The organism is Gemmatimonadaceae bacterium (assembly GCA_036003045.1).
In the GTDB taxonomy this organism is placed as follows: domain Bacteria; phylum Gemmatimonadota; class Gemmatimonadetes; order Gemmatimonadales; family Gemmatimonadaceae; genus JAQBQB01.
This window is the reverse complement of sequence record DASYSS010000032.1, coordinates 57,672-115,342: the sequence shown is the minus strand read 5'-3', so window position 1 is coordinate 115,342 and position 57,671 is coordinate 57,672. Positions and strand designations below refer to the sequence as shown.

General features: G+C 64.9%; 41 protein-coding genes (2 of these 41 cut by a window edge). 28 read left to right on the top strand and 13 right to left on the bottom strand.

Annotated elements, in window-relative coordinates; genetic code table 11:
- Positions 1-793, top strand: partial view of a hypothetical protein gene (locus tag VGQ44_07550; protein ID HEV8446658.1) — the 3' portion only. Its footprint begins 107 nt before the window's first position; only the last 793 of its 900 coding nucleotides appear in the window; its start codon lies beyond the left edge, outside the window; the stop codon is at positions 791-793.
- Positions 794-918: 125 nt separating this feature from the next.
- Here VGQ44_07550 and VGQ44_07545 read toward each other — a convergent pair whose 3' ends face one another.
- Complete coding sequence (locus VGQ44_07545; protein HEV8446657.1) at positions 919-1,575, bottom strand: hypothetical protein; 657 nt, start codon at positions 1,573-1,575, stop codon at positions 919-921.
- 57 nt (positions 1,576-1,632) lie between these two features.
- Between VGQ44_07545 and murQ the strand changes: the two genes are divergently transcribed.
- Together murQ and VGQ44_07535 are read left to right on the top strand one after the other, a co-directional pair.
- Positions 1,633-2,562, top strand: a complete 930-nt coding sequence (gene murQ, locus VGQ44_07540) for an N-acetylmuramic acid 6-phosphate etherase (protein HEV8446656.1) — start codon at positions 1,633-1,635, stop codon at positions 2,560-2,562.
- On the top strand, positions 2,559-3,689 hold the full coding sequence (locus VGQ44_07535; protein HEV8446655.1) for an anhydro-N-acetylmuramic acid kinase: 1,131 nt from the start codon (positions 2,559-2,561) through the stop codon (positions 3,687-3,689). The genes murQ and VGQ44_07535 overlap by 4 nt, the downstream gene beginning before the upstream one ends.
- A gap of 232 nt (positions 3,690-3,921) precedes the next feature.
- On the opposite strand, the gene VGQ44_07530 is transcribed toward VGQ44_07535, so the two are convergent.
- Positions 3,922-5,139, bottom strand: a complete 1,218-nt coding sequence (locus tag VGQ44_07530) for a Stp1/IreP family PP2C-type Ser/Thr phosphatase (protein ID HEV8446654.1) — start codon at positions 5,137-5,139, stop codon at positions 3,922-3,924.
- Between the two features lie 468 nt (positions 5,140-5,607).
- On the opposite strand from VGQ44_07530, the gene VGQ44_07525 reads away from it, so the two are divergent.
- The 8 genes from VGQ44_07525 (at position 5,608) to VGQ44_07490 (ending at position 20,006) form a co-directional block, all read left to right on the top strand.
- Complete coding sequence (locus tag VGQ44_07525) at positions 5,608-7,281, top strand: N-acetylmuramoyl-L-alanine amidase (protein HEV8446653.1); 1,674 nt, start codon at positions 5,608-5,610, stop codon at positions 7,279-7,281.
- Positions 7,278-10,340, top strand: coding sequence for a hypothetical protein (locus VGQ44_07520; GenBank protein HEV8446652.1), 3,063 nt, complete (start codon positions 7,278-7,280; stop codon positions 10,338-10,340). Before VGQ44_07525 ends, VGQ44_07520 begins: the two co-directional genes overlap by 4 nt.
- A 23-nt stretch (positions 10,341-10,363) precedes the next feature.
- Positions 10,364-11,674, top strand: coding sequence for a hypothetical protein (locus VGQ44_07515; protein ID HEV8446651.1), 1,311 nt, complete (start codon positions 10,364-10,366; stop codon positions 11,672-11,674).
- A 282-nt stretch (positions 11,675-11,956) separates the two neighbouring features.
- Positions 11,957-14,044, top strand: a complete 2,088-nt coding sequence (locus VGQ44_07510; GenBank protein ID HEV8446650.1) for a hypothetical protein — start codon at positions 11,957-11,959, stop codon at positions 14,042-14,044.
- Between the two features lie 296 nt (positions 14,045-14,340).
- The gene (locus VGQ44_07505) at positions 14,341-14,817 is read left to right on the top strand and encodes a gamma carbonic anhydrase family protein (protein ID HEV8446649.1); all 477 of its coding nucleotides are present in this window, start codon (positions 14,341-14,343) and stop codon (positions 14,815-14,817) included.
- A gap of 524 nt (positions 14,818-15,341) precedes the next feature.
- On the top strand, positions 15,342-17,891 hold the full coding sequence (locus tag VGQ44_07500) for a vitamin B12-dependent ribonucleotide reductase (protein HEV8446648.1): 2,550 nt from the start codon (positions 15,342-15,344) through the stop codon (positions 17,889-17,891).
- Positions 17,892-18,507: 616 nt separating this feature from the next.
- Positions 18,508-18,903: an Ig-like domain-containing protein gene (locus tag VGQ44_07495; GenBank protein ID HEV8446647.1), complete on the top strand. Its 396-nt coding sequence runs from the start codon at positions 18,508-18,510 to the stop codon at positions 18,901-18,903.
- Positions 18,904-19,328: 425 nt separating this feature from the next.
- Positions 19,329-20,006 carry a porin family protein gene (locus VGQ44_07490; protein ID HEV8446646.1) on the top strand — a complete coding sequence of 226 codons (678 nt, stop codon included), beginning with the start codon at positions 19,329-19,331 and terminating at the stop codon, positions 20,004-20,006.
- A gap of 489 nt (positions 20,007-20,495) precedes the next feature.
- Here VGQ44_07490 and VGQ44_07485 read toward each other — a convergent pair whose 3' ends face one another.
- A complete protein-coding gene (locus VGQ44_07485; GenBank protein HEV8446645.1) occupies positions 20,496-21,017 on the bottom strand; it encodes a hypothetical protein in 522 nt (173 codons plus the stop codon).
- A gap of 408 nt (positions 21,018-21,425) precedes the next feature.
- On the opposite strand from VGQ44_07485, the gene VGQ44_07480 reads away from it, so the two are divergent.
- Both VGQ44_07480 and VGQ44_07475 read left to right on the top strand, forming a co-directional pair.
- On the top strand, positions 21,426-22,088 hold the full coding sequence (locus VGQ44_07480) for a hypothetical protein (protein HEV8446644.1): 663 nt from the start codon (positions 21,426-21,428) through the stop codon (positions 22,086-22,088).
- Between the two features lie 859 nt (positions 22,089-22,947).
- Positions 22,948-23,103, top strand: coding sequence for a hypothetical protein (locus VGQ44_07475; protein HEV8446643.1), 156 nt, complete (start codon positions 22,948-22,950; stop codon positions 23,101-23,103).
- A gap of 90 nt (positions 23,104-23,193) precedes the next feature.
- Here the strand turns inward: VGQ44_07475 and VGQ44_07470 are convergent, their stop codons facing one another.
- Positions 23,194-23,460 (bottom strand): hypothetical protein, encoded by a 267-nt coding sequence (locus tag VGQ44_07470; GenBank protein ID HEV8446642.1) that lies wholly within the window; start codon positions 23,458-23,460, stop codon positions 23,194-23,196.
- Positions 23,461-24,177: 717 nt separating this feature from the next.
- The gene (locus VGQ44_07465; GenBank protein HEV8446641.1) at positions 24,178-25,056 is read right to left on the bottom strand and encodes an alpha/beta fold hydrolase; all 879 of its coding nucleotides are present in this window, start codon (positions 25,054-25,056) and stop codon (positions 24,178-24,180) included.
- Positions 25,057-25,363: 307 nt separating this feature from the next.
- Here VGQ44_07465 and VGQ44_07460 point away from each other — a divergent pair, with 307 nt between their 5' ends.
- The 3 genes from VGQ44_07460 (at position 25,364) to VGQ44_07450 (ending at position 30,121) form a co-directional block, all read left to right on the top strand.
- Entirely contained in the window at positions 25,364-27,052 is a 1,689-nt protein-coding gene (locus VGQ44_07460; GenBank protein ID HEV8446640.1) for a serine hydrolase domain-containing protein, read from the top strand.
- A 296-nt stretch (positions 27,053-27,348) separates the two neighbouring features.
- Positions 27,349-28,920 (top strand): alpha-L-arabinofuranosidase C-terminal domain-containing protein, encoded by a 1,572-nt coding sequence (locus tag VGQ44_07455; GenBank protein ID HEV8446639.1) that lies wholly within the window; start codon positions 27,349-27,351, stop codon positions 28,918-28,920.
- 4 nt (positions 28,921-28,924) lie between these two features.
- Positions 28,925-30,121: an aldose epimerase family protein gene (locus VGQ44_07450; GenBank protein HEV8446638.1), complete on the top strand. Its 1,197-nt coding sequence runs from the start codon at positions 28,925-28,927 to the stop codon at positions 30,119-30,121.
- Between the two features lie 367 nt (positions 30,122-30,488).
- Here VGQ44_07450 and VGQ44_07445 read toward each other — a convergent pair whose 3' ends face one another.
- Together VGQ44_07445 and VGQ44_07440 are read right to left on the bottom strand one after the other, a co-directional pair.
- Complete coding sequence (locus VGQ44_07445; protein HEV8446637.1) at positions 30,489-31,301, bottom strand: alpha/beta hydrolase; 813 nt, start codon at positions 31,299-31,301, stop codon at positions 30,489-30,491.
- Between the two features lie 173 nt (positions 31,302-31,474).
- Positions 31,475-31,609 (bottom strand): hypothetical protein, encoded by a 135-nt coding sequence (locus VGQ44_07440; protein ID HEV8446636.1) that lies wholly within the window; start codon positions 31,607-31,609, stop codon positions 31,475-31,477.
- A gap of 237 nt (positions 31,610-31,846) precedes the next feature.
- Here VGQ44_07440 and VGQ44_07435 point away from each other — a divergent pair, with 237 nt between their 5' ends.
- The 3 genes from VGQ44_07435 (at position 31,847) to VGQ44_07425 (ending at position 33,468) form a co-directional block, all read left to right on the top strand.
- Positions 31,847-32,230: a DoxX family protein gene (locus VGQ44_07435; protein ID HEV8446635.1), complete on the top strand. Its 384-nt coding sequence runs from the start codon at positions 31,847-31,849 to the stop codon at positions 32,228-32,230.
- A 282-nt stretch (positions 32,231-32,512) separates the two neighbouring features.
- Positions 32,513-32,998 carry an RNA polymerase sigma factor gene (locus VGQ44_07430; GenBank protein ID HEV8446634.1) on the top strand — a complete coding sequence of 162 codons (486 nt, stop codon included), beginning with the start codon at positions 32,513-32,515 and terminating at the stop codon, positions 32,996-32,998.
- The gene (locus tag VGQ44_07425) at positions 32,995-33,468 is read left to right on the top strand and encodes a hypothetical protein (GenBank protein HEV8446633.1); all 474 of its coding nucleotides are present in this window, start codon (positions 32,995-32,997) and stop codon (positions 33,466-33,468) included. The genes VGQ44_07430 and VGQ44_07425 overlap by 4 nt, the downstream gene beginning before the upstream one ends.
- On the opposite strand, the gene VGQ44_07420 is transcribed toward VGQ44_07425, so the two are convergent.
- The gene (locus VGQ44_07420; protein ID HEV8446632.1) at positions 33,458-34,180 is read right to left on the bottom strand and encodes a hypothetical protein; all 723 of its coding nucleotides are present in this window, start codon (positions 34,178-34,180) and stop codon (positions 33,458-33,460) included. The two genes, VGQ44_07425 and VGQ44_07420, sit on opposite strands and share 11 nt — an antisense overlap.
- Before the next feature lie 465 nt (positions 34,181-34,645).
- Here VGQ44_07420 and VGQ44_07415 point away from each other — a divergent pair, with 465 nt between their 5' ends.
- A complete protein-coding gene (locus VGQ44_07415) occupies positions 34,646-34,978 on the top strand; it encodes a PadR family transcriptional regulator (GenBank protein HEV8446631.1) in 333 nt (110 codons plus the stop codon).
- Positions 34,975-37,635 carry an ABC transporter permease gene (locus tag VGQ44_07410; GenBank protein HEV8446630.1) on the top strand — a complete coding sequence of 887 codons (2,661 nt, stop codon included), beginning with the start codon at positions 34,975-34,977 and terminating at the stop codon, positions 37,633-37,635. The genes VGQ44_07415 and VGQ44_07410 overlap by 4 nt, the downstream gene beginning before the upstream one ends.
- Before the next feature lie 21 nt (positions 37,636-37,656).
- Here VGQ44_07410 and VGQ44_07405 read toward each other — a convergent pair whose 3' ends face one another.
- Entirely contained in the window at positions 37,657-38,313 is a 657-nt protein-coding gene (locus VGQ44_07405) for a hypothetical protein (protein HEV8446629.1), read from the bottom strand.
- Between the two features lie 803 nt (positions 38,314-39,116).
- Here VGQ44_07405 and VGQ44_07400 point away from each other — a divergent pair.
- Entirely contained in the window at positions 39,117-39,674 is a 558-nt protein-coding gene (locus tag VGQ44_07400) for a hypothetical protein (GenBank protein HEV8446628.1), read from the top strand.
- A gap of 494 nt (positions 39,675-40,168) precedes the next feature.
- Here VGQ44_07400 and VGQ44_07395 read toward each other — a convergent pair whose 3' ends face one another.
- Entirely contained in the window at positions 40,169-42,307 is a 2,139-nt protein-coding gene (locus tag VGQ44_07395) for a prolyl oligopeptidase family serine peptidase (protein ID HEV8446627.1), read from the bottom strand.
- A gap of 169 nt (positions 42,308-42,476) precedes the next feature.
- Between VGQ44_07395 and VGQ44_07390 the strand changes: the two genes are divergently transcribed.
- Positions 42,477-43,892 (top strand): serine hydrolase domain-containing protein, encoded by a 1,416-nt coding sequence (locus VGQ44_07390; protein ID HEV8446626.1) that lies wholly within the window; start codon positions 42,477-42,479, stop codon positions 43,890-43,892.
- Positions 43,893-44,512: 620 nt separating this feature from the next.
- On the opposite strand, the gene VGQ44_07385 is transcribed toward VGQ44_07390, so the two are convergent.
- Complete coding sequence (locus VGQ44_07385) at positions 44,513-45,751, bottom strand: glycosyltransferase 87 family protein (protein HEV8446625.1); 1,239 nt, start codon at positions 45,749-45,751, stop codon at positions 44,513-44,515.
- Between the two features lie 119 nt (positions 45,752-45,870).
- On the opposite strand from VGQ44_07385, the gene VGQ44_07380 reads away from it, so the two are divergent.
- Positions 45,871-47,517, top strand: coding sequence for a hypothetical protein (locus VGQ44_07380; GenBank protein ID HEV8446624.1), 1,647 nt, complete (start codon positions 45,871-45,873; stop codon positions 47,515-47,517).
- Positions 47,518-47,654: 137 nt separating this feature from the next.
- Entirely contained in the window at positions 47,655-48,929 is a 1,275-nt protein-coding gene (locus tag VGQ44_07375; GenBank protein ID HEV8446623.1) for a caspase family protein, read from the top strand.
- A gap of 16 nt (positions 48,930-48,945) precedes the next feature.
- Here the strand turns inward: VGQ44_07375 and VGQ44_07370 are convergent, their stop codons facing one another.
- Positions 48,946-49,536 (bottom strand): outer membrane beta-barrel protein, encoded by a 591-nt coding sequence (locus tag VGQ44_07370; protein ID HEV8446622.1) that lies wholly within the window; start codon positions 49,534-49,536, stop codon positions 48,946-48,948.
- A gap of 56 nt (positions 49,537-49,592) precedes the next feature.
- Positions 49,593-51,362, bottom strand: a complete 1,770-nt coding sequence (locus tag VGQ44_07365) for a hypothetical protein (GenBank protein ID HEV8446621.1) — start codon at positions 51,360-51,362, stop codon at positions 49,593-49,595.
- Between the two features lie 192 nt (positions 51,363-51,554).
- On the opposite strand from VGQ44_07365, the gene VGQ44_07360 reads away from it, so the two are divergent.
- The 3 genes in view from VGQ44_07360 to VGQ44_07350 are tightly spaced (at most 42 nt apart) and all read left to right on the top strand, a layout consistent with a single transcriptional unit that may run on beyond the window.
- Positions 51,555-53,546, top strand: a complete 1,992-nt coding sequence (locus VGQ44_07360) for a caspase family protein (GenBank protein ID HEV8446620.1) — start codon at positions 51,555-51,557, stop codon at positions 53,544-53,546.
- Complete coding sequence (locus tag VGQ44_07355) at positions 53,543-55,051, top strand: hypothetical protein (GenBank protein ID HEV8446619.1); 1,509 nt, start codon at positions 53,543-53,545, stop codon at positions 55,049-55,051. The genes VGQ44_07360 and VGQ44_07355 overlap by 4 nt, the downstream gene beginning before the upstream one ends.
- A 42-nt stretch (positions 55,052-55,093) precedes the next feature.
- Positions 55,094-57,671, top strand: partial view of a CHAT domain-containing tetratricopeptide repeat protein gene (locus VGQ44_07350; protein ID HEV8446618.1) — the 5' portion only. It continues 473 nt past the right edge of the window; 2,578 of the gene's 3,051 nt are visible here — the first part of the coding sequence; the start codon lies at positions 55,094-55,096; the stop codon falls past the right edge of the window.

Below are 57,671 nucleotides of genomic sequence, written 5' to 3'. Positions count from 1 at the left end.
CAGCGCCGCGCTCGGCGCGGACAGCTCGCTGAGCCGCGATCTCGCGATGGCGAATCACGACAGCGCGGCGAAGCCTCAGTTGAAGGACACTGCTCCCGCTCCCGCTGCCGCGCCCGCGCCGGAACGCAAGCGTCCCGAGCCTCGCGCGCATGACGTGAAGCCGTCGACGCCGAAGCCCGGCGCCGCCGCGACGTCCGTGACGACGCCGAGCGGCAACAGCGAGACGAAGAATCCCGCGGGCAGCGAAGGCGCGAAGGCGGGCGGCGCGGTCGGCATGATCGCGGCCGGCACGACGCTCAACCTTCATGCAAGTGAGAAGGTCTGCACGAACACCAACGCGGTCGGCGACCACGTGAGCGCTACGCTCGACGGCGCGGTGTCCGGCACGAACGGCGCGTCGATTCCGTCCGGCGCGACGGTGAACATGACCGTCACTGAGCTCAAGCGCAGCGAGAACTCGAACGATCCGATCGTCATCAACTTCGCCGTCAATTCCGTGACGTTCGGCGGCAAGACGTATCCGCTCGATGCCAGCGTGACGTCCGCATCGATCGACCGCATCCGCGACGAGTCGAAGGGCAAGGACGTGCAGAAGGTCGCCGTCGGCGCCGTCGCCGGCGCCATTGCCGGAAAGCTCATCGGCAAGAGCACCAAGGGCGCCGTGATCGGTGGCGCCGCGGGAGCCGCCGCCGGAGCCGGCGTCGCCGCCGCCACGGCCAACTACCAGGGCTGCATCCCAGCCGGCGGTCCCATCGTCGTCAAGCTCAACTCGGCGGCGACTGTCAAGGCCTAGTTCGCGAGCTTTAGAGATGTCAAACGGGGCGCTCCTTCGCGGGCGCCCCGTTTTGCTTCTTGCCGTCGGCTACCTGCAGAGCGGCTTCGTTTTCGCCTTGCCGACGATGAACGTCGTCGCCGGAGCTAGAAGCCCTGCCTGAGTCCGATCTTGACCGTGTAGTTGGTCGGCGGCGCCGTCGTGACCGTGTTCCCGGAATCATGCAGCACGAACAGCAACCCCGTCTCGAAATACATGTCCGTTCTGGGCGTCAGTGACACGCCCAACTGATAGTCGGTCCCGAACGTCGGATCCCAACCGCCCCCCATTCCGCTCAACTTCGTATCCGTCGTCGCGTCGCGGAAATTGCCGAACTGCGTGGCGCCGGCTTTGAGAACGAACGACGAGCGAATCCCCAGAAATCCTCCGCCCAAACGCCCCGTGATCAGGAACTGCGTCACGTCTGCCTTGGCGATGCACCCGCCAAGCGTTGGGCAGGACCCGAACACGCCGACCGGGTTGTAGTTCAATCGCGGCGACGCAAAAGCGGCTTCGAGTCCGACCGCCGACCCGGCCGTGAGCGTCTTCTCGACTGTCGCCGCGACCGACGTGGTCCATCCAAAATCCCACGTCGTGTTGCTCCGGCCGTCGGTGTACGTGCCGAGCTCGAAGAGCCCATACGAAAGACCGACGTTGTACGGGCTCGTCGGTTCAGGGCCACGCGGCGCGCGGATCTGCGCATTGGCGCGAGTCGTCAACGCCACGCCGACGAGAACACACGACCACACGAATCGCTGTCGCACTCGGGCCTCCGGGCGTTGTTGCGGGTCGTGCACGACTCCGCCTAAGTTAGCCGCCACATGACGTTCATCGACCCTCGGCTCACCGAGCGCCGGAACGCGCGCACGGCCGCGATCGATCTCGCCACGCCGCTCGAAATCGTCGACCTTATAAACGCCGAAGATCGAACCGTTCCCGAGATCGTCGGCGCGCAGCGCGAGGCGATCGCCCGCGCCATCGAGACCGCCGAAGCCACCTTTCGCCGCGGCGGCCGGCTGTTCTACGTCGGCGCCGGCACGTCCGGGCGACTCGGTGTCCTCGACGCCTCCGAGTGTCCGCCGACCTACGGTACCGACCCCGAGATGGTGCAGGGGGTCATCGCCGGCGGAGCGCCGGCCCTCACGCGCTCGCAGGAGGGCGCCGAGGATCGCATCGAAAGCGCGGCCGAAGACCTCACTGCGCACGGCGTCCGCGAAGGCGATTTCGTCATCGGAATCGCAGCCTCGGGGACCACGCCCTACGTGCGCCGTGCGCTCGAGCATGCCCGTGTCGTGAGCGCGGCGACGGCCCTCGTCGCCTGCTCCCCGCCTCCTCAGGAGACACTCGACCTCGTCGATATCCTGATTCTCCCGCTGACCGGCCCCGAGGTCGTCACCGGCTCGACCCGAATGAAGGCGGGCACCGCCACCAAGCTCGTGCTCAACATGATCACGACGGGCGCCATGATCCGGCTCGGCAAGACCTACGGCAACCTCATGATCGACCTCCGCGCCACGAACAACAAGCTCAAGGATCGGAGCGAGAGAATTCTCATGGAGGTTTGCGAGGTCGGCCGAAAAGACGCGCGCGATCTGCTCGAGCAAGCGGGCGGCGTGGTGAAGACCGCGATCGTCATGCATTTCCTCGAGACCTCGCGCGCCGATGCCGACCGCGCGCTCGACGAGGCGGGCGGCGTCATTCGGCGAGTCGTCGACCGCCCACCGCCGCCCGTACCCGACATTCCATTGTGAGCGTCTACGTCGGCTTGATGTCGGGCACCTCACTCGACGGCATCGCGGCCGCCGTCGTCCGGTTCATCGCCGACGACCCGAGCGACAACCGCATCGAGTCCCAGCTGCTCGCGTTTCGCTCTAGCCCGTACACTCCGGCGCAGCGCACGCGCCTGGAGGCCGCGCTCGAGGGCGGATCGGCGCGCGACTACTGCAACCTCGCCTTCGACCTCGGCCACTGGCTCGCCGACTCGGCGATCGGTGCGCTCGCCGACGCCGGCGTTCCTCGCGGCGACGTGCGCGCGATCGGCTCGCACGGCCAAACGCTCTGGCACGACCCGCCCCACTCGACGTGGCAGCTCGGGGAATCCGCCGTGATCGCCGAGCGGACGGGCATTTCGGTCGTGAGCGACTTTCGCGTTCGCGACGTCGCCGCCGGAGGGCAGGGCGCGCCGCTCGTTCCCATCGCCGACGCGATTCTTTTTTCCGGCGACGATTGGCGCGCCCTCCAGAACATCGGCGGCATCGGCAACGTCACCGTCGTTCCCCCGGGCGGCGACGTGCGCGGCGTGCGCGCCTTCGATACCGGGCCGGGCGTCACCGTCGTCGATGCGGTGACGAGATTGTTGAATCCTTCACTGACGTTCGACGTCGACGGCGCGCTTGCCGCCGCCGGATCTCCCGTCGATTCCGTGGTCGATCGTCTCCTCACGCACCCATACTTCTCGACCGACCCGCCCAAGTCCACGGGCCGCGAGCTCTTCGATCGCGCCTACGCCGAGTCGCTCGTCGACGATTGCCGTGCGGCCAAGCAGGGCGCGACGACGCCGGACATCGTCGCCACCGCGGCCGCTCTCACGGCGCGCAGCATCGCCGACTCGTATCGCCGGTTCTTGCCTGAGCCGGTCACGGAGGTGCTGGTCTCTGGCGGCGGCGCCAGGAATCCGACGCTGATGCGGATGATCGAGCATGCGCTCGCTCCGCTCTCCATTCGCCCGTTCGCGGCCCGCTACTTCGATGGCGAAGCCAAAGAAGCCGTCGCCTTCGCGCTCCTCGCCCACCTCCACCTCGAGTCACGCGCCGCCAACGTCCCGCGCGCGACGGGAGCAAAAGGTCCGCGAATTCTGGGCAAGCTCACGCCGGCCTGAGGGAAGTTCGCCCGGAACTCCGGCTACGAGGTTCGCCGAGAAAATTCAACACAGATGACGCAGATTGGAACGACAATCCCGCAGATAAAAGCTTATAAACAATCTGCGGGATCGTTTTTCAAAATCTGCGGCATCTGCGTTGAGTTTTTCTGGCCTGGTAGAGCCGATCCGGCTCAGCGTGGCGCGGCGTTTCGACGTTCCCTAGGGACTCGGCGGTCCGCTCGTTACAGCGTCAACGCGTGGCCGCCGAGTACAGGAACCACAGCGCGCCCGCGATCGCCAACGCGAGCAGCCCAAACGAAATCGTCCGTCCCGCGTTTCGCCTCGCGTCCGAGACGACCGGTGGCGGAACCTCGGGGGCGGGAGGCTGCGCCTTCTGCGGCGTGTACTTCTTCAATAGCTCCTGGGGCGACAGTTGCTGCGGGCGGGCCGGCGGCGGCTCGTCGCCCAACTCGCCGGCCACGTTTGCCGGCAGCCCTTCGATCGCTTCCATCTCTTCAGTCGGAAAGACTCGCGGGTCGATGCCGAATGCATCGATCGGGTCCGTCGGCGTGAGCGTGCTCGGAAGCGGGAAGACCTGGTGTCCCACTTCATCCGTGTCGGCGGGCGGGAAAAGCCCATTCCCGTCGAACCGCGCCAAGATGACCGTGATGTTGTCCGGTCCACCCCTCGCGTTCGCCAGATCGATCAAGCTTTGACACGCGGCTTCTAGGTCGTCCTGCTCCGTCACGACTTCGGCGATCGCGTCTTTGTTGAGTTGACTCGAGAGTCCGTCGCTGCACAACACCAGCACGTCGCCGCGTCGCACCGGCTGGTGCGTGAGATCGACGCGGATGTTCTGCTCGGGACCGAGCGCCTGGAGGATGATGTTGCGACGCTCGCTGTGCTCGGCCTCTTCTTCCGTGAGCTCGCCCGCCTCGACGAGCTTCTGCATCAGCGACTGATCCTTCGTGATCTGTCGCGCGACACCGCGGCGCACGACGTAGGCCCGAGAGTCGCCCACCTGTGCCAAATACAGCGTGTCGCCCAGCAGGCCGGCGATCGTCGCCGTCGTCCCCATCCCGCGATACTCGGCGTGCTGCGACGCGTACGTGTGGATCTGCGTGTTGGCGTTCTTGGTCGCCGTCTTGAGCGCGAGAACGAACGCCTCGGCGTCGGTCGCGGGTTGCTGGACCCAGTTCGTGCGCATCTCGGTCTTGATCGACTCGACCGCCATCGCGCTCGCGATCTCGCCGGCGGCCGCGCCGCCCATGCCATCCGCGACCATGAACAGCGACCCCTTCGGACCCGCCCCTTGTTGTCGCGTCGCGGTCGGCAACGACGAATCGTCCGTCGACAGATCGGCGACGAGATACGCGTCCTCGTTGTGCTCGCGAGTCCGCCCCACGTCTGTTTTGCCGAACACATGCACGACGATTCCAGCACCAATCGCGTCCGGGTTCGGCGTCACAGGGAAGGGGGCGGAGGATGGACTCGGTGGGGAGGAGATATCCGCAGGGGGAAGGTCGCCGGCCCAGACTAGCCGACGAGGTGAACGGGCGGGAAGAGCATGGCCGGCGAATATAGACCGACCGGGAGGGCGTGGTCAATCAATTGCACCGCCGTGCGTTGCATGACGTCCTGGAGGTGGTGCGGAGCGTCCTATCGTCGCCTGGCCGGGTCCAAATAGCTTTCCGATCGCATGCGAACCGTGTGTCTCCGCGCCCATGATCCCCTCGTCTCGCTTGCGTCGGCCCTGAGCCTCGCCGCCGCATGCAGCTCGCCCGGCCGGTTGCCGACGCCGACTCCCACGCCGACCCCGACGTCGGCAAAGCCCGCGGCGCCCAGCCCGCCGGCTGCCAATCCATCGGTCGCGCCCGCTGCGGCGCTACCTCCTAGGGACGCCACTCGGCCGGCACCCTTGCCGCCGATACCGCTCGTGGAAGGTCCCGTCGCGGTGAAGGTGCAGTTCCCGTCCCCCAACGAAGCAATCAGCGTCCGCGACTCCAACTTCATTTTCGGCTCCGTCGGCAACGGCCACGCCGAGCTGACAATAAATGGGACGCCCGTTCCGGTGGCACCAAATGGTGCTTTCCTGGCGTTCCTCCCGGTGCCTCCGCCGACTGCCCCGCGTTACGAGCTTGTCGCGCGCACGCCGACGGACAGCTCGCGTGCCGTGGTGCGCGTGCGTGTTCCACCCCCTCGTCCGGACCTCTCGACCCCCACTGGTCGCCTCGCGATCGATTCGTCGAGCGTCTCACCGCGCGGCGGCTATCGCGCGTTGCGCGACGAGGAGCTCGTTCGCGTGAGCGTGCGCGCCTCGCCCGACGCTGACGCGTCGGTAGTCACGAATGGAATGAATCAGCCGCTCGTCTACCTCGGCGGAAATCTTTACGCGACCGACGTGCGTGCGGTCGATCTGCGGAACGGCGGTCAGCTGGTCGTTTCCCGCGGCAGCGAGATGATTCGCATGGAGCTCGCGAAGATCTACGAGCCGCGCCCGGCACATTACGTGATGCTCGGCGACACGATCGCCCAGCGCGACACCGACGCCTACGTCATCGGCCGGCCGACGCCCGGCGGCACATACAAATGGATGTTCGTGCCGGGCACGATCGTGCTCGAGACGGGTCGCGTCGGCGACAACGTCCGTGTGCGGCTCGATTCTCAGCTCGAGGTTTGGGTGGACTCGGAGAACGTGAAGTCGCTCATGCCCGGATATCCCGCCCCGCATCGCACCATCGGCCCCATGTCCGTCGTCCCCTCGGCCGAGTGGGTCGATCTCGTGCTGCCGATTTCATCGGCGCCCCCGTTTTTGGTGGAGCAGGACACGCGGCACGTGTCGTTGACGCTCTATGGGACGCAGGCGTCGCCGGAGACGATCAAGTATCTCCAGAACGAGCCGTTCATCCGCGTCATCAACTGGGTGCCCGTCGGCTCGGATCGAATTCGGCTCGACATCGAGCTCTCGCGTCCTCCCTACGGCTATCTGGTGCTCTTCGATCCGCGCGGTTTCGTTCTGCGTTTGAGACGGCCGCCGCGCATTTCCGCGGCGCGGCCGCTCGAGGGACTCACCATCACCGTCGATCCGGGACACCCGCCCGGCGGCGCGCTCGGTCCCACCGGCCTGACCGAAGCCGTGGCGGTCCTGCCCGTTTCGTTCAAGTTGCGCGACATCCTCGAGTCGCGCGGCGCCCACGTCGTCATGACGCGGACGACGATGGATCCCGTCGACCTCCATCTCCGCTCGGTCATCGCGCGGCGCGCGAACTCCGCGGCCCTCGTCTCGATTCATCTCAACGCGTTCGGCGACGGCGTCGATCCCTTCCCGAACGTCGGCACGAGCACTCTCTTCTTCCATCCCCAGACCGAACCGCTCGCGCGACTCGTGCAGTCCGGCATGGAATCCGAGATGGGCCTCCGCGACCTCGGCGTCCACTACCAGAACATCGCGATTGGTCGCACGACCTGGATGCCCTCGCTCATTTGCGAAGGAGCGTTCTTGATGATTCCTGAACAAGAGAACGCACTCAAGACGCCGGAATTTCAAGAACGCTACGCTCGCGGGGTCGCCGACGGGATTGAGGCGTATTTCAGGTCCATCGCGCAGTGAACGGGTGGACGGGTGGACGGGTGGACGGGTGGACGGCTAAGCGCCGACGACGCCCACTCGCGCCTCGAGTCTGGCGACTGACATCTCGGCTGTTTCGCGTCCACCTGTCCACCCGTCCACCCGTCCACCTTGTTCTCGCCGCAATTCTCCTCACGCGCACAGCCGCCGGCCAAGCTCCGAACCTCACCTGGCGCACCCTCACCACGCGCCACTTCCGCATCAACTTCAATCCGCCGCTCGAACCGCTCGCCCGCCGCCTCGCGGCAGACGCCGAGCGTGCGTACGACCAGCTGTCGCACGAGATGCACCCGCCGCGCGGGATGATCGACGTCGTGTTGTCGGACGACGTGGACTTCTCCAACGGATCCGCGACGTCCTTTCCGTCGAACCGCATCGTCGTTTACGCCAATCCGCCGGCCACCGAATCCGCGCTGCGCTACACGAACGATTGGACGCAGATGGTGATCACGCACGAGCTCACGCACATCTTTCAGCTCGATCGCGTGCGCGGCATCTGGGCGCTGAGCCAACATGTTTTCGGCCGCTCGCCACCCACCTTCCCGAACCTGTACGCGCCGTCGTGGATCCTCGAGGGTCTCGCCGTCTACGAGGAGTCGCACTTGGCCGGCGCCGGCCGCGTCGAAGGATCCGAGCACCGGATGATCGCGCGATCGTCCACGGTCGACGCGGCCTTTCCGCGTATCGGCGCGTGGAGCCTCGGGCAGCCGCGCTATCCGTTCGGCGAAGCCGCATACGCCTACGGCTCGCTCTTCATGGACTACCTCGCGAAGACCCGCGGCGACACGACCATCCGCAAATTCGTCGAGGCGCAGAGCGGTTATCTGATTCCATACCTGCTGAATCCTCCCGCGCGGAGTGGATTCGGCATTTCGTTCACGAAGGCCTGGTCGGAGTTCCGCGACTCCATCGCGCGAACCATCCGCGAACCGGGCGCTCGGCCGCTGCAAGCGTGGCGGCAGCTCACGCGCGACGGCCCATACGCGTTCTCCCCGCGCTGGCTCGGCGATTCGACCATTCTCTACAGCGGCGGTCCCGGACGGCAGACCTTCGGAGCGTATCGCGTCGACCTGTCTGGTAAGGAGCACCGCATCGGGCGCCGCAACGGCATTTCGCCCAACCTGGGGCTCGCCAACGGCGATCTCCTCTTCTCGCAGATCGAGTTCGTGAATCCGTATCAAGAGCGATCCGACCTGTACGTGCAGCGCGGCGGCAGCCAGCACCGAATCACATACGGAAAACGCCTCACCACGCCCGACGTCCGCGCCGACGGCGCCATCGTCGCTTCGCAGATCACCGCGGGCGCCACGCATCTCGTTCGGCTTTCGCCCGACGGCAAGACGATCACGCCGCTCACCACCGGCAGCTTTGACGAGTGGTGGACGGAGCCGCGCTGGTCCCACTCCGGCGATCGCATCGTCGCGTCGCGCTGGATGCGCGGCAACGTCTCGCAGATCGTCGTGCTCGACACGCTCGGCCGCATCCTCCACCTCGTCTCGAGCGGCGGCTCGATCGAGCGATCGCCGAGTTGGCTCCCCGGCGATGCGGGAGTCATGTACAACTCCGACCGCGACGGAGCGACGCAGATCTACGTCGAGCGATTCGCCGACACGCACACGTTCGCGGGCGCTTCGACGCGGCGCTTGAGCGACGTCGTCACGGGCGTGTTCGACCCGGTCCCGTCGATCACGGGTACACACCTCGCTGCTATAGACTTCCGGATCAACGGCTACCACCTCGGCGTCGGTACCTACGACGCCAACTCGGGAACGCCCGTCCCCGACTATCGCGACACGCTTCCCCACGCCGGCGTCGCGCCGCTCATCACGAACGACACGACGCGCGTCGGGCCATACCACGCGTGGTACAGCTTCTATCCGCGCTACTGGCTCCCGGTCATCAACCCCGGGATCGACGGCGGCTACCGCATCGGCGTGCTCACGACCGGCGACGACGTCATCGGGCGCCACTCGATGCAAGCGCAGGTCGCCTTCCCGACGAACAACACCGGCATCGTTGGAGAAGTCTCATATCAGTACGCCGGCCTCGGCCTTCCGATCCTTTCGGTCGATGCGTTTCAGGATTGGCAGTCGCTCGGCGGCGTCTTCGCGCCCACGCCGGGCCGGCCAATCATCGGCGAGGTGTTCCGTCGCGTTCGCGAAGCCGACTTCCTTGCGACCTACCTTCGCCAACACGTGCGATCCGCGCTCTCGATCTCGGGCGGCTTCGGCGTCGAATCGCGTTCGCATACGACGACCGCGCCGGTTTCGATCGCCCAGCTCGACACCGCCGGTGAGCTCGGCAGTCCCAGCTTCCCGACGCTGACCGCCGCGCTCGGCTACGCGAACTATCAGCGTCCGCCGTTCAGCATCTCGCCCGAAGACGGCTTTCAATTCAACGCCACGGTGCGCGACCGGCTGCGCAGCGGACCGGCCGGTCAGGGCGGTGCCAGCCTCAGCACCGTCGGTATTCTTTCACTGTACAAATCGCTCGACCTCCCCGGCTTCGCCCATCACGTGATCGCCCTGCGCGGTGCGGTGGGATGGGCCGACGTCAACGCCAACGGGTATTACGTCGTCGGTGGCGTCAGCGGCGGTACTTTCCAGATCGTGCCTGGCTACACCGTCGGTGAAGGGCGATCGACATTTCCCGTCCGTGGCTTCCCATCCGGGACGCTCTTCGGCACGCGCGCGTTCGCGGGCACGGCCGAATATCGCGCTCCGCTCCGCATGATCGGCGACGCGGTGGGGATTCTGCCGTTCTTCTTCGACCGCACGTCGCTTACGCTGTTCAGCGACGTCGGCTCGGCGTGGTGTCCGAACGTCGCCCCCGGGCGCGAGGTCTGCAATACGTTCAACCCGCTCCTCACCACACGCACCGACATCGCGTCGGCCGGTGCAGAGCTCAACGTCAACCTCGGCGTACTCTCGTGGGACTCGGCCTATCGATTCCGTCTGGGCGTCGTCGCGCCGACCTACAATCGCGAACTGTTCGGCCAGAGGGCCGTCCAGGTGTATGCGGTGACGGGAGTGTACTTCTGAACGGCCGGTGGACGGGTGGAGGGGTGGACAGGTGGACGGGAACGGCATCCGCCACAATCCGTCGCGCCGTTCGTTGGCTGTCCACCCGTCCACCCGTCCACCTGTCCACCCTTCTTCTCGCCGCCGCCTGCGCTTCCCACACCGCAGCCGCGAAGGACGACTCCTGCGACGCGAGCATCACACTCCCACCGGGATTCTGCGCCCTCGTCTTCGCCGACACCGTCGGACCCGCGCGCCACATCGTCGTGCGTTCCAACGGCGACGTCTACGTCGGAATCGTGGATCAGCGGCGCGTACCGGGCGGTGTGCTGGCGCTGCGTGATACGAACAAGGACGGCCACGCCGACCTGAAGGAGCGATTCGGCGAGACGGGAGTGCATGGCGTCGCGTTGCAGAGCGACTCGACACTCATCGCGTCCACCGCCGACCAAGTTCTCCGCTTTCACCTGACCGCGATGCTCGGCACTCGCGGGCGGGTGGACACGATGATCACTGGGCTCGCCGAGCGGCAGATTCCATCGCACAGCCTGGCGATCGACTACAAAGGAAATTTGATCGTCAACATCGGCGCCAACTCGAATGGTTGCGCCACGAGCCAGGAACCGGGAGCGTCGGGCAAGAATCCGTGTCCCGAGCTCGAGACGAGCGGCGGCATCTGGAAATTCAAGCTCGATCCCCCGCGCCAGACGCTCGCCAACGGCACCCGCATCGCGACCGGCTTGCACAACGCCGTCGCGCTCGCGGTGAGTCCCCTCGACTCGACCGTCATCGCCGTGTCGCACGGCCGAGATGGGTTGCACGAGGGATGGCCGTCGGTGTTCTCGGACGTGGCGGCCGCCGAAGCCGCCGGTGAAGAGATGGTTCGCATCGCGTCCGCTCGCGCCGATTTCGGCTGGCCGTACTGTTATTACGACTATCTGAAAGACGAACGAAAGCTCGCGCCCGAGTACGGCGGCGACGGTCAGAGCACGGAGCGCTGCGATCACCTGATCCAGCCGCTCGTGACCTTCCCGGCGCACTGGTCGCCGATGTCCATCCTTTTCTACACGGGCACGATGTTCCCGCCCGATTACCGCGGCGGCGCGTTCATCGCCTTCCACGGCTCGTCCTTCCGCCGTCCCATGCCGGAGGACGGCTACGAAGTGGTCTTCCTCCACTTCAAGACCGGCCAAGCCACGACCTACGCCCCCTTCGCCACCGGTTTCGCCGGCGGAACCCTCTCGCCCACCGGCGCCGCCCATCGCGCGGTCGGCCTCGCCCAGGGGCCCGACGGAGCTCTCTACATCACGGACGACAAGGGCGGACGTATTTGGAAGATCGTCTATCGGAAGTAGGTCCGATGTGCGGTGCGGGCTCGGAAAAAGCACGAACGCGGATCACCGCGGATCGAACGACCATACCGCGGATGACATCTAGCACATCTGCGTAAGTCGATTTTCAAATCTGCGTTCATCCGCGTTTGCGCTTTGGTCGCCTGCCATCGTAGCCCGCCCGACACAGAACGTTGCACCCGATCGGTGTGCAAGTGGCGCCGTCTCGCGCGTCTCCTTGAGGGCATGTGGCGAAATCGGCCATACGCCGAGTTGACATTAGTATCTACTGGAGACGAGGTCGTCATGCGCGCGCAATTGCGGCTTGCGGTCGCGGGGTGCTTCACCGCGTTCGGTATTTCGGGAGCGCAGAGCGTTCCCGTCACGAAGGTCATGTTGTTCTCGTCGGGGGTCGGCTACTTCGAGCACGCTGGCACCGTCCGCGGCAACGCGTCCACCGAGCTGCGATTCAAGACGAGCCAGATCAACGACATCCTCAAGTCGCTCGTGCTGCAGGATCAGGACGGCGGACGCGTCGGCGCGATCACCTATCCGTCGCTCGACCCGCTCGACAAAACGCTCAAGAGCTTCCAGGTCGACATCACCCGCAATCCCAGTCTCGCCGACCTGCTCAATCAGCTCCGTGGCGCGCGGGTCACGATCGCCGCGCCGACCGAGCACCTCACGGGCACGATCCTCGGCGTCGAGCGCCGGCAAAAGGCGCCCGAGCGCGGCGAGGAGCCCGTCGAAGTTCCGGTGCTCAACCTCCTGAGCGGCGCCTCGATTCGCTCGATCGAGCTGCCGTCGATCGCCAGCCTCACGCTCGACGATCCGGAACTCCAAGACGAGCTCACCAAAGCGCTCAGCGCCCTGGTGCAGGCGCGCGACCAGGACAAGAAGCCGGTGACGATCAACTTTAGTGGCACGGGCGATCGCCACGTCCGCATCGGGTATGTCGTCGAAACTCCGATTTGGAAGACGAGTTATCGGCTGTTGCTCGGCGAAAAGAGCTCGGCGTATCTCCAGGGCTGGGCCATGGTCGAGAACCAGACCGAAGCCGACTGGAACAACGTCTCGCTCTCGCTCGTGAGTGGTCGCCCGGTGTCGTTCACGATGGATCTCTATCGGCCGCTCTACGCGACGCGCCCGGTCGTGCGTCCCGAGCTGTATGCCGGTCTCACGCCGCAGACGTACGATGACGCGATCAACGCGCGTGATTCCGTTGCACTCGCGAAAAGCGAGGGCGCCGACATGCTTCGACTTCGCGGACCGGCCGGAGGAACCGCCAACTCCCCGGCGGCTTCCCCTGCGCCCCGGCGCATTGGCTACGACGCCAACGGCCGCCCCGACGTGGCCCAACTCAGTGAAATTCTCGTGGGGGGCGCCGCCGGTGCGTCGTTCGACGCCGCATCATCCGTGCAGCCACTGGGCTCTTCGGGACGCATGGGTGAGCTCTTCCAGTATGCCGTCGGCAACGTCACGCTCGCGCGCCACAAATCCGCGATGCTGCCGATCGTGAATGACAGCGTCGAAGTCGAGCGACTGTCGATCTACAACGAGGGCGTTCTCGCCAGCCATCCGCTCAACGGCGTGCGGATGAAGAACACGAGCGGCAAGCATCTGTTGCAGGGCCCGCTCACCGTCATGGACCAGGGCTACGCCGGCGACGCGCGCATCGACGACCTGCCGCCCGGACAGGACCGTCTCCTCAGCTACGGCGTCGACCTCGAGGCGCTGGCGACCGCCAAACCGTTGGGCACCGCGATGTCGGTCACGACCGCACGCGTCCTCAAGGGAATTCTCATCGTCGAGCGCCACGTCGAGATGTCGAGGTCGTACGCGCTCGAGAACAAGAGCGGAAAGGACAAGGCGATCATCATCGAGCATCCCGTGCACCCGGGTTGGACGCTGACCGACACGCCCAAGCCGCTCGAGACGACACCGCTGGTCTACCGCTTCAAGGGCGACGCGCCGGCGCACAAAGTCGCCACGCTCACCGTCAAGGAGCAGTCGGTCCAGAACGAATCGCTCGCCATGCTGCCGATGGACGTCGCCCAGCTGCTCGTCTATCAGCGCACCGGCGCCATCCCCGCCAACGTCCGCGACGCCATCGCCAAAGCGATCGCGCTCAAGAACGCCGTGACCGATCTCGACCGCCAAATCGCGGCGCGGACCCAGGACGTTAATGGGATAACGGCAGAGCAGGGCAGAATCAGGGAAAACATGAAGACCGTCTCGAACAACACGCAGTACTACCAGCGGCTGCTCGCGAAGCTCAACGAGCAGGAGTCCACGCTCGAGTCATTGCACAACGACCGCGACGCGTTGACCACCAAACGAGACGCGGCGCGAAAAGAGCTCGAGGATTATCTGGGGAATTTGACGATCTCGTAGGTGCGAACGGCGGTTTGGCGGCGCTGGCTCCGCTCGGCGAGCATCTCGAAAGACCACTCGAGCCTAGCCTCGAGCAACAGCTGCGAGCAGGAGCCTCGAGCCCAAACAGCGCAGAAGCGGCGCGCATTCAGCTCGCAGCTGATGCTCGCAGCTGTCGCTCGCAGCTTGGCTCGCGTCGCATGACGCGATCTTCGCTCGCGCGCCGCGATCTCCGAAAAAGTCAACGGTTATTTCCGGCGTGATTTTTCACACGAGAAATTGCGCCCACGCGCAGTTTCGCTACTGTTCGTCTCCACGTGATCGATCCCACCGCGTTCATTCATCCCGCCGCCATCGTCACCGGCAACGTGACTCTCGGGAAGCGAGTTTCTGTGTGGCCGACCGCGGTGATCCGCGGCGACTCGGATACGATCGTGATCGGCGACGACAGCAACGTGCAGGACGGAACGATCGTGCACGTCGACGACGGAATTCCAACGCGCATCGGCAACCGCGTCGCGATCGGTCATCGCGCGATCGTGCACGGCGCGACGATCGAAGACGATTGTTTGATCGCGATGGGCGCGATTCTGTTGAACGGTGTGCACGTCGGCACCGGCTCGATCGTCGGCGCCGGCGCGGTGTGTCGTGAGGGAATGCGAATCCCGCCCAACTCGCTCGTGCTCGGGGTCCCCGGCAAGGTCATCCGTGAAACCACCGATGCCGACCGCGATCGGATTCGGAAGACGGTGGAGTCGTATGTGGAGCTCCAAGGCCGGTATAGGCTGGCTTGAGGGTGGACGGGTGGACGGGTGGACGGGTGGACTGGTGGACGGGAACCCCATAGACGTGTTTGGAGGCAAGTTGCCCCCGGATCATCACGACAGCGTCAAGACAGCATGACGGAGGGGGACGGGTGGAGAAGTGGACGAGTTCACATCTGAAGCGACGGCGAAACTCGTTCCGGGGCGGGCTCTTACGCCACGTTGGAGCGGTTTGCCGTCCACCTGTCCACCCGTCCACCCGTCCACCGGCGCGCGGCTCACCGCGCTTATCAACTTCGAACTACACCACCGCGCGCCTTTGTGATGTGGGTTTCGTAACTCCTGCTTCCACCAGCCCTTACATTACTACTGGCGTGGAATCACGAACATGAATAGAATGCCGCCCCGCAGTTCCTTCCTGCGGTAAAGCCCAGACAACTCGTTCGTTACAATCGATCTCACGGTCGATTGTTTTCGCCTCCGCACGCCGCCTCCGCGCTCGTACCAGGTCTCCGCACTCCGCCACCGCACTCGTCTCTCCGGAGCCACTCCCGATGCCTCTCCCCGTCAACCCGCCCGCGGGCCCCGTTTCGCTCTCCGCCAATGCGCGCACCGTTCTCGAAAAGCGCTACCTGGTGAAGAACGAAAAGGGCAAGCCCGTCGAGCAGCCAGAAGATCTCTTCTGGCGCGTGGCGACGGTCGTCGCGGAGGCGGATCGGCGCTACGGCTCGGCCGACAAGCAGGTCGAGAAGGTCGCCGAGCAGTTCTATCAGCTGATGACCCAGCGCCGGTTCGAGCCCAACTCGCCGACGCTCATGAATGCCGGCCGTCCGCTCGGTCAGCTGAGCGCCTGCTTCGTGCTCCCGGTCGAAGACGCGCTCGCGAACGGCAAGAACGGCATCTACGACACGCTGAGCGCCATGGCGCTCATCCATCAGTCGGGCGGCGGCACCGGCTTCTCCTTCTCGCGCCTGCGCGCGAAGGGATCGATGGTCCGCTCGACGACGGGCGTCGCGTCGGGACCCGTCTCCTTCATGAAGCTCTACGACGCGTCCACCGACGCGGTCAAGCAGGGCGGCACGCGGCGCGGCGCGAACATGGGCATCCTCCGCGTCGACCACCCCGACATCCTCGAGTTCATCACCTGCAAGGAAGACCTCACCCAGGTGACGAACTTCAACATCAGCGTCGCGGTGACGACGAAGTTCATGGAAGCCGTCAAGGCGGGGACGACCTACGACCTCGTCGATCCTTCTAGTGGTAAGCCCGTCGGGCAACAAGATGCGCGCACCGTCTGGGATCGCATGATCCTCGGCGCGTGGCGCACCGGCGAGCCCGGCGTCTTCTTCGTCGACGAAGCCAATCGCTACAACCCCGTCCCGAGCCTCGGCAAATACGAAGCGACGAATCCGTGCGGCGAGCAGCCCCTCCTCGCCTACGACGTCTGCAACCTCGGCTCGATCAACGTCGGCTTTTATGTGAAAGACGGAAAGCTGGATTGGGACGCCTTCAAGGCGGACATCCATCTCTCCACGCACTTCCTCGACAACATCATCGACGTCAACAAGTACCCGCTCGACGCGATCGACGCGCTCTCCAAGCGCATCCGCCGCATCGGACTCGGCGTCATGGGCTTCGCCGACGCGTGCGTCCGGCTCGGCATCGCATACGACACACCCGAGGGTGTGGAATTCGGCCGCAAAGTGATGGAGTTCGTCGACGTCGAAGGGAAGAAAGAGTCCGAGCGTCTCGCCGGCGAGCGCGGACCGTTCGCCGAGTGGGCCAAGAGCATCTGGGGCCCGGACGAAACGTGCGCGCGCGACGAAAAGGGCGAGCGCATTCGTCCGATGCAGCTGCTTCGCAATTGTAATGTTACAACTGTCGCGCCGACCGGCACGATCTCAATTATTGCGGGCTGTTCCTCCGGGCTGGAGCCGTTGTTCGCTGTTGCGTTCATGCGCAACCAGGCCGGCGTGATGATGCCCGACGTGAACGAAGACTTCGTCGCCATCGCCAAGTCCGAGGGCTGGTACACGGACGAGCTGATGGAGCGCATCGCCAAGACCGGCTCGGTCGAACACCCCGAAGTGCCGAAGAAGTGGCAGCGCGTCTTCGTCACCGCGAACGCGATCGCCCCCGAATGGCACATCAAGATGCAGGCTGCCTTTCAGCAGCACTGCGACTCGGCCATTTCAAAGACCACGAATTTCGCGCACACCGCGACCGTCGAGGACGTGCGCAAGATTTATGAGATGGCTTTTGATATGAAGTGCAAAGGCGTCACGGTTTATCGCGATGGCAGTCGCGATAACCAAGTCCTCAGCACTGGTGCGACCGAAAAGGCCAAGGAAGCGCGAGACACCGCCGGCGCACCGCGCCGAGAAGAGGATCGCTCGCTCGTCGCGGACCTCAAGAGCAGCATCGCGGAGCGCGACGCCGAGGTCGATAGGCTCAAGCGCCAGTTGTACGAGGTAGAAGCCGAGAACCTCCAGCGCCGCGCCAAGCGGAGCCGTCCGGACAAGCTCCGCGGCACTACTATAAGGAAGGAGACCCCCCTCGGCGTGATGTTCGTGAACATCACGGAAGACGAGAAGGGTCAGCCGTTCGAGGTGTTCATCAACCTCGGCAAGGCCGGCGGATCGGCGATGGCCGATACCGAAGCGATGGGCCGTTTGATCTCGTTGGCGTTGAGATCCGGCATTCCGATTACCGAGGTCCACCGACAACTACGTGGCATTTCAAGCGATCGCGCGGTGGGCCTCGGTCCAAACAAGGTCCTCTCGGTCCCCGACGCGATCGGCATCGCGATCGAAGAGTGGCACCGCGACCGGGTGACCGGTGTTCAGCAAGAGCTCATGCCACCCGCGGCTCCGGCGAGCGGAACGCCGAGTGCGCCGGTGAGTGAGATGACGCAGAGCATGACGCACCAGGTTCCGGCTGCCATGCGGCCGCAGGGGAATGCGCAGGCGGAAGCGGAGGCGCTCTTCGGGTTACACAAATCGAGCGAGGCGTACATCGGGACGTGCCCGGACTGCGGGTCGCAAATGGAGTATGCGGAGGGGTGCGTGAAGTGCCATGTGTGCGGGTTTAGTGAGTGCGGGTGACATTTTCCGCAGACGAATCTACAAAACGGCGCCGTCGGCGCCGTTTTGTATTTTCGCCTCTCCGGCGCTCATCACCGTCTGGGGCCGTGACTGTGCCGCCCTATTCGGCCGTCAGTGTTAGTCTCTCAACATGAGCGAAAAGAAGGCACGGGAAGAAAAAAAAGGCCAACGACGGGGTCCGCCAGAAGCCGGACGAGGTTTTTGCTCGTGGCCCGATCCGCCTGCTGCTGCTATTCATGGAGATCAGGTCGGAGAACGAGCTAGATGGGGAGGAGTCCCTCTTCCTACCGACCGTTGAATACCTCCAGTACCTCATCGCTCGGACCCAACCGGCAGCTGACGGTGTCGCGCCAACGGAGGAGGAGTGGACGGAGGCTTTGGGACCGGGCGCTCAAGGTGATGCACCTGACCCAAACACATCTCCACATTGGGGGGCCGCTAAGAACGCGCCGCGTGAGATCGACATGCTGCGCTTCATGATTGATAGTCAGCGCCTGGCTGTACGCGTCAATCAAGACGCTTCCGATCAACCATGTCAACCGCCTATTATCAGAGGTCGGTCCGTGCGGCGGCGCACGTTCGGCAGGTAGAAGGCTTCGTATATCATGAGACGCCAATGAGAGTGCGCAGCGTCGTTGCCTTGGCTGGACTCGTCGTCGTAGCGTGCAGTAAGGCGAGCACCCCGACCAACACGCCGGCGATCGACTGCAGCGGGACCGTTTCCGTTTCGCCATCGTCGGCGACCCTACACCTTGGAGACACGCTGCGAGCGGTGGCGAAGGACACGCCCTGCCCAGCCGGGCCGTCTACGGCCACGTTCCGATGGCGGTCGAGTGATACGACAATCGCCAACGTCGACTCGATCGCGGGACTGGTACGTGCGCGGAGCATCGGCCACGCGACGATCATCGGCACCGAAACAGGCAGTCAGGGCGTCCAAGTAGCGATGGCCCTGGAAGTCGTGCCGTACACGACGACTAGTGTTTTCTTGGCCGCACGTGATTCGCTTTGATTCGCTCCTCAGAATCGCGGGCCGGTTTCTCGCGGCGATCGCGGCGCTGGTGGTCGTTCATGCGGCTGGTGCCCAAACGGGCGTCACTTGGGCCATGGATGCCTCCGTCGGCCCCACTTATGGCGTCGGCGGTGATTTCGCTAGGCGATCGAATCCGCTCGCAGAAGTCGCCGTCAACTTTCGCAGAGATACGCGACCCGGCTTTGGCATCGACGCTGAAATCGCCTACGACTGTTCCGCGATACTCAACGGCGAGCTTTGTGCCGCGATACCTCCCGCAAATGTCCGGCGGATTTTCCCGCCTTCTCCGGACCGCTGGGACTTTTGGGCATCACGTGGGGATCACCTAGAGCCGTTCAGTTGCGTTTGAGTGCGGGTATGGCCGCATCGAATGTCTCTCCCCCAACCACGAGGCCAAAGGCATCATGCGCCCACGTGATTTGTTCCTGAGTGCCGCTCTCGTGGCCATTGCGTGGACTCCGTCCCTCTCGCAGTCCAACGCACAGTCGACGCTGCGCTTCGGAGTCATCGGCGGCGCAAATCTGGCGACGCTCACCCGCAGCGGTTCCGAGAGCCCGTCAAACCGCACTGGCTTCGCGGTCGGGCTCATGGCCGTGTTCCCTGTGTCACCGAGCCTCGCCATCCAACCGGAGCTCATGTTCACGATGAAAGGGGCACACTGGAATTCGAACTCGGCGACGGCCAAAGTCGACTATTTCGAGCTTCCCGTGCTCGCGCGCTTCGCCGTCCCCGGTTTCGGCCGTGTGAAGCCGTTCGTCTATGGAGGTCCCGCGTTCGCGTACAGGGCGAGCTGCTCGTACGACGCCATCTCCTACGTTCCAGGGGGTCTGGAGATGCGAGAGTCCAGGCTCACTTGCGACTCGCTCGCGGCGATTGGGCAACGCGCGTCGCCGGGAGTCCACTACAGCCACACGGATGTCGACGGAATAGTCGGCGGCGGCCTGGCCTTCGGCGTTGGCGGCAGAACCATGACCGTCGGGGTGCGCTACGACGTGGGATTTGTGAGGTTCTTGTCAGACGCCGATTCGAAGAATCGCGTATTGTCGTTCATGGGCACACTCGAGTGGCCGTTTCGCAAATGAACACACGCGCGTTCTTCATCGAGTGAATGGATGCGGAAATGCGAGCAACCGCGCAGGTCGGCTTGGCCTTAGCGTTTTCGCTTCTGTCGGCGGGCGCCGCGAGCGGCCAAGTCGTCGGTTGCCTGACGGGAGTAGACCCTCGTTCCGGCGACACCATCCGCGTCGGACCTTGGCTGTCCGATCGGTTTGCGCGCGTGCAGGTCGATTCGGCGTTCGCCGGGATCCGGACTACCGACGATCAGCGGAGCCGAGCCACTCGCATCGTTCAAGCGGCGATGACGGACATCGACGGCCTGAGACAATTCGGATCGCTCCCATTCCAAAGCGCTGGCGATTCCACGCGAGCGTGGGCTCGGCGGATTATGGACAAGCGAAATGCGGCGTTGGCGGGGCTGTTTTCGAGTGACCGGGATCGGAATCGACTGGAATCGAATCTTGAAACGATGAGTCGCTCGGCCAGTCGTTGCGACGAGGCCTGATTCGTCCATCCTAGTCCGCTCTCGTCACCTGCAGCAGAACCTCGCGTCGACTGCCGCCGCCCAGCACGATCAACGCGGCCGTCCAAGCATCTTGCCCCTCGCGGAATGAAAACCGCTGTACTCCAGCACCGTCGCCGACAGCCGGCCGCCCCTCGGCCTTCCAACCTCCGGCCGCGAGTTGCGCAGTGTAGTGCGCCAGGATGGAATCCGTTGGCATCGTCGTGCGCAAAGTCGTCGTCATGTTGCCACGCGAACCGCCGAAGCTGCTGCTGGCGCCGATGGCCACCGCGCCGGCGGGTGGCGACAAACGCGGCACCGTGACTGGAACGCTCTGCGGCATCATCCGGCTTCGCTCCGGACCACATGTCTGCCGCGCGCCTTCTCCATCGACGAGATACATCGCTACGACGAGCGGAGACCTGACTGAATCCAGCGTGGCGAACGTGGCCACCGTCGAGCCATTGCAGTATTGACCCTGGAAATTCTCGGTGGGGGTTTCGACGAACCCACCATGGCTCGGGCGAGTCGGCATCGACCCTGCGTGGACATAGCCCGCTCGTGCGAGCATCGCGTCGAGCACCTCCGGCGGTTTGGAAATACGTTGTCGTCAGACCGCCAAAGCCGCCGGGGAACAGACGGGCGACCACTTCAAACTCAGCGTCGCCGTCTACTGCCGGAAAAAGTGCGCGCACGCTGTCGTGTTGCGCACACAGGTCTGCACCGAAACGCGCGATCGTGGGCGTGGCTGGTTGACCGCTGAGCGCGACGACAAGGAGCAACCCGATCATAGACCAATCATACCCGAAGCGGTGAGCGACCACACCCGTATAGAACGCGGACCGCGAATTGCCCTCCTCACCGCTTCGGGGCCGCATGGTCACCCGCCGCGCCCGGCGCGTCGCCGCAGGCGGTGTCAGCTTCGGTTGAGAGAGAGGTCCTGATGTTCCGCCCGTCTCGCGTCGCCATCGCCGCGCTCGCGCTCATGGCCACCGCCTGTAGTGACTCCGACAACGACGTCGTACACACGCTCGACGCCGTCACCGTTCGCTTCGTGAACGACACGGACACGCCGCTTGCGATCTTCACCGGCAATATCACCGGCCCGGCGAATGCGACGCTCGCGTTCGGTGACGCAACCGGCTGCATGCTGATCGATCTGTCCAACGTGCCGGCGCTGGCCGTGACGAACGCGACGACCGGAGCGACGATCCTCTTCACGCCGGTGCTCCTCGCGGGAACCAACGTGACGGTCGTCGCCTTCGCCGATGCGGCCGGCACCGTTCAGTTCGCGCAGCTGCCCAATCGATTCGTGCCGATCGCGAACACGGCCGGGTTGCGTTTCTTCCACGGGGCCGCGACCACGGCCCCGCTCGACATGGCGCGCAACGGCGCCGCTCTCACGCCATTTACCCCGTTCGGCGCGGCGAGTGGATTCGTGAGCGTGCCGACCGATTCCGGAAGGATCACGTTCTCCAACCAATCCTCGGTCGTCCTCGATCTGGGAGAGCAGGCGTTCCCGCAGGGCGAGAATTCGATGGTGGTGCTCGGGCGGCCCGCGCCCAACACCGTTCCTCTTCGCTTCTTCACTGTGCGGGGTTGCTGAACGCGGCGGCGCTGAGAGTCGGAGGCAGGGAGCTGCGAAACCCCCGGTTGGGGTCATCAGCCGTCAGGCGCCGCGTGTCGATCTCGCCGACACTCTACGCGCGGAATAGGGTGCGCGGCTTAGCACCGCGAATGGGTTGGAGCCGGGAGGCGTCTCAGCTCCGACCACGGGCTGGCGCGTTTGCGCAAACGTCAGAATCATGCGACTCTCTCCAAAACTCCTCGGCCGAGGATAAGAAGATGCGCGGCACCGGTGCCCTCGCTTGGTCGTTGTCAGTCTTGGGATCATTCGGCGCGACTCAGGCTCACGCGCAGGATACCCTGTACTTCCCGCCGACGAATCACATCGCGATTCGCGTGATGCGGTCGCTGCCTTCGTTCGACGTGGCCGGCAACCATGTGTGGACGGTCAACGGCGCGACCGCGGCCGTGTCGCTCGGCGATCTGGACAGCGCCCGGCGCGACCGCGTTTCACCACCACACACGAGAGCAAGCCGACGTTCAACTCGCCGGCACTGCCGAGATAAAAGTTGGCGACCGCGCCGAGCCCTTCCCATCCGGGTCCGGGATCGTCGCCCCGGCGGACGTGGCCCACTCGTTCACGAATCGCGGGAGCGGTACCATCACTCTCCTCGAGTTCCACGCCGTCCCGCGCCCCGATCTCGTTCCCCCGCGCCCCAAGGTCACCTTTCCGGCCGCAGAGGAGGCCGTCTCGGTTCCGGCTGGCCAACAACTCGTCACGCGTGTGGATGTCGCTGACGGAAAGACACCCGACGGCCGGACGAGTTATGTGCGATGGCGCCCCGTCACCGAGTCGATCGATGTGCATCCCGCGGCGACGCCCACTGAGCTTTTCGTTTATGGCGAAGGGGAACGTGCAACTGCGTGCCGAGGGACGAACGATAGCATTGGCCGCGGGAACGCTTCTGATCATCCCGGGCCCGCTCGCCCACGCGCGCATCGATCCGGTCGGCGGAACACAAGCTGCTCTCGTCGAGTTTCGCGTGAACAAGTAGTGGCGGAGGCGTCGCCGTAAACGCCGAAACCGATGTGAGACATCTGATGTCCGGGCGAGATTGGCCTCGACGGATGGCGCTGATGCGGTGCTAGTGCGCGCGGGCAAGGCGGGGATTTTCGATCTTTCGTTCGACGAGACCGCAGGGCACCCGGAGCTCAACGAGACGGCGCATCAAGGTCTTCTTTGAGGCGGCGTCCGGCACACCGTCGCGAATCCGGTTCGCCGCCTCGTCGGTGCCGGCCGAGAGCACGCCATAGGCGCCGACGCGTTTGTCCAGATAGCGTCGCCAGTCATCGAGTTGGCCGGAGTCCCACTTCGCGGATTCGACGAGGACGTTCGCGCTGTCAATCGCCATTCCACCGAACGTCGGCGACAATTGTGGGAGGAGGACGTGGAGTGCGATGCTCCTCTCGTTAGTACGGACGAGCCGGACTACGACTCGGGGCGCTCGTTCTGGCCGCCCCTGCGCGTCTCGCGGTACTGCCTCGATGTAAATGCCCGCGAAACCTCCTGGCGCAGTCCGAGCCAAGCGAGCCCATTCACCATGAACTCCCGTTGCATACGATGTAGGCACCGTCACCTGCGGTGAGTTCATCGGTCGCGGCAACTGCGTCAACGGCGACGGCCGCGGCGTAGTTCGCACAGTATTTAACTAGGTCATACCACGAAGTAGCCTACGATTCCGTGCCGGCGGTTGAGTTCAGACAGCCGCCCGCGCGATGAACGGCGTGAAACGGCGGCTGGATCCCGGCCATTCCGGGGTCTGGCTTGCTAGGGTTGGTACGGCTGCGCGCTAGAAATCGGTGTCAGATATCGGACCTCTGACATCAGACCCGGCGTGGCATGAAGGGCGTGAGAGTTCGCCGGAGGCCCGCCGCGCAAACGCCGGGTCTGATGTCCGACGCCGGAAATCAGACGTCCGATTTCGAGCGGAAAGCCGTACTCACCTCGCCAATCGAACTCAGAGTGGCCGACACTCCCCGCGGACCCGTCGCGTTCAGCAGGCCCGTACGGTGAAAAGGGCGGCCGCGCCCGAATTGGATCAATGGTGTGAGAGCGGCGCCGACGACGATCATGGGGCTGAGGCCGGGCGCAGACCTTCGGCGCGCAGCGCTCGAACCAAAAACGCTCCCACGCGCCGCTCGTATTCGGCGGTGTCGTACGCGTACAGGTCCTCGTGTCCCGCGCCCTGCACGGCCCAATAGTCCTTGGGCGCCGGGGCTCGCGCGTAGAGCGACTCCGCTTCCACGATCGGCGTATACGGATCCGCGGTCCCGGCAAGCAACAACAGCGGCGCGTGCAACAGCGCGATGCGATCGATCGGGCGCAGCTCCCCTTCCGTAACGCCGACGTCGTTGCCCACAAAGTGAATCACAGCGGGCGCGAACCAGCGAGCCACTCCGCCGAGTGGACCAAGCCAGGTGCCGAGTCGATCGCTCACCGCCTGGCGAATCGTTGGATAGACCGACTCGAGGACAAATGCATTTGCGTCCAGCGGGCCGGGTCCGAGCAAGGCCGCCGCGCCGCCCATTGAGACGCCGATCACGCCGACGTGCTCGGTGGGCATCGCGCCGCGGAGGAATGTCATCGACGCCGCGGCATCGAGGCTCTCGCGCGCGCCGAACGTGACGTGGTCCCCCGGCGATTCGCCATGCGCCTGCAGGTCGGGAGCGAGCACGGTGAACCCGAGACGGTGCAGGAATCTCGCGCGCGCGAGCATGCTCGTGCGATTCTCGCCCACACCGTGCAGCAGGAGAACCGATCCGCCGCCCAGGATTCCGCGGGCCAGCCACGCGTGGATGTTGCTACCTGAAGCGCTCGCGTACGTAACGCTGACGGCGCCGAGATCGTTCGGGGCAGCCCCGACAGACGCACCATGGGGCCGCGCCATGACGCAGCCGGTCGCGACCAGCAAACAGCCGAACAGTCCGGCGTGGGCAGCCGCTGACATTCGATTCGAGAGTGACGACGTGGGACGCCTCGGCAGGAACGCGTGCGAATTGAACGAACGGCACGCAAAGTCACCAGTGCCGAAACTATGCCGATCTCACCGACCGAACGATGTCGTCGACGTTACCAATCAGACCCAGCTGCCCCCCTCCCCCCACAATCGCATCCGCCAGCATCCGCGAGTCTGCTGCTGGCGTTCTGGATTCACTCGTCTTCAGACGGGGTTGTTCTGTTCGGACGCGGCTTTGAGCGGTAATGTTCGCTAAACGCGGTGAAGACCGCGTTCGTGAAGTATCGCCGGAGGGCGAATGCGTCGCTTCAGTTCTGTACCCGCGCTGGGCCTTCTGTTCCTTTCCCGGCCGGTTGCCGCGCAGGCAGGCGGGACGGACACGACGTACCGCGCGGTCGATCGCGTCTTTGCCGCGTTCCGCGACACCGACGCTCCCGGTTGCGCGCTCGGTGTCAGCAAGGAGGGCCGCACGATCTACGAGCGCGGATACGGCATGGCGAATCTCGAGACGGGGACGCCCATCCGGCCGTCGTCCATCTTCCACGTCGCGTCGGTGTCGAAGCAGTTCACCGCGACGGCCATCATGCTCCTGGCGCGCGACGGCAAGCTCTCGGTGGACGACAACATCCGAAAGTACCTGCCCGAGATCCCAGACTACGGCACGCCGATCACGATCCGTCATCTCCTCACGCACACCAGCGGGCTGCGCGACCAGTGGGAGCTGATCGGCCTGGCGCGAGGGCGGTTCGAGGAGGACCGGATCACCGAGGCCGACGTGATGGACATAGTGCCGCGGCAGAAGGCGCTCAACTTCAAGCCGGGCGACGAATACCTCTACAGCAACACGGGCTTCACGCTGCTCGCGGTGATCGTCAAGCGGGTGAGCGGGCAGTCGCTCAGGGACTTCGCCGACGCGCGCATCTTCAAGCCGCTCGGCATGACGAGCACGCACTTTCACGACGACTACACCATGCTCGTGCCGAACCGGACCTCGGCCTATCAGCCGCGCGGCAGCAGCTGGCGGGTGAGCGTGCCGAACTTCGACGTCTATGGCGCGACGAGCTTGTTCACCACGGCAGGCGATCTCCTCAAGTGGGAGAACAACTTCGACAAGCCGGTCGTCGGCGATCGCGCGCTGTTCAAGCAGATGGAGACGCAGGCGCGCCTCACGAACGGCGACTCCACGGGCTACGGATTCGGCCTCTCGATGGGGACGTATCGCGGCGCGCGCGTGATCGAGCACAACGGCGCCGACGCGGGCTATCGGAGCTACGCCGGCCGATTCCCGGAACAGGGCCTCGCGATCGCCATCGCGTGCAACACGTCCACCGCGAACACGACTGGGCTCGCCCGCGGCGTCGCCGACGTCTACCTCGCGAGTGCCCTCGCGCCGGCGACGACGGTCGCATCGAACGCCGGCAACGACGTCGCGCAGCAGGCGGTGGCTGTTCCCGCGGCATCACTCGCCAAGCGCGTGGGGACGTACATCCAACCGACGACGCGCACGATCGTCGAGCTCATCGCGCGCGACGGAAAGCTGTATCAGAGCCGAGCGCCGAACGCGCCGCCGCTCGTCGCGCTGGCCGAGGATCGGTTCCGCTCTGAAACTGGACGGGTGGCGGTGTTTAGAGCGGGCGAGCACGCCGGCTTCGACGTGAACATCCCGGGTGCGCCGCGTCCGACGCCGTACGAGTGGCGCCCGCCGATTGTCGCATCGCGCAGCACGCTCGCTCCCTACGCCGGGGAGTATTTCAGCGACGAGGTGAACGCGCGCTACGTCGTGAGCGTCGCCACCGATTCGACGATTGCGCTGCGCACGGGCACGTCGAGCCCGATGGTCGCGCGCCCAGTGTTTCTCGACGGCTTCCTCGGGGGCGGGTACACGATCGAGTTCACGCGGAAGAACGGGCAGGTGAGCGGGTTCGAGGTGACGAACGGCCGGATGCGGCGGGTGCGGTTCGATCGGGTGGCCGGGGCGGGGAAGTGACCCCGGCCATTCTGAAGTCTGTCTTGCCACGTTTAGTACGGCTGTCCGCTAGAAATCGGTGTCGGACATCTGACGTCTGACGTCAGACCCTTCGTGACACGAAGGAGCGCGAGAGTTCCCGAAAGCTCGTCGTACCAACGCCGGGTCTGATGTCCGACGTCAGAAATCAGACGTCCGATTTCGAGCGGACAGCCGTACTCGACCCGCCACTCGAACTCAGAGTGGCCGGCAAGCCGTCGTAACGCTAAGCGAAACTCAAATTCGCGCCCAACATCGACAGATCGTAGTTTCGTCGCGTGACATCCATCAACTCGACCGTTCGCCGATTCGCCCTCATCGCCCTGATCGCGGTGGGCGTGAGTGACCCGGTCCTCGGGCAGACGGAAACGCAGCTCGCGCTGCACGCCGATCGCGGCCGGGACACGATCAGCCGCCACATTTACGGCCAATTCGCCGAGCACCTCGGACGCTTGATCTACGACGGCGTCTGGTCGCGGTCGACGAGCAAGGCGGGCGGGGCGGGGCCGTGGAAGATGCGCGAGGACGTCATCCAGGCACTGAAAGCGATCCAGGTGCCGAACATCCGTTGGCCCGGTGGCTGCTTTGCCGACACCTATCATTGGCGCGACGGCGTCGGGCCCACTGAAGAGCGGCCGAGCATCGTGAACACGAATTGGGGCGGCGTAACGGAGGACAACGGCGTGGGGACGCACGAGTATCTCGCGCTCGTGAAGGCCCTTGGCGCCGAACCGTACATCGTCGGGAACGTCGGAAGCGGGACCGTACAGGAGATGCACGACTGGTGGGAGTACGTGAATCATCCCGGCTCGAGCCCGATGGCCGACTTGCGCCGCCGGAACGGTCAGGAGGCGCCGTTCAACGTTCGCTTCTGGGGGCTCGGGAATGAGGCGTGGGGATGCGGCGGCAACATGCGGCCGGAGTACTACGCCGACGAGCTGAAACGCTATGCGACGTATCTCCCGGGATACGGCACGACGCACGCGTTCCGCATCGCCGTCGGTCCGGCTGACGCAGACTACAACTGGACTGAAGTCGTGATGCGTGAAGCGGGGCGTATGATCGACGGCCTCGACCTGCACCACTACACGCTGGCCGGGTCGTGGGCCTCGAAGGGTCCGGCGACGGGGTTCAACGAAGCGCAGTGGTTCCGCGCGATGCGCAACGCGCTCGCCGTCGACGAGATGATCACGCGCCACTCGGCGATCATGGACAGATACGATCCGCGCCGGCGCGTGGCGTTGATCGTCGGCGAGTGGGGGATGTGGCACGATCCGGAGCCGGGCAGTCATCCCGGCTTCCTGTATCAGCAGAACTCGATGCGAGACGCGGTCGTCGCCGCGGCGTCGCTTGACATCTTCAACAAGCACGCCGATCGCGTGCGGGGCGCGAACATCGCGCAGATGGTGAACGTGCTGCAGGCGATGATCCTGACGCAGGGCAGCCAGATGCTGCTCACGCCGACGTACCACGTGTTCGAGTTCTACACGGTACATCACGACGCCGTGCTTCTGCCGATCACGGTGTCGAGCGCGGGCTGGTACAGGCTGGGCGCCGACTCCGTGCCGGCCGTCAGCGCATCCGCGTCGCGCGACAGGAATGGCGTGATGCACGTGACGATGAGCAACCTCGATCCGACCGGCGCGCGCACCGTCACCGTCGACGTGCTGGGCGCGAGGGTGAGCAGCGCGACGGGGCGTGTCCTCACCGGCGCGACGACGGACGCCTTCAACAGCTTCGAGCATCCCGACGTCGTGAAGCCGGTGCCATTCAGCGGGGCGCGCGTGGCGAACGGACAGCTCGTCGTCACTCTTCCCGCGCATTCCGTGATCGTCCTCGAGCTTCGGTGATACCATGAGACTTTGGTCGATCGTCTCCCTGCTCGCTCTCTCGCTGGCCGTCGCGGCCTGTCGCTCGAGCGACCCGGCGAAGGATGGCGGAACACAGGCCGGCCAACCGGCGGGCCAACCGGCCGGCGCCGGGCACGCGAGCGTGGCTCGCGTCGGTTTCGGTGCGCTGCCGGACAGCGGTGGCGCCATCGAACAGTTCATCCTGACGAATGCACACGGCATCGAGGTACGCGCCATCACGTACGGCGCAATCATCACGTCGGTGCGAACGCCGGATCGAGCGGGACAGCTCGGCGACATCGTGTTCGGCTACGACTCGCTGAGCGGGTATGTGAAGGACGCAGCGTACTTCGGCGCCCTCGTCGGGCGATATGCAAACAGAATCGCGCACGGGAGGTTTACGATCGACGGCCAAGCGTTCACACTCGCGACGAACGACGGGCCGAACGCGCTGCACGGCGGCCGCCGCGGGTTCAACAAGGTCGTGTGGACGGGCGAGCAGTTCACGCACGGCGACACGGTCGGTGTGACCCTGCGTTACCTCAGCAAGGACGGCGAAGAGGGCTATCCTGGAAACGCTCGAGTCGCCGTCACCTATTCGCTCACACCGGCCGACGAGCTGCTCGTCGACCTGGAGGCGACGTCGGACAAGGCGACGATCGTGAATCTGTCGCAGCACAGCTACTGGAATCTCCACGGCGGCGGGCAGGGGACGATCCTCGACCATTTGCTGACGCTCGACGCGTCAGGCTATACGCCGGTCGACTCGACGCTCATTCCGACCGGCACGGTGACTCCGGTCGCCGGCACGCCCTTCGATTTTCGAACGCCGACGGCGATCGGTGCGCGCATCGATGCGCCGGATGCGCAGCTCCGGTTCGGACGGGGCTACGATCACAACTTTGTGCTGGATCGAAAGGGCGCGGGTCCGTCACACGCTGCGCGGCTCGCCGACCCCGTGTCGGGCCGCACGCTCGACATCGCCACGACGGAGCCCGGCATTCAGTTCTACTCCGGCAACTTCCTCGACGGCACGGTGCGCGGGAAGAGCGGCCAGGTGTACGCACATCGCGGCGCCCTGGCGCTCGAGACGCAGCACTATCCGGATTCGCCGAATCGGCCGTCGTTTCCCTCGACAATACTTCGGCCGGGCGATACGCTGCGCTCGCGGACCGTCTTCAGCTTTGGAGTGATGCGCTAGCGCGGTGGCTGCTTACTGGTTCTCTAATGCTTCGCCGTTCGTCGGGTCGGGGAGTTCGTTGAGGCGCGTGACGTCGGTTGGATCATGGCCACTCTGAGGTCTGTCTTCGCCAGGGGGGTTCGGCTGTGCGCTAGAAATCAGTGTCAGATGTCGGACCTCTGACGTCAGACCCGGCGTGACGCGAAGGAGCTTCCAATTCGTGGAGGCTCGTCGCACAAACGCCGGGTCTGATGTCCGCCGTCGGAAATCTGACGTCCGATTTCGAGCCGCGAGCCGTACTCGACCCGCCAGTCGAACTCAGAGTGGCCGGCTCTCGCTGTCTCGACGCAGGCGGAGCCTGTTGGAGATCGCTCTCGGGTTGATCGCGTCAGCGGGTTTCGCCGGGGTGATAGCCCATTCCCGCGGTCGCAACCGGCTTCCTCCTCTCCGCCTTTTCCAGAAAATGCCTGATGATCGGAATCACGCGCTCGGGTTCCGACATCGGCGCGTTGTGGCCGGCATCGGGCACCACCGCGAGCTCGCCGTTGCGAATGCGGCTGGCGGCGTCGGCGGCGTGCTCGACGCGGACGAAGTCGCGATCGCCGAGCGCGATGAGGAGCGGCGCTTCGATCGATGCCAGCTCCTCGTTCGAGAAGCCGTCCCACGCGAGGCCGGCGACCTTCGCCCAGAGCGTGGGCCACTGATCCGGATTGGGGGCAACTCTCTTATACGCTTCGCGCTTGAACGCGAACGCGTCGTCGTCAGCGGTGGGCGGACGGTCGAAGCGCAGCATCGCCGGGTTGTGGGCGACGCTCGCCGGGCCGAACGTCGCGCCCCACGTGGCCACCCGACGCACGAGCTCGGGATGACGAAGCGCGATCATCGCCGCCGTGTTGCCGCCGAAGCTGAAGCCGAAGAAATCGGCTCTCTCGATGCCCAGATGCTTCAGCAGCGCGACGACGTCGTTGGCGTACTGCTCGATCGAGAGCGGCCGTTGCGGAATGTCCGCGGTGCGGCCGTGCCCCTGAAGGTCCATCGTGATGACTGAGTGGCTCTCGAGCAGCGCGGGGAATGAAATCAGCCCGGCGAAGCCGAAGGCGTTGGGGATATATACGAGCGGGTCGCCCGCCGGCGGGCCCTCGATTTCGTAATACATCCGGAGACCGTTCACCGGCGCGTAGCCGCGAGTTGTCACGCTCATCGTCAAGTGTCCGTGAGTTTCGGAAATGGCGCCACAGCCTCGTGGCGAATGATGGCAGCTTCATCGCCGCCATCATCGGGACCCACATCGCAATGAACGATGCCGCCGCGCCGGTCCACGTCTGTCCCGGCATCCCCATTATCATCGTGGACGCCGCGCTGCAGTCGGTCATCTTACCTTCCGGCGCCGAGCTTGCCGTATGAATCGCGATGACGCCACCAGAAGCCCGTCTCGTTGCGGCCCTTCGGCGCGCGGTCCAGCCACTGGTACATCCCCCACTCCCCGTCGGACCAGGCGTCACCGGGCACGCGAACACGGTGACGATCACGATTACAACCGCCACCGTTCCGATTCTCCCGGTTGGAACGAAGCTGGTTTTGCCGGCGCAAGCCCAAGTTGCACCCTAAGCGCTGTCAGGCGGTAGCCGTCCCGACGGTGGCGGGAACACCATGAGTGCCCCGCAGTCAGGCGAGCGACTGCGGGGAGTTCATTCTTTTTTCATCATCCAAAAACCGACGCGCAATCTTGGCGCGTTATGATGGCGCATGCCGTCAAACCTCGAGCCCCGGCGCGACGTCGCGGGGTGGATCTGGCGCGGCCTGATCGCGGCGCTCTTCGCGTACATCGGCTGGGGCAAGTTCGACAGCGCGCCGAACGGCGAGTGGGTACGAATCTTCGCCAAGATCGGCCTCGGCCAGTGGTTTCGCGTATTCACCGGACTCGTCGAGATCGGTGGCGGCACCCTGTTTCTCTTTCCGCGCACGAACAAGGTCGGGGCAGCGCTGCTCGCCGCGGCGATGCTAGGCGCCATAGTCGCGGACGTCGCGATAGGCACCGCGGTCTTCGTGATCGTACCGCTGGCTCTGTTGGCCGCAGTTGTCATCGTCGCCGCCCGAGATCCCAGCCTCGACCTGGTCAGGCGGCGCTAACGTCTTGCAAAATAGACCGGCCAACAGAATGGGATTAACGGCGCGGCATCACGGCCATTCCGCGGGCTGTCTTCCTTGACTGGCCCCGATCTTGGGCTCGAAGTCGGAGGACAGATGTCGGACCTCGGACATCAGACCAGCTCTCGCCGGTTCGACCCGCCTTTTTTGCGCCTTTTTCTCGATCCACCCCAGAACCCGATTCCAACCCCCGCGGGGGTACGTGTCACTCACCTGAATGCGCACGCTCTTCCGCGTAGCACTCGCAGTTCCGACGACGGCGACTTGAACGCCGGCGAGGACGCGTTTCGGACGCTGTACAGGGCGCACACCCCGGCGCTCTACGCGTTGGCGTTGCGGCTCGCCGCGAGCGACCAGCACGAGGCCGAAGATCTCGTCCAGGAGACCTGGGTGCGCGCCACGCGCAAGATGTCGACGTTCCGCGGAGAGTCGGCGTTGCGGACGTGGCTCTGCGGCGTGTTGGTCAACGTCCGCCGCGAGCGGGTGCGCTCGGCGTGGCGGATGGTGGGCACCGAGGATATCGACCCTGTTGCTCCGCCCGCGCACGACACGGCGTTCGATCTCGAGCGCGCGATCGCCGCCCTCCCCGAAGGGGCGCGCGACATCTTCGTGCTTCATGAGATCTACGGCTACGCACATCACGAGATCGCCGGCATGCTCGGCGTCGTCGAAGGCACATCGAAGAGTCAATTGGCGCGCGCCCGCACGCTTCTTCGCAGGGCGTTGAATCGCGACGAGGGTCGACCATGACAGAACTACCCGACGACATCACACGCGCGCTCGCCGACTTACCGCGGGAGCAGCAGCCTGATCCCGCGCTCGAGGAGCGGGTCGTCCGCGCCGTGTTCGGGGGCGAGCGCCGCGGACGCTGGATGTGGGTGAGTGCCGTGGCCGCGGCGGCAGTGTTGCTCGTCATCACGCATGCCTGGTCTCGACGCCCCGGTCAGACGTACGTGCTCCTCCTCTCACCGGGATCGGCGTATCTCGCGCCGCCGCCGGGCAAAATGGGCGAGCGCCGGGCCGAGTACGGCCGCTGGGCGGACAGTCTGGCCCGCCTCGGTAAGCTCGACGTCGAGGGACGTCTCGAGCCTCCGGGCGACGTCGTCGATGGCTTGTTCATCATCCGCGCGGCGAACGACTCGGACGCGGCGCGGATCAGCGCGACGTGTCCTCACAACAAGTATCGCGGGCGGATCGAGCTACGGCGATTCATCGAGTAGATGGTTTGTGCGGCGCGTGTGCGGACGTTCCGTCTGACCACTGACCGACGGGAACGTTGAACTCGATCACTGGCGCCGGATCCCAGGAAACGAAGAAGGCGGGGTCGTCTTGAAATACGTCGCTGCGCGGAAGCTCGAACATCACGTGCGCCAGATTGTGGCTTCCCTGATCGGTCAGGTACGCCTGCTTTGACATCATATAGCACATCGAGCCGGCGTCTGGAGCGCCGAGCTCTTTCGTGGCCACGGCGGTCCTGATCGCTTCCGTGATTTGAGCTTTCGAAGCGCCAGCGAGCGCCATCCCGGCCTGCTTCATGGCATAGGGCAACAGTGACCGCGCCGCGGGTGGATTCATGCAGATGGGGCTCCGGTTCTTTGGACTCCAGAACTCGGGGTTGTTCAACGGCCCGGCGAACGCTCTGCCCACCACGCAGACGAAACCGTTCTTGCCGCGGACCGCGGTCTCGAAGTTCTTCTGTCCCAGCACCAAGATCTCGGCGTCGCGCGAAATCGAGGGAGGCGCCGCGGTGCGGGCCAGTGCGATTTCCGCATCGCGGTCCATCCGGTATTGCTCGATTGGAGCCATGCTGGCGTACAGCGATCGGGAATCCTGCGCGTTGGCGTTCTGTGTGTGGATCGGCAACGCAGAGCTGAACAGGGCGATCAATACTCCGTTTCCCCAGGCGAACGCTTTACGTGTCTTTCGGGGCATCGAGATCTCCTCCGCTGATGTGAGCTCGCTCTAGGCTGCTCCTTGTTGTGACTGAGCGCCGTTTGGATTGGGTGCTTCCAACGGGGGAAAAGGTTGGAATGCCAGGTCTGCTCGGCACCGGCGATTGGATCCCGGCCACTCTGAGGTCTGTCTTCTGGGGCGGGGTACGGCTGTGCGCTAGAAGTCAGTGTCAGATATCGGACGTCTGACGTCAGACCCGGCGTGACTGGAAGGAGCTTCCAGTTCGTGGAGGCTCGTCGCACAAACGCTGGGTCTGATGTCCGACGTCAGAAATCCGAAGTCCGATTTCGAGCGGCGAGCCGTACTCAACCCGCCAATCGAACCCAGAGTGGCCGGCATTCACCGCTCACGATCTGCCCGTCGGGGCGGGGCGTCTTGACCCTATCATGCTTGACCGCCATCTTGCGCCTTGATCCTTACCCCTAACCTCGTGCATGGAGGGCGATGCCCCGCGACACCAGCGATCTCCTCCACGGCACGCTCGACCTCATGGTCCTCCAAGCGCTCTCCACCACGCCAATGCACGGCTTCGGCCTGAGCAAGTGGATCGAGCAGCGAACGAGCGGGGAAATGGAGATCGTGGACTCGGCGCTCTACAAAGCGCTGCATCGCCTCGAAGACGACCGTGCCATCGCCGCCGAGTGGGGCGTCTCAGATAACAACCGCCGCGCGAAGTACTACTCGCTCACGTCGCGCGGACGAAAACGCCTGGATGCTGAAACGGCGACCTGGAAGCGCTACGTCCTCGCCGTGAGCAAGGTCCTGAGGTCAACGTGACGCGCATTCCTCGCGTCACGCTCAAGATCCCGCGCGGAGTCCGACGACTCTTCCGCCTCCCGGCCAGTCGCGACCGACTCCTTCGCGACATGGACGATGAAATCGCGGCTCACGTCGCGATGCGAGTCGACGAGCTCCGCGCCGCCGGGATGAGCGAGGCGGACGCCGAAGCCGAAGCGCGGCGCCGGTTTGGCGACACCGACGCGTTTCGTCGTCACACCGAGCGTCGTGCCACCGTGCGCGGGCGGCAGATCGGCGTCGCTCGGTGGATTGAAGAGTTCACCCAGGACCTGCGCGCCGCCCTTCGACAGGTGCGTCGCGCGCCAGTGGTGAGTGCGGTCGTCATGCTCACGCTCGCCCTCAGCATCGGCGCAACCACGGCGGTGTTCGGAACCGTTCGCCGGCTACTGCTCGAGCCGCTCCCGTTTGCCGATGGCAACCGCATCGTGAGCCTCGAGGCGCGGAAGAACGGAGATGGCAATTTCCGCTGGGATATCGACCCGGCACTGTATCGGCTGTGGTCCGCGCGTTCGCGCACGCTCGACGAATTCGCGGCGTACACGTGGTCGGACTACCCCGTCCGCGCAGCGAAGACCGACACGGTGGCCGTAGCTTCGGTCACGCCGTCGTTCCTCCCGATGCTGCGCGTGCATCCGTCTCTCGGACGAGGATTCACAGACGACGACGCGCGCCGCGGCGCTCCCCTCGTCGCGATCCTGGCCGACTCGGTGTGGCAAACGGAATTCGGCGGAAATCCCAACGCCATCGGCCGCTCGATCACCGTGAACGGAAAGGCATACGCGATCATCGGCGTGCTGCCCAGCCAGGTTGGCGCGCCGGCCGAGCGGGAGCCCCGGCCGGCCGTGTGGGTCCCGCTCGACGTCAGCTCGATAGGTCTCGTCCAAGGTTTCGCGCGACTTCGCTCCGGCATCAGCTCCGAGCGAGCATCGCAGGAGCTCGACGCGATCCGGCGTACGCTTCCCGATACCGGATGGATGAAGGGACGGCGAGGAGAAGCGCGGACGGCTTCCGATCGCGTCGAGCCACAACAACGCAGCGCCGTCGAATTGCTCCTCGTTGCTGCCTCCGGACTGCTGCTCATCGCGTGCGCCGACGTCGCCGGACTGCTTCTCATGCGCGGTTGGTCGCGCCGGCGCGAGTTCGCGATGCGGCAAGTGCTCGGCGCAGGGCGGGGAAGACTCGCCCGCATGCTTCTCACCGAGAGCCTGCTGCTCGCCATTCCGGCAGGAGCGGTCGGCGTCCTCGTCGCCTGGCTCGGCTTGCGGCCCGCCGCCCTCGGCTACTTCGTGAAGGTTCCGCTCGACACGACGGTGCTCGCGACGTCCGCGGCCCTCTCGATCGCAACCGTTCTCCTGTTCGGGATCGGACCGGCTTTCCTCGCCGGAGAGCGGACGCTCGACGGCGCGCTCAAGACCGGCGGCTGGCAACCCGGAGTGGGCCGAGCGTCGGGACGTGCACACGCTGGGCTGATCGTCGCACAGATCGCGCTCTCGCTCATGTTCCTCGCCGCCGCGGGCGTGCTCACGCGATCGTTCATCGCCTTGGTGCGAACGCCGGTCGGATACGAGCCGAAGGGACTCATCGAAGTGAGCGTGAACCGCGCCGCGCCGGCGAATGTGAAAACGGGGCGACATTCGACCCCGGCCGAGCGCGCCGCAGCGAATCAGACGCTTCATAGAGCATTCGCCGCTGTGCCGGGCGTGGCCGAGGTGGCGATCGGATCCATACCGCTCACGAGCATCGTTCCCGGTCCGAGTGCAGTCGAGGGCCCGTCGGGTATACGCCAGGCCGACGCGGAAATCGTCGCGGGAACTACGGTGAGCCCGGACTATTTTCGAGTTGCGCGGATGCAGCTCGCTCGCGGACGCGGATTCGACGCGAGCCAGGGCGCTAACGACGAAGTCGTGATCAATGAATCGCTCGCGCGCCTCTTGTGGCCGGATCGCGATCCGCTCGGCGTGCGGCTTCGATTCGGCGACAGTCCGGGCGAGTGGCGCACGGTCGTCGGCATCGCGAACGACGCACAAATGCCCGGCGGACGCGCGGCAGAGTTCTACAAATTGCAGATGTATCTGTCGTCCGTCGACGACGAGGAATCGGTTGGCCCCTTCATTCTGCGGGCGCGCGGCGATCCGGCGATGCTGCGAACGGCGCTCGAGCGTGCCGTCGAGAGCGCGGGCGTAGGTGCAACCCTCGCGAGAATCACTACCGCCGAGACACAGCTCGAATTCGCGTATCGCGGTCCACGCGTCGCCATGTTCATACTCGGCGCATTTGCGCTGATAGCATTGATGCTCACGGCCGTCGGCCTGTTCGGCATCATCGCCTTCGCCGTCGCGCGCCGCACGCGAGAGATCGGCATCCGCGTCGCATTGGGCGCCGATTCTGCGGCGCTGACGCGCTCGATCCTTGGCCAGAGTCTCAAGCTCGCCGCAGTCGGTTGCGTGTTCGGTCTCGCCGGAGCCTACGCCGCGGCTCGGGGCATCTCAGCGCTGGTCTATCGCGTGCGCCCGACCGATCCAGCTTCCTTCGGCGGCGCCATCGTGCTGATGGCGGTCGTCGCAATAATGGCCGCGGTTTTGCCGGTGAGACAAGCGCTCCGCGTGGACCCCGCGGACACTCTTCGATCAGAATAGGAGGCTCGGACAGAGCGGCGGTCAGCGCTGCCGAGGAAATCGCGGTCGCCAAACCAGGCCAAGGCGCAAGTGGCGGACAGACATACCGCCGTCGAACGGTGCGTATCCGTCGAGGATGTGCTCATTCAATATTGGTATCAGATCGCCGAGCCCTGCCTCCATTTCGAGGCCGATAGGCACGTGCGACCATGGTATCCAGTCGGCGGAGACGCCGAGCCATGGACCCCACAACATCTTTGCAGCGGTCAGTTCGCTGCCACTCGCATTTCCGTGCGTATCGACGCTGACTCGCGTCACCATCCAATCTGCCGTGAGCTTGAGAGTGGCATTGTGGCCGCCGGCCAGTCGTAGCATGCCGCCGCCGCGCGCCGTCGTCATCCGCGATCGGTCATGCACCGGCTCCGGCGCGCATGTACCCGGCTCGACGAGCCCGGCACATGGGATGCCGATTCGGTCGGCCTGCCCGTGAAGCCATTCGCCGCCGAATCGAAATGCGAACCGCCCGTCGCCGGCCGGAATCCAAAGCTCGACGCCACCGCCGACGAGAGGATTGCCAAGGAGTTCGTGCTTCGCGGAAAGAGCGACCGCAGTCGCGCCGCCACCCTGAACCTGCGCGGTCGCGCGGGGTCCGGCCGCGAACACGAGACAAATGGCAAGGAGAATCGCGGAGGACATCACCTTGGAACGATGCAGAGGCTCGTGAGCATCCCATTCAGGCCGATCGTCAGCACGCCGGCCGTGCAGCCCGTCGCAACACACAGCGCCACCCCTCGATCATGCGAATCGAAGTAGTCTAAGCCCGAAAGAGCACAATGGAGCCATGAAGGTCTCCAAGCTGTGAGCGACGGCTGCCAGCATGAGCTATGAGCTGAATGCGCGGCAGCTTCTCCGCGCCGTTTAGGCTCGAGGCTCCTGCTCATAGCTGTTGCTCGAGGCTAGGCTCGCCTCCCTTACGCGACGCGTGACTAAGCGAAAAGATCCAAACGCAAAACGCGTTCAGCATTGGTGCGCGGCGCCGACATTGGCCCGATTGTGCGGCAGCGGTCCACAGACTACGCTGCCCGAACCACCAGCATCGACAGACGGACCACGCCCCTGTACCACGACCCAATTCTGCCCAACGATGGTCTTGCCGCGCTCCGAGCGTACATCGAGCGAGAGGCCGCGCGGTTGGATGATTTGCAGCCGGCGGCCCAATTGCGACTACGCTCGGCGATGACGTTGCAGGTTCGGCTAGACCTTTGCATCGAGGCGCGATGGGCGCTGGATGCAGGAATGTTTTCGCCGGCGGATATTGTGACGTTGAACGAGATTGCTGCCCAAACGCCCCGTGACCACCGAGCACTCGTGAGCCTGGCTCAGGCCATTGAGGAACAAGTCCGTCGACCACAGAGGCACTGATCGTGGCGGTGTCTGGCGAGCGCGGTTCTCGCGCAGGGTATGTCCGCGCTTGTGTCGCAAGCGGTGTCGCGAACACGGTCGTGATGCTCGCCACATTGTTGTTCTGCGCCTGCGGAACGCTGGCGGCGCAAACCACGCCGGTCGACACGACGTCTCACCCCGTGTCCGCGAGTTCGACGTACGGCGAATGGTTCGCCGCATCGTTGGGCGGCGCGACCTATCGGATTCGGCACGGTGACGGCGCGGCGGTGCTCACGGGCGACGTGAACGTCCAACATGGTGCTCGGCTCACGACGCTTCGCGGTCAGTTCCTCGACGACTTTGGGGAAACCGGCGCCGTATCCCTTCTTCTCGGCCGGGCGACGACGTCGAACTCCGTCGGCTTTGCCTCCGTGTCCGGCGGCGTCACCGCGCTCGTGCGCAGACCCTGCGTCGTCGGGTGCGAGCTCTTCGGCGATGTTGGAACGGAACTCGGCCCGGTGCGGGGCGGCGTCGGGGTCATGGTTGGGGGCGACGCCGCCCTGCGTGTCGGACGCGTCGGGGGTGCGAGCATCGGACTCATGGCGTACGGCGATTTCAATACGTTGAAGTCGTACGCCGGAATCGGGCTGGAGATCGGCTTCGGCGGATGGCGCTGATGCGGTTCTAGCGCCCGCGGTCAAGGCGGGGAACTTCGGCCTTTATTTCGATGAGACCGGCGTGAGGTTCGGCTTGGACGCACGGTCGTTCACGTCGCCCTTCGCATCAGCGTAGACCGGGGTGATACGCTGGTGGCGCTCTCCGGTTCCACTCGCTCTTTACCGCAGTCGAGTCACAGTCGCCGAGTTCAATCTCGGCTGGACGCCCCTCGCACGATGAACGGTGCGTGACGGCGTTTGGATCACGGCCACTCCGAGGTCTGTCTTCGGGGGCGGGGTACGGCTGTGCGCTAGAAATCAGTGTCAGATATCGGACGTCTGACCTCAGACCCGGCGTGACGGGGCGGAGCCTTCCAATTCGTGGAGGCTCGTCGCACAAACGCCGGGTCTGATGTCCGACGTCAGAAATCCGACGTCGAGCGGCGAGCCGTACTCAACCCGCCCAATCGAACCCAGAGTGGCCGGCACTCACCATCGCGCACGCCGTCCACCCGTCACCGAACCAAGTACTTATCCAAAAAGTCCGATTGCGCATGAAAGTACGCGAGCCACGATCGATGCAGCAGTAGATCGTGAATCTCGTTCGGAATGACGATCAGTTCGTTTGGCACCTTCTGCTCCCGGAGTGCCGTCATCAGCTGCACCGTCTGATTGAACGGCACGTTGTGATCGTCGTCGGCCTGGATCACGAGCACCGGTGAACGCCAACGCTTGATCGACGACAGCGGCGATGACGCGCGCGCCAGGCTGTCCGACGCGGATTGCGCTCCGGCGGCGGCATACACCTTCAGCACGCCGCTCCAATCGTGCACACCCGCGTAGTCCACACCGGCGGCGAAGGTGTCGGATGCGCGGGCGAGTGCCAGCGCGGTCATGTAGCCACCGTAACTGCCGCCCCAGACGCCGAGTCGTTTCGAGTCGACGTCTGGTCTGGCCTTCAAGAAATTCGCCGCACCCATAATGTCGTTGAACTCGCTCGCTCCCGAGGGACCGAACTTGGGCGGCACGCGAAAATTCAGGCCGTATCCCGTACCGCCTCGATAGTTGACCGACAGCACGACGTATCCGCGGCTCGCGAAATACTGATTCATCGCATACATGTACGTGTACGCGCTCATCGGGTTCGGGCCGAGGAGCATCTGGCGATACGGGCCGCCGTGGAAGAAGAGCAGGGCGGGATGACGCGCCGCGTTCCCCGGTTGACCCGTCTTACCCGGCGGAAGAAACAGCTGCCCGTAGACCGTCATGCCGTCGGGCGAGCGGAAAGTCACCGGCTGCGGGACGACGAAGTGCGCGCCGGGATACTCTTCGGAAATGGTCTGCGGCGCGATATCGCGTGGGGCGCCGAATCGATCGCCGGATTGCGAGACCGCGACCGGTCGCATCGGATTCCTCGCGTCCGCGCTGAGAAACACCACCGAGCGGCCGTCGCTCGTGAACACGGGAAGGTCGGCGATCGTCTGGCCCGTCGTCACCGGCGACGGCGCTCCCCCCGCGACCGGCACCTGCCAAATGTGCCGGTGATCCGAATCGCCCTGGTTCGATGAATAGACGATATGACGGCGGTCCGGACTCAAATCGGCGCTGAAGATCTCGAAGTCGCCGGGCGTGAGCAGCGTCGGCGTTCCGCCCGCAACAGGGATGCTGTAGAGGTGCACCCAACCGCTTCTCTCCCACGGAAAAACGATTCTGTCGTCGGCCCCCCCCGCCCACGCGAACGCAGGGTTTCCTTCCAGCGGATAGAATCGGCTGCCGGCTCCTTCATCGGCCCGCCAGACCTGGTGCCCCTTTCCCGTCGCGGGGTCGGCGATCCAAATGGACCACGGCTCGGCGGTCCGCGTCGACGAGAATGGGCCGGGCGCACCAGGAGGAATGCGGACGAACGCGATCTTCGTTCCGTCGGGCGACCAGATCGGACTGGCATCCCGATCCACACTCGGCGCCAGCCAAACAATCGACTTGCGCGCGAGGTCATACACGCCGATCAGACTGTGATCGCCGCGGCTACTCATGAACGCGATGCGCGAGCCGTCGGGCGCCCACGCCAGCGCACCATCTCTGCCAAGATCTCGAACCACGGTCTGCGGTTTCTCGCTCCCGTCCAACGATGCGAGCACGATGGAATTGCGGGCGATGTAGGCGACCGTCTTCGTCTTGGGCGCCATCGCCGGTGAGTTTCCCTCGCCGATCAACCGTGGCGTCGTGTCGCCGAGTGAGATCGTCCAGAGCTGTCCGGGCATGGATCCGAGCGGCAGATCGCGTGGGTTCGGCTCGCCGCCGCGCTCGAACACGAGCGCCTCGCCGTCGAACGACCACGCGAGGGCTCCGATCTCCACACCGAGGTCACCGGCGAATCCGGTCAGTTGCCTCGACGTGAACGATCCGTTTGCGCCGGGCTCTCCGATCCAGATGTTTCGGCTGCCCTGTGCGTCGAAGATCCACGCGACTCGTCCGCCGGCGGGCGACGCAATGAGCCCACTGGGGAACGGCGCGCCGAGCGCCGACTCGAGCGTGAAGGACGGCGTCTGCGCGGGCGCGGTGCCGGCCAGGAACAATGCGGCGAGCCACAGCGCGGGCGTCGGCAGAACGGCGCGGACGCGATCTCGAGTCCGATGCGTGGTGCGGAAAGGCATGGCAGGGTCGCTCAGGTGTGGATGGCACGGCACGGCGAGAATTCAGCGACATAGTAGCGTCCAGCGTACGAAGAATACAAGTTTGGTATACCAAACGGCTGGCTTCGGTGGTCCCCCCCTCCCCCGCGACATCACCGGCGTCGTTCGTCCCACATTCCGGAGCATTCACATGCTGTATTCCGTCCGATTCGCCGGGATCGCGATGCTCGCCGGCTTCTCTGTTGCCGGCGCCCAACGCTCGACCATCACGCGCGATGCGTTTCGTCCGCGCGCCGATTCCCTGGTTCTCACGTATCTCGCGGAGTCCCGCGCGCCCGGCGCGTCGTTCGCGGTGATTCGCGGGAACGATACGTTGGCGTACGGCGCGTATGGTCTCGCCAACGTCGACGCGGCACGCGCGCCGACGACGGCGACGATCTACGAGATCGGTTCCAACACGAAGCAGTTCACCTCCGCCGCGATCATGAAGCTGGTGGAGCAGGGGCGTGTGAAGCTGGATGACGATCTCTCGAAGTACGTCCCGCAGTTTCCGTTGCACGGCAAGCAGGTCTCGATTCGCCAGCTGCTGACGCATACGTCCGGCATTCACGACTACACGTCGGTGCCGGATTGGCAAAAGACCTGGAACGACCCGCTGTCACCCGACGCGATCATCAAGCTCGTCGCGGCCGACACGTTCGACTTCGCGCCCGGCACCGCATACCGATACGACAACACGGGCTACGTCCTGCTCGGCATGGTGATCGAGAAGGCGAGCGGTCAAAAGTACGCGAGCTATCTCGAAGCGCAGTTCTTCAAGCCGTTGGGACTGCGTCAGACGTCGTACTGCCCGTCGCGAACATCGGATCCCGCGTTCGCGCTCGGATATACCAAGGGGGCAAACGGGGCGGCGACGCAGCGCGCCCAGTTCCTGGATCTGTCACACCCCTTCGCCGCCGGAGCGCTGTGCTCCACCGTCGGCGACTTTGCGAAGTGGCAACGCGCGCTTGCCGCGGGCCGAGTGGTGTCGCCCGCCTCGTATGCGCTGATGTCGACCGCCGATACGCTGAACAACGGGCGCAAGATCAACTATGGATTTGGACTGGTTCCGGGCGTCTTCGACGGTCACAAGACCGTATCGCATACCGGCGGCATTCCCGGGTTCGCGACGGCGGCGGCGTACGTCGCCGACGACAGCCTGAGCATCGTAGTATTTACGAATTACGATCGAGAGTCGCCGCAGCGGCTGGTGCAGAACCTGCTTCGCGCCGCGTACGGAGAAGCACTCGTTGCCGCGGGGGCTGCTCCGGCGAGAGGGACCGCGCCCGCGCTCTCGCCCGCCGATCGCGACGCGATCGTCGGCTCGTACACGTTGCAACTGCCCACCGGGCAGTCGTTGCCCATCAAGTTCTTCCTCGACGGCACGCGTCTCATGGCCCAGGCGCAGGGCCAGAGCGCGAACGAAATCAATTACCTGGGCAACTTTGCCTTTGGGGTCGCGTTTGATCCGGCGCTGCGGTTCACGTTCACTATGGAAGGAGGCAAGGCGACGAAGGTGACGCTGTTGCAGGGAGGAGCGAGTATCGAGGGGGCGAGAGCCCCTTAGTAACGGCCAGAGAGGGGCCGAATGCCGAAACTGCCGAAGACCGAGACTTCCGAACGCCGAGACTGCCGAACGCCGAAACGGCGAAACTGCCGAACGCCGAGACTGCCGAACGCCGAGACTGCCGAACGCCGAGACTGCCCTCGCGTGTGTCAGGGCGGCGACGTCGCCAACCGCAACAGGTCTCGAATCCCGTAGATCGCCGCATGCAAGTGTACTGGTCAGAATAGGGCGCGGACCAAAAACAGTGCCGGTGCGGCGCGTCATTGTTCTAGCTGTCAATCTGCGTCATTGTCGTTCCAGTCTGCGCTGTCTGCGTCAAAGTAGTTTCGCCCTGCTTCGTGGCCGCACGCGACTCACACCAATTCAAGTGGGCCGTAACTGCGCTTCGGTACTGCAACGATTGCGCGGACAAACCACGGACTAGGCGGAAACAGCAAAGGCTTTGGGACAACGAACTGCGGCGCAGCAACCGGCGGCGGGCCAAAGCGACACCGGCCGCAGTTCCAAAAAGATGCTCCTCCGCGAAAATCCGTGGTGTTTCCGCGAAATCGTTGCAGTACCGTGTCGTAGATCCCGACTGGCGCGAGGAGCGGCGCGCGCCACGGCGAACCGCACCGGAGTCACCGACAACCGTGCCGCGGACGCAATCGCCATAGAATCGTCGCAGCCAGCACAGCCCAAAGGAGATTGCGCGCGTTGAGCAGGAGAACGACCGGCATCTCCATCCGCAACAAGCGATCGTAGCCATATGGAAAGATCACGATCGTCAGCACCGTGGCGGCGAGACCGAGCGCGTACTCCGGCGCGGGCAAGAGCGCGATGAACGGGAGAAGCCAAATCACATACTGCGGCGACAGGACCTTGTTGGTCAGCATGAACACGAGCAGCGCGACCAGCGCGTATCCGGCGAGCGTTTGATCGCTCGCCGCCCTGCCGCTCGAGCGTTCGTTTCGAAACCGAGAAAAGGCCAGGAACGCGACGGCGGACCATCCGGCGACGAACGCCGGCAGGAGCCAGCGGATCACTCCGGCGGACGTCGGGGACAGCAGGTGAATCGCGCCGAAGTTTTCGACGATGGAAACGCCGCCCACACCAAGGGTGTGTCCCAACATCAGAAGTCCGGCGGACGCACTCTCGATTTGCAGGCCCCGTAGCTGGTGATACCTCAAAAAAGAGAGGAAGTCGGCCCGCGCCGCCCACACGAAGGGCGCACAGATGAGCGTCGTCGCGGCGAACGTGCACACCATGAATCGCAGCGCCCGTCCCCGCTCGCCGCGCGCCAGGTACCACGCGACGAAGATCGGTAGAAAGACGATCGGATAGAGCTTGGCCGCGACGCCCGCGCCGAGCGAGATGCCGGCTGCCGCGGGGCGGCCCTTCATGACCAGCACGAGACTCAGCGCCGAGAGCAACGTCGGGAAGAGATCGAAGCGCCAGGGAAAGAGCGGCGCGCCGACGAACGCGAGCAATGCGTACATGCCCGCGGCGGCCAGCGAACGTTCCGCGGAGACCCAACGTCGAGCGGCGGCCCAGATGCACGCCCCCAGCGCGACGGACCAGACGGCGTTCAGGAGGAGGAACGCGAGAGCGTAGCGGGCTGTCGGCGCTCCTCGGCCCAGCACCCACTCGGGCAGCGTGATGGGAAGCAGCGCGAGCGGTGGATACTCGATGCCGAAGTCGCGATACGGGATCTGGCCGGCGAGCACGCGCTGCGCCGCCCGCCGGTACAACGACAGATCCTGAGCGTGCGACCCGCTGACGCGGGGGAAGCAGGCGATCGCCAGACCGATCCATGCCGCCGCCGCCCCTCCGGCGACGCCGGCCGACACCCACCAGGACTTTCCCTTGGCGAAACCCATGAGTGTCGAATCGCGTGGCAATCTACGCGTGATACTCGTGAGTTATAGGAAAGTTTGCTTTGTTTTGGTGTATTCAGCATCGCTATTTAGGATGACGATTCCTTTGCCGGCGGTGAGCGATGCGGGCGGAGCACGACACCACTCCGGTGGCGAAAGGCCAGTTCGTCGCGCCAAAGCGCCCGGCCACCGGTACCACCGGACGCTTCGGCACGCCCGCGGGGGCGACCCGGCCCGCATCACTCGAGGTGCTGTTCGCGTTTGCTGTGCTCGCCGCGCTGACGGCGGCCGAAGTCGGGATCACCGGCAACTCGTTCGTCGTCTCCCACCCCATGTGGCTGGACGAGAGCGTCACCAGCCTGCTGCTCAATGACCCTCGGCTCCAACACATGCTGGCCGCGATCCACGGCGGCGCCGACACCAACGGTCCGGCCTTCTACTTTGGCACGTGGCCGGTCGCGCATCTGGTGGGAGGGTCGGTCTCCGAGCTTCGGCTCATCACCGCCGGGATGATGCTCCTGGCGCTGGCCGGCATCTATATGGTATGCCGGTTCTTCGTCGAACCAGCCCGCGCGGCCGTCGGGGTGCTCGCCGCCGCCGTGCATCCGTTCGTGGTCGTGCAGATGTGGCAAGTCAGGATGTACGGATTCTGGCTCGCCGCGATTGCCTGGTTCTGCGTGTACACCGTGGCGCCGACCCGCACGCGATCATGGCCCGCCCGCCTCGTGGGCTGCGTGCTGGCGGCGCTGGTCGTGACGGCTCATTGGCTGGGAGTGTTCGCGCTGGTCCTCGTCTCTCTGCCCGCCATCGTGGAGACGCGATCCGATCCGGCCCGGCGGTGGAATCATCTGCTGCCCATGGTGACCGGACTTCTGACGTTGGCGCTCTGTGTTCCCTTGATTCTCAGCCAACGTCACATCCTGAGCGTTCCGACGTGGATCGACTCGGCGAGCCTTACTACCATAGCAGTGCAACTTCGTCGGATCGTCCTCGTTCCGGGGAGCGTGCTCCTAGTTGTGTACGCCCTCCTGAGGATTTGGTCCTGGCGCCGCGAGAACGGAGGCGGGGTGCGGAGGCCTGGAACGGGGACGGAGGCGCAGTGCGAAGATGTAGGGACCGAGTCTTCGTCGGCCGGAACACTGTGCACGCCGCGCCCGGTTCTCGCGCTGTTGGCTTATCCCGTTGTCCTGGTCGTGATGTCCGTGGCGATGCAGTCCGTCCTCATCGAGCGGTACATGCTTCCCGTCGTCATTCCGATCGCCCTTGTCACGGCGTTGGCTGCCCTGCCGCTTCGGCAGCGGTGGGGGCGGCTGACGACCGGAATCGCGATCGCCTCACTGCTCGTCGTCGGCTGCCTCGAGCTCAACGCGCTGCGACGAGTCACGCGGCAGGACGACGATACCGCCGCCTTGGTGATCGATATCGTCCAGCGGTCGCTCGCCGCGCACCAGCCGGTCGTGTTCGCGCGGCGCTTCGAGGCGTACCCGCTGATTCAGGCGCGCCCACAATGGGCTGACTCAGTCGCGATCCTCGATTTTCCGGGGAACCCGGACGGCCTGATGCGCCGCACGCTCTTCGAGCGGGATCTCGGCCGAGCTGTCGCTCGCTTCTATAAGGAATACCATCTGGTGACGGTCGACCGGCTCCGCGAGCTGGGCCGCTTCACCGTCATCACCTCCTCCGGCGAAGAGGACGAGTTGCGGCATCTCTTGCCCAAGTTTCGCCTGAGGGCCGTCGGGGTTGATGAGTACGTCGCCGAATTACCGTGAGGGACGACAAGACCGCATTCAACCGCCACAAAGCCCCGTCGCGTCACCACCTTTTGCGAGTTCCTTAGACTTCGCAGCCGCGGCCAGCGTGCCTCGCCGCGCTGGCCCGCCAGAACGGGAAGCGCCATACTATCCTCATGGCGTCGCTTCGCGCTCGCACGGTTACTACGTTGGTCGCGCTTTGGCTAGGCACGCATGCGACGCGCCTCGCCGCTCAGGACTCGACTACGCGCGGCCTCACTCTCGGCCACCGCCCGGATTCAGCCAGCCTGCTCGCAGGCAGGTTCCACGCGCTACTCATCGCAGTTCAGAATTATTCGGACCCCGCCATCCCGCGACTCCAGGCGCCGGTCCGCGACGCCGAGCGCCTCCGCGACCTGCTCACCTCGCGCTACCGATTCGATCGGCGCGACGTGATTCTGCTTCCCAATCCAAAGCGTGAAGCGCTGCTAGGTCAGCTGAATCAACTGTCCGAGACGCTTGGGCGGAACGACAACCTCCTGATTTTCTACGCCGGTCATGGGATCTGGGACGAGGCGAGTCATCAGAGCTACTGGCTGCCTGTCGACGCGCGGCGGATCAATTCGGCGCAGTGGGTCTCAAACAGCGATGTCGAGGGGTCGCTCCGGCGCATGAAGGCGAGGCACGTTCTGCTGATCGCCGATGCCTGTTTCGCCGGAGCGCTGCTTTTGCGAGACGTTCCACCGGACCAAGCGATGTCGCGTCTCTACGAATTGCCGAGTCGCAAGGCAATGACGAGCGGCTCGAAGGAGACGGTGCCGGATAGCAGCGTTTTCCTGGACTATCTCATCAAGCGACTCGAGGCAAACGCCGCCCCCTACCTGCCCGCCGACGACCTGTTTTCGAGCTTTCGAACGGCCGTCATGCACAACAGTCCGGTGCAACCTCAGTTCGGGACGATTTTCAACGTCGGAGACGAAGGAGGAGAGTTTCTCTTTCCACTGCGACAAGGTGGCGAGAGCGTGGCCGCCGAGGGGGACACCTCGCTTAACGCCGTAGCTAATGGCGACCCGGCGAGCGCAATGCTAACGAGGACCCCACGTGAGATCGTTCAGGTGCGCGTCCGGGAATTCGTTGACCGCATTGCCAAGAAGGACATGACCTCGCTCGACGAGGACTACCGCGCCCTGCCCGGGAAGCCGATTGACTGGAAGGAAAAACTTCTCGTCTTCGTTCGCGACGACCTGGTTTCAGCATCCACCGCGGGCACACCTGAGATACTCATCGACGGCAATGAGGCGACGGTGGATCTCAAGGTGGCGACGCAGTACAACGATCCCGTTGTTCGCGGCAAGCCGCGCGCGGTGCTGCATTTCCTGGTGCGATTCAGACGGCTGGGCGACGACTGGTCGCCGCGCTCCTACTCGCTCGTCGAGAAGCCGCCGTTCTAAGGACTCTCCGCCGGCGTCAATCTCTCCCCAGCCCGACGTTGAACCCCGCCTTCAGGACGAACATCGTCCCGCTCCCGGCGTCGAGTCCCGACGTGGCGCCTGTATCTCGATATTTGAAGTCGCCGAAGTTGAGCGAGGTCAGCGCCGCGCCAAGATCGAACCCCAGGTGGCCGTTGATGCGGGCCACGAATCCCCCACCGACACCGTACGCCAGCGCATTCGCTTTGACCGGAAGCGTTCCGCCGAGATCCCCCAAGTCCGTTTTCTGCGACATGAGCGCCACTCGGCCGGCAACGTACGGCCGTACGATCCGGCTCGAAACCGCAATGGCGTAGCGCGGTTCGAGGAATAGGCCGCTCAAGCTGACCTTGTTACTCAGCCCCTGGCTCGTGCTCGAGTGTTTTGTCAACTGAAGACCGGCGCCTAGCGAGAAGGGGCCCGGATTCACTCTGAGTTGAACCTCGCCACCAAACCCCGTTCCTACACGTAAGACGTCGAAGGCATCCCCTTGAAGACTGGTAAGCAGTGCTGCGCCCTGCAAGGAGAAGAGCTGTCTCGACTGGGCGTTGGCATTGGGAGCAAGCGTAAGCACCCCGAGCACCGCCATGAGCCTTCTACTACTCATGAATCCTCTCTCCACTGGGGTGACCCGCCGGGCAGGAGCTACTTCAGCCGGATTAGCACGGGGATGTCTTGAGCCACCACGCCGGGCGTCGCCGAGGTCAATCGTAGGGTTGCCGCGCACGCCTGCGCGACCTGTCCGACTGGATTCACGCGAACCGCCACGAGCGCGATGTTCCCTTTGCCGATCGTTGTGCCGACGAGCGTCGGCGTGACGAGGAGACTCGCGGGGCACGCGGCGAACCCACCGGCGCTCGTGCCAGCAAGGTTTGGAGCCGCCACACTGATTGCGTTCGGCCCGAGGTTATACAACGTAATCGTGTCTGCTTGTGGCGCCCCAGTCCCCGCCGTCGCCAGGATGTTGAGATCTCTTTGGCTCGGCGTGATCACGTCGGCACTTGGTTTTCCCAACGTCACGGTGAGCGTGGCCGTGTCGGTCGCCAACCCGGTGTCCGTTAGATAGTCGCCAACGATCACCACCTGGCACCGAACGGTTGAGTCCTCACTGATGGCTGCGAAGTTGCCGGACACGGTGACCTTCGTGCCCGACTGCGGGTTCGATATGATCGGCGGGCCGTTGAGCGCATTGCCGCAGGTGTGCTTCAGAACCGTTGGCGTCGCGGTCGGAGTCGACGGATTCTGCACCTCGATGGCCGCTGACTGGGTCGCGGCCGCGGGCGTCAATTGCAATCCCCAGGGCCGTAGGAAAAGCCTCGGAAACGGATCGGCGGTATAGTAGACGAAGATCTGACAGGTCGGGTCGGGCGGAACGCTGAATGCCGGACACGTCGAACCGCCGTTCGCGGCAGTGAGCTTGATGCGGATGGGCGAGCCAAACGGGTTGCCCGGGGACGGCAAATTCCCCGCCGGGCTGTGGAAATCCGCCTGCTTGACCCTCAACTCCAGCTGCCCGGAATTGATGGTAGGTGTCTCGAGCCAGTTCTGATCCGACGGGTCGACGGCGTCGACCTTTGCGGCGATTGGCGTGTTGGTTCGGCTATCGAGAAGACTGATCTGGGCGAAGGCGGTCGGCGGCGGCGGATCGGAGAGATGGCCGGAGTTCTGGTGGAACCGGACTACGGTCGCCGCCATGCCAACGGGACTGTCGATGGTTTTCGCGAACTTGAGTGTCACCGGGACGGATGACGCGCCCGGCGCGGTCACCGCGACCGAGACGACGTATTGTGTCTCTTCCTCGGAATAGGACCTCAACCCGACGGCGTTGATCGTGGCGCGGAGGGTATTCCCGCCGACGATGGCGAGCTGTATCCAGTAATCCGGATTGGCGTTCGAAATGGCCGGCGTGAGAGTGCCACCACCGCCGTTCTGGATCGAATAGTCGACGATGATGGTTTGCTGAATGCGATCGGCGACGACGACCGGTTTCGTCGTCTTGAGTACGATGATCGGCGTCGCCACCGCAAGGAACGTGGCCGTGACCTGCCGGTTCGCATTCATCGTCACCTGACACACGGTCGTGCCCGTGCAATCTCCCGCCCATCCGGTAAGCGTTCCGCTCGCCACCTGAAGCTGCACGACGCTCCCGGACGAGAAACTCGCGCTGCACGCTCCCGCAGCGGCGCCATTGGTTATCGTGCAGGAGACGCCTCCGGTATTCGACGTCACTTGCCCCGAGCCGCTCCCGGCCCCGCCGCCGACGATCGTCAGGGTGCTGAACGTCGCGGGCGGAGTGGGAGTCGGAGACGGCGACGTCCCCGTCGGGGTGCCGTCGCCCCCCGCGGAGGATCCACATGACGCCACACCGAGGGAGACGATCAGAGTCCTCAGCGCGCGCGCGATAGGAGCGTGCACCTTCGACATTCCAGGCGCAGAGAGCCGGCGTCGTGGCATGCGGTGTCGGCAACGAGGGGATGCTAATGTGGGCTTCACTACCGGGCCGCGCAACAGTCGGGGCCGGCATTGACATTCGCAGGGCCGGCGATAGAATCGCGCGTTGCCCGAGCGCAAGATTTGCCGCCGGCCCAAACGTCCGCGAGTCGCGCAATGACGCTTCGCCCGCTGTTCCTCGCCGTCGGTATCGCGACACTCGCGCTTCGGCCGAGCGGCGTGGCGAGCGTTCGACGCAACGTCGTCGCCCCCAACGACGCGCGGCGGCATGTGGCCCTCCTGATTGGTATTTCCGATTACAAGAACTTCGCCGAGGGCGGGCCGCCCGGCCGATCGAAGCTCCACGCTCCCGTGGCGAACGACCTTCCGCGTGTCGAACGTGCCCTGAGTAAATGGGGATTTCGCGCGGGCCCCGATATGACGGTCCTGCGCGACTCGCAGGCCACACGCCAGGGCATCACGTCGGCGTTCGAGTGGCTGGACGCCCGAGTAGACACCGGAGATGTCGTCTTCATCTATTACTCCGGGCACGGTAGCTCGGCGCCGGACCTGGATGGCGACGAAGCGAAGATCGACCCCAACGACCACTATGACGAGGCCCTCGTACCGTGGGACGTGAAGGGAGATACAGGCTCCATACATGACCCGAACCAGCTGATCATCGACGATCAAATCGGACAATGGCTCGGTCGTTTGCGTTCTGCCAATGTCACGATCGTCGTCGACGCCTGCTATTCGGGTACCATCACCCGGGGCGGCCTGGCGTCGTACCGGCCTCGCGGGAGTCTTCCCCCCGCCGGCGTGGCCACACCCGCGAAGCCATCGAGTGGGCTCGACGGGCTCTTGCCGCGGCAGGTACTCCTTACGGCCGCCGCCTCCAACCAGACCGCCGGCGAGTGGGAGTTCGCGACCGGCGACGGAAAGCGGACGGCGTTTGGCATTTTGACATACTACTTCACAGAAGCGCTGGACGCGGCCAACGAGGGGACGCACTACGACGACCTGATGCGGCACGTCGAGGAGGGCCTCGCGTCGCTTCAGGGGTCGGTCCCTCACCAGGATCCACAGCTCGAGGGCGATCACTCAGCATTGCTGTTCCACGTGAGCGAACCCGTGCCGGCCCAGCAGGTGGTCGCGATTACGCCGCTCAGCGATACAACCGTCGGGATCGACGCGGGGGCGGTGAACGGAGTTCGGCCGTCGGCGCAATATGACGTGTTCGGCGCCGGCGAGACGACGTTCAGAGGAGAACCGCCGTACGGCCGCATTGAGATCGACTCTGTGACACGGTTCCAGGGTTTTGGGAGGCGCGTCGATGCCCGTACGTCGCCGATTCCCCGCGGCGCGCGCGCGATCTTGTCCATCGTTCCGTACGGGGTGCGACGGCTCACGACGATTAGCGTGTTTGCCCCGCCGGACGATCCGGCGATCTCAACGATCGTTCGCCAGTTCCCGGCCGCCCGTGTCGTTAGCCAGACCGCTGACCGGGCGACGGCGGACGTCGTGCTCGCCGCGCGCAATGGCACCGTGCGGGTCTTCGCGCACGCCGCCGAGATCAAGCCCCTCGATGCGTCGACGCAGGTCGTCGCCGGGGCCGATACTGGCTTCGCGCCGACCGCGGCCGCGATATGCGGGGCGTTGACGCGGGCATACATGATCAGCGCCCTGTCGCTCATCGAGAATCCCGCGATGATGCCTCCAATAGACGTGCGGCTCGTCGCGGGCGACACCGTGCCGAGCGAATTCGCCCCTTACACGGCTTTGGACACCGCGTTTATCGGTCAATCGTACACGCTGTGGGTGCGCGCCCATGTCCCCGATTGGTCGACTCTCTACTTGACCGTTGCGATCGCGGGGTACCTTGGCGATCCGACCGTTCTCTACCCGGCGCCGTCGTCGGCTGGGACCTTCCCTACCGCCGGCTGGCAGGCGATCTACCGCAACTTCAGCGTGACGGAGCCGCACGGGTTGGAACAAATCAAAGTTGTCGCGGCGGACAAGCAATACTCGCTTCAGTCACTGGCCGCGGCGCTGCCTCAGTGCGGCGCGAAGGAAGTAAGCCGAGGGCTCGGGCCGCCTTCACGATCCGCGATCAAAGGCTGGGGCGCCACGACACGCTCGATTCTCATCCTACCCGCGCGCCAATGACACGACGATCTCTAATACTGGTCTCCCTGGGCGCTCTGCCGGCGACACTCGCGGCGCAAAAGCCGACGACGCCTACTCAGAGCGGCCAACCAGCGCCGGCGCCCGCGCCCGCACCAGCAGCGCCGACGGTGATGCGCTCGCGTCCGATTCGCACCGTTTCCGGTGCCAAACCATGGACGGCGCGGTTCGATCATGTGGCGGGCCGAGTGACCGTGTTCGATCAGGGCGGGGTGGAGCGCGCAACGTTCGCCACCAGCGACACGTCCGAAACGCCGCTCATACCCCTACCCGCCGACCGCCCACTCCAGATCGAGGTCGTTCACGCCAACCCGCTCCTGTATGACTATGACGCGACCGTTACGACGGTGCAGGAGCGAAAGGTGCGCACGTGCCGCAACGTCTTGGGCACGTTCACCAACATCAGTTTGCAGATTCAGACCCTGGGACTCGCCGGGATTGCCGCGTCGAAGATAAGTCTCGACACGATTCTCCGGCAAACGCTCACCACGGAGTCGCTCGCAGCACCCACGGGGTTCGTGGGCCGGGGAGACGCCGATGTCTCCCGAGAATTATCCGATCTCGATGTCTTGGTGACACAGTTTGCCGCCCAGAGCGCCTCGGTCATGGCGCTATCGCGATCGACGGATGACTCGCTCGGGGTAATCGCGGAACTCGGCGAAACGACTGACGCCGAGCTCCTGCTGGGCCGGCTGCATACGTGGGTCTCGAGTCAACTTCCGAACGTGAAGACCGCGGCCGATGTCGGCGCGGCATACCAGCAGGCGCGTACCGCCGCAGTTCCGCTCGCAGCCAAGGCGGGCCAAGTGATGGCAGATTCCAAGACGAGCAGCGATTCCGCCGCGGCAAAGCGCCTCAGGACCCGCGCCGACTCAGCGCTCTCCGATCTGCGCCGGGGCTATCGCACCCTGCAAGGCCAACTCCACCAGATCGAACAAGCGCGCGCGGCCACCACGCAGCGGTTCACCGTCGCTCCGAGCGGGGACTTTCGACGTCTCACCATTGCGCTGACGCCGACGAAACAGTTCACCGATGTGCCCCGTCTGCGCCAGGGGAGCGTCGACGCGATCACCGATCCGACGCCGAACTGGACATGCAAGCTTGCCATTGGGCTCTCGTTGATGGAGCCGCCGAAAGGCTACGCGATGCACGGCGACACCGTCGCTGACGTGACGTCTCCGGATCAACGCAGCGCGGCGTCGGTTCTGCTGCATTTGGACTGGCGAAAAACGCCGGTGCCCGTCGGCGCGGTGTTGGGAGCCGGACTCGGAGCGAGCCATCGTCCCGACTGGTATACGGGTTTGAGCTGGCAGTTCTCGGATGCAATTCGGCTCAACAGTGGCGCGGTGTGGCAGCGCATCCAACGCCTGCCTTCCGGAGTTGTGTCTGGGATCCTCACGAAGGACCCAGTCATCAGGCAGGCGATACAGAACGGCAATCCTGCGTATCGTCCCGCGTTTTTCTGGGGGTTGAGCATCGGCGGTTGATCACGTCGGTGGCTGGCCCTGCGGTGTCACTACAGAGGGTCCATGCTGATCGCAGGAGTTCTTCTCGCGACGGCCATCGCCGTGCAAACCCCCGAGGCCGACACCGCCGAGGCGCGCCGGCTGCTGCGCCGCGCGGATTCAGCGTTCAATCGCGCCGACGCGGCGGGGTTCAAACAGGCGAGCGTAGTGTATCACCGAGCGCTCGCCATCTACGAAAACGCGCACTATTTCTCGGGACAAGCGAGTGCGGCCAACAATCTCGGGCGCATCGCCGTGCGGACAGGTCGTCCGGATTCGGCGGTCATGTACTATCGCCGCGCCGCGGCACTTAGCCACGCGACAGATGATTCGACGAACGAAGGAATATTCGTCAATAACATCGGCGACGCGTTTGTCGATGCGCACAGCCCCGACTCCGCGCTGTACTACTTTCGCCAGTCTGTTCCACTCCTTTCTCGGACCGCGAAGTACGCTGCGCTCGGCTGGTATTCTCTTGGCCGATTCTACGGCAACGCGGGGAGTCTAGACTCGGCCCTCGCGAACTTCGCTCGTGCCGATTCGGCGGCAAACGCAGCGAAGGACACCCTTCGGGCGGATCTGGTGGCCTACGCCGTGCTCGCGGCGTATGGAGATGCCAATCGCCCCGATGCGGTTATCGAGCGCTATCCGGCCCTGTTGGCGAAACTGCGAGCGCGCCACGATTCGGCAGCGGAGGATTACCTGTTGAACGTCGTGGGTCTCGCCAGGCGCGCGCGCGGCGATTTCTCCGGCGCACGGGCAACGTTCCGCGAAGCGTTCGCGCTCGCTCGGCTCCGCCGAAACGCGGGTGATGAGGGACAGTATTTGTCCAACATCGCCACCACGTTCGGCGACTACGAACACACCGCGGATTCGGCGGTCCCGTACTATCGCGCGGCGGCCGATGCGCGACACCGCGCCGGCAATACCAAGTCTGAGGCCTTGACGCTCGCGTATCTCGCGGACGTATATCGCTCGTATCCGAAATACGATTCGACGATCGCGATACTACGGCGCGCAGTCGACCTCGAACACCGGACTGGATATCACCTCGCCGAGGCGCACGACCGCGCCGACCTCGCCGACGTCCTCGAGGATGTAGACCGAGAATTGGAGGCCGACGAACAGTATCGCCTGGCGCTCAAGCTGGCGCGAATGGGAGGCGATCAACCCGTCGAGGCGCGGGCGCTGAACGGCCTCGGCATCGTGTACACCAACTACTGGGGCGAGCCCGATACGGCCGCCGTTTACCTTCGACGGGCGGTTGATGTCGCGCGTCGCGGCTCGCCCGATCTCGTCGCAACGGCGCTCACGAATCTCGGAGCCGCCCTCGAAGCGCAAAACAAGCCCGACACGGCGCGCCTCGTTTACATCGATGCGCTCGAGACCGCGAAGCGCGCAAAGGAGCGCAGCCTGTCCCGGTATTACAGCATGCTTGGTGACTTATATACCGACATGGGACGGGACTCCGCGAAGATTCTACTTGAAGCTGGGGTTCGCGCCGCCCGGGAGGAGAGCAGCCTCGGCGATGAGGCCGATGCGCTTCGAATGTTGGGTCGATGGTACCAGGTGGCCGCGTCGCCTCGGCGGCTGGATCTCGCGGGTCAGTACTATGACTCCTCCATCGCGATCGGCGGTCGCATCGCTCGAGTGTTCAAGCGCGACGTCGAACGCGTGCGAATCGCCGAGCAGAACTCCACCACGTATGACGCCTGGGTCTCCGCCACGCTGAACATAGCTGCCGATGGGGCGATCACGCGCGAAGCCGCGTTGCGGGCGCTCGCCGTCAGCGAGCGAAGCCGGTCACAGGCACTCCTCCGTTTGGTGCGCGAGCGCGCGCAGAACGAAGCCAACGTAGTGCAAGCCGGCGGCGATCTTCTCAGTGAGGGGGCCGCTGTGCTTCGCGCCACATCATTGCCGGGGACGACGACCCTCGCTTACCACAGTACCTACGACACCCTTGTCATTTGGGTGCTTCGAGATCGCGATTCGGTCACGGCGCACGTGAGGCGTATTGGCTGGGATTCGCTGTCGACGCTGGTCGCAGAGTTGCGCGACGGGCTCCAGACCGATGGAGCGGGGTCTCGCGGACTAGTGCTCGAGAAGCGCGATGCTGCCGATTCAGCGCCCGACACTCAGCGGGGCTTGCACGCGCGCGGCAACCGCCCCGCCGTTTCAACGGCGGTGCTTTCGGAACTGCGAACCTACCTTCTCCCGCCCGAGGTGTTGGCCGAGCTACCACCTGCCGGCGAATTGCTGATCGTCCCGCACGGACCGCTATCGGCGGTTCCCTTCGCGGCATTGTCGACTCCGGATGGAATGCCGCTCGGCGAGCGCTTTGCGATTCGATATGCGCCGTCGCTCACGACACTCGCCGCGATTGCCGAGGGGCCGGGGTCCGGCGAAGGCAGAGCTGACGCGTCATGGCTCTCGCGCTCGATCGTCGTAGCGAATCCTCGCATGCCGGTCGTCACCGATTCCTCCGGGAATCGAGTCCGACTTCCGGCGCTTGACGGAGCCGGTGCAGAAGGCAGGTGGCTCGCCGCGCGCCTCAAGACGACACGACTTCTCACCGGTCCGGATGCCAACCTCGCAGCGCTTC

Bases quoted from the DNA above. Each gene is read 5' to 3' on its own strand.
- murQ (HEV8446656.1), top strand. From the start codon at position 1,633: ATGACGTTCATCGACCCTCGGCTCACCGAGCGCCGGAACGCGCGCACG.
- VGQ44_07510 (HEV8446650.1), top strand. From the start codon at position 11,957: ATGCGCGCGCAATTGCGGCTTGCGGTCGCGGGGTGCTTCACCGCGTTC.
- VGQ44_07500 (HEV8446648.1), top strand. From the start codon at position 15,342: ATGCCTCTCCCCGTCAACCCGCCCGCGGGCCCCGTTTCGCTCTCCGCC.
- VGQ44_07495 (HEV8446647.1), top strand. From the start codon at position 18,508: ATGAGAGTGCGCAGCGTCGTTGCCTTGGCTGGACTCGTCGTCGTAGCG.
- VGQ44_07490 (HEV8446646.1), top strand. From the start codon at position 19,329: ATGCGCCCACGTGATTTGTTCCTGAGTGCCGCTCTCGTGGCCATTGCG.
- VGQ44_07485 (HEV8446645.1), bottom strand. From the start codon at position 21,017: ATGCCGACTCGCCCGAGCCATGGTGGGTTCGTCGAAACCCCCACCGAG.
- VGQ44_07480 (HEV8446644.1), top strand. From the start codon at position 21,426: ATGTTCCGCCCGTCTCGCGTCGCCATCGCCGCGCTCGCGCTCATGGCC.
- VGQ44_07475 (HEV8446643.1), top strand. From the start codon at position 22,948: ATGGCGAAGGGGAACGTGCAACTGCGTGCCGAGGGACGAACGATAGCA.
- VGQ44_07470 (HEV8446642.1), bottom strand. From the start codon at position 23,460: ATGGCGATTGACAGCGCGAACGTCCTCGTCGAATCCGCGAAGTGGGAC.
- VGQ44_07465 (HEV8446641.1), bottom strand. From the start codon at position 25,056: ATGTCAGCGGCTGCCCACGCCGGACTGTTCGGCTGTTTGCTGGTCGCG.
- VGQ44_07460 (HEV8446640.1), top strand. From the start codon at position 25,364: ATGCGTCGCTTCAGTTCTGTACCCGCGCTGGGCCTTCTGTTCCTTTCC.
- VGQ44_07450 (HEV8446638.1), top strand. From the start codon at position 28,925: ATGAGACTTTGGTCGATCGTCTCCCTGCTCGCTCTCTCGCTGGCCGTC.
- VGQ44_07445 (HEV8446637.1), bottom strand. From the start codon at position 31,301: ATGAGCGTGACAACTCGCGGCTACGCGCCGGTGAACGGTCTCCGGATG.
- VGQ44_07435 (HEV8446635.1), top strand. From the start codon at position 31,847: ATGCCGTCAAACCTCGAGCCCCGGCGCGACGTCGCGGGGTGGATCTGG.
- VGQ44_07425 (HEV8446633.1), top strand. From the start codon at position 32,995: ATGACAGAACTACCCGACGACATCACACGCGCGCTCGCCGACTTACCG.
- VGQ44_07420 (HEV8446632.1), bottom strand. From the start codon at position 34,180: ATGCCCCGAAAGACACGTAAAGCGTTCGCCTGGGGAAACGGAGTATTG.
- VGQ44_07415 (HEV8446631.1), top strand. From the start codon at position 34,646: ATGCCCCGCGACACCAGCGATCTCCTCCACGGCACGCTCGACCTCATG.
- VGQ44_07395 (HEV8446627.1), bottom strand. From the start codon at position 42,307: ATGCCTTTCCGCACCACGCATCGGACTCGAGATCGCGTCCGCGCCGTT.
- VGQ44_07390 (HEV8446626.1), top strand. From the start codon at position 42,477: ATGCTGTATTCCGTCCGATTCGCCGGGATCGCGATGCTCGCCGGCTTC.
- VGQ44_07385 (HEV8446625.1), bottom strand. From the start codon at position 45,751: ATGGGTTTCGCCAAGGGAAAGTCCTGGTGGGTGTCGGCCGGCGTCGCC.
- VGQ44_07380 (HEV8446624.1), top strand. From the start codon at position 45,871: ATGCGGGCGGAGCACGACACCACTCCGGTGGCGAAAGGCCAGTTCGTC.
- VGQ44_07375 (HEV8446623.1), top strand. From the start codon at position 47,655: ATGGCGTCGCTTCGCGCTCGCACGGTTACTACGTTGGTCGCGCTTTGG.
- VGQ44_07370 (HEV8446622.1), bottom strand. From the start codon at position 49,536: ATGGCGGTGCTCGGGGTGCTTACGCTTGCTCCCAATGCCAACGCCCAG.
- VGQ44_07360 (HEV8446620.1), top strand. From the start codon at position 51,555: ATGACGCTTCGCCCGCTGTTCCTCGCCGTCGGTATCGCGACACTCGCG.
- VGQ44_07355 (HEV8446619.1), top strand. From the start codon at position 53,543: ATGACACGACGATCTCTAATACTGGTCTCCCTGGGCGCTCTGCCGGCG.